General features: G+C 56.5%; 48 protein-coding genes and 1 riboswitch (2 of these 49 running past the window's edge). Of the genes, 27 read left to right on the forward strand and 21 right to left on the reverse strand.

The features are described 5' to 3' along the window. On the reverse strand, positions 1-34 hold the 5' end (the start) of the coding sequence (locus AC3Y2E_RS05845; protein WP_379208114.1) for a response regulator transcription factor. The gene continues 647 nt to the left of window position 1, outside the view; only the first 34 of its 681 coding nucleotides appear in the window; its start codon is at positions 32-34; its stop codon lies off the left edge, out of view. Between the two features lie 156 nt (positions 35-190). On the opposite strand from AC3Y2E_RS05845, the gene AC3Y2E_RS05850 reads away from it, so the two are divergent. The 8 genes from AC3Y2E_RS05850 to AC3Y2E_RS05885 all read left to right on the forward strand — a co-directional run bounded on the left by AC3Y2E_RS05850 (position 191) and on the right by AC3Y2E_RS05885 (position 10,385). After that, positions 191-2,515 (forward strand): helix-turn-helix domain-containing protein, encoded by a 2,325-nt coding sequence (locus AC3Y2E_RS05850; RefSeq protein ID WP_379208116.1) that lies wholly within the window; start codon positions 191-193, stop codon positions 2,513-2,515. A gap of 162 nt (positions 2,516-2,677) precedes the next feature. Beyond that, positions 2,678-3,631: an ABC transporter permease gene (locus AC3Y2E_RS05855; protein WP_190930004.1), complete on the forward strand. Its 954-nt coding sequence runs from the start codon at positions 2,678-2,680 to the stop codon at positions 3,629-3,631. Positions 3,632-3,652: 21 nt separating this feature from the next. After that, positions 3,653-4,519, forward strand: coding sequence for a carbohydrate ABC transporter permease (locus AC3Y2E_RS05860; RefSeq protein WP_379208119.1), 867 nt, complete (start codon positions 3,653-3,655; stop codon positions 4,517-4,519). A 30-nt stretch (positions 4,520-4,549) separates the two neighbouring features. Then, complete coding sequence (locus AC3Y2E_RS05865; RefSeq protein WP_379208121.1) at positions 4,550-6,076, forward strand: extracellular solute-binding protein; 1,527 nt, start codon at positions 4,550-4,552, stop codon at positions 6,074-6,076. 24 nt (positions 6,077-6,100) lie between these two features. Then, positions 6,101-7,510: a sulfatase family protein gene (locus AC3Y2E_RS05870; RefSeq protein WP_379208123.1), complete on the forward strand. Its 1,410-nt coding sequence runs from the start codon at positions 6,101-6,103 to the stop codon at positions 7,508-7,510. Between the two features lie 200 nt (positions 7,511-7,710). Then, entirely contained in the window at positions 7,711-8,589 is an 879-nt protein-coding gene (locus AC3Y2E_RS05875) for an aldo/keto reductase (RefSeq protein WP_379208125.1), read from the forward strand. A gap of 117 nt (positions 8,590-8,706) precedes the next feature. Next, the gene (locus AC3Y2E_RS05880; RefSeq protein WP_379208127.1) at positions 8,707-9,291 is read left to right on the forward strand and encodes a hypothetical protein; all 585 of its coding nucleotides are present in this window, start codon (positions 8,707-8,709) and stop codon (positions 9,289-9,291) included. A 257-nt stretch (positions 9,292-9,548) separates the two neighbouring features. After that, positions 9,549-10,385, forward strand: coding sequence for an aminoglycoside adenylyltransferase domain-containing protein (locus tag AC3Y2E_RS05885; protein WP_379208129.1), 837 nt, complete (start codon positions 9,549-9,551; stop codon positions 10,383-10,385). Between the two features lie 8 nt (positions 10,386-10,393). Here the strand turns inward: AC3Y2E_RS05885 and AC3Y2E_RS05890 are convergent, their stop codons facing one another. After that, on the reverse strand, positions 10,394-11,455 hold the full coding sequence (locus tag AC3Y2E_RS05890) for a hypothetical protein (protein ID WP_379208131.1): 1,062 nt from the start codon (positions 11,453-11,455) through the stop codon (positions 10,394-10,396). Between the two features lie 293 nt (positions 11,456-11,748). Here AC3Y2E_RS05890 and AC3Y2E_RS05895 point away from each other — a divergent pair, with 293 nt between their 5' ends. Beyond that, positions 11,749-16,137, forward strand: a complete 4,389-nt coding sequence (locus tag AC3Y2E_RS05895) for a DEAD/DEAH box helicase (RefSeq protein ID WP_379208133.1) — start codon at positions 11,749-11,751, stop codon at positions 16,135-16,137. Positions 16,138-16,162: 25 nt separating this feature from the next. Here the strand turns inward: AC3Y2E_RS05895 and AC3Y2E_RS05900 are convergent, their stop codons facing one another. Together AC3Y2E_RS05900 and AC3Y2E_RS05905 are read right to left on the reverse strand one after the other, a co-directional pair. Next, positions 16,163-16,375, reverse strand: a complete 213-nt coding sequence (locus tag AC3Y2E_RS05900) for a hypothetical protein (protein WP_379208135.1) — start codon at positions 16,373-16,375, stop codon at positions 16,163-16,165. Between the two features lie 38 nt (positions 16,376-16,413). Further along, positions 16,414-17,433 (reverse strand): LacI family DNA-binding transcriptional regulator, encoded by a 1,020-nt coding sequence (locus tag AC3Y2E_RS05905; protein ID WP_379208137.1) that lies wholly within the window; start codon positions 17,431-17,433, stop codon positions 16,414-16,416. A gap of 92 nt (positions 17,434-17,525) precedes the next feature. On the opposite strand from AC3Y2E_RS05905, the gene AC3Y2E_RS05910 reads away from it, so the two are divergent. The 5 genes from AC3Y2E_RS05910 to AC3Y2E_RS05930 all read left to right on the forward strand — a co-directional run bounded on the left by AC3Y2E_RS05910 (position 17,526) and on the right by AC3Y2E_RS05930 (position 22,648). Further along, entirely contained in the window at positions 17,526-18,899 is a 1,374-nt protein-coding gene (locus tag AC3Y2E_RS05910; protein ID WP_379208139.1) for an aldehyde dehydrogenase, read from the forward strand. An 84-nt stretch (positions 18,900-18,983) separates the two neighbouring features. Next, positions 18,984-19,724 carry an RNA polymerase sigma factor gene (locus AC3Y2E_RS05915; RefSeq protein WP_379208141.1) on the forward strand — a complete coding sequence of 247 codons (741 nt, stop codon included), beginning with the start codon at positions 18,984-18,986 and terminating at the stop codon, positions 19,722-19,724. A gap of 28 nt (positions 19,725-19,752) precedes the next feature. Further along, a complete protein-coding gene (locus tag AC3Y2E_RS05920; protein ID WP_379208144.1) occupies positions 19,753-20,214 on the forward strand; it encodes an NUDIX hydrolase in 462 nt (153 codons plus the stop codon). An 85-nt stretch (positions 20,215-20,299) separates the two neighbouring features. Continuing rightward, positions 20,300-21,229, forward strand: a complete 930-nt coding sequence (locus tag AC3Y2E_RS05925) for an AraC family transcriptional regulator (protein ID WP_379208146.1) — start codon at positions 20,300-20,302, stop codon at positions 21,227-21,229. A 342-nt stretch (positions 21,230-21,571) separates the two neighbouring features. After that, the gene (locus tag AC3Y2E_RS05930) at positions 21,572-22,648 is read left to right on the forward strand and encodes a Gfo/Idh/MocA family protein (protein ID WP_190930019.1); all 1,077 of its coding nucleotides are present in this window, start codon (positions 21,572-21,574) and stop codon (positions 22,646-22,648) included. A gap of 926 nt (positions 22,649-23,574) precedes the next feature. Here the strand turns inward: AC3Y2E_RS05930 and AC3Y2E_RS05935 are convergent. The 5 genes from AC3Y2E_RS05935 to AC3Y2E_RS05955 form a co-directional block, all read right to left on the reverse strand. Next, positions 23,575-23,748 carry a hypothetical protein gene (locus tag AC3Y2E_RS05935; protein ID WP_379208149.1) on the reverse strand — a complete coding sequence of 58 codons (174 nt, stop codon included), beginning with the start codon at positions 23,746-23,748 and terminating at the stop codon, positions 23,575-23,577. A 90-nt stretch (positions 23,749-23,838) separates the two neighbouring features. After that, positions 23,839-24,423: a phosphotransferase enzyme family protein gene (locus tag AC3Y2E_RS05940; protein ID WP_379208151.1), complete on the reverse strand. Its 585-nt coding sequence runs from the start codon at positions 24,421-24,423 to the stop codon at positions 23,839-23,841. A 276-nt stretch (positions 24,424-24,699) separates the two neighbouring features. Beyond that, the gene (locus AC3Y2E_RS05945) at positions 24,700-25,215 is read right to left on the reverse strand and encodes a DNA topology modulation protein (protein WP_379208153.1); all 516 of its coding nucleotides are present in this window, start codon (positions 25,213-25,215) and stop codon (positions 24,700-24,702) included. Positions 25,216-25,264: 49 nt separating this feature from the next. Next, positions 25,265-25,723, reverse strand: coding sequence for an NUDIX domain-containing protein (locus tag AC3Y2E_RS05950; RefSeq protein ID WP_379208155.1), 459 nt, complete (start codon positions 25,721-25,723; stop codon positions 25,265-25,267). Positions 25,724-25,813: 90 nt separating this feature from the next. After that, on the reverse strand, positions 25,814-26,911 hold the full coding sequence (locus tag AC3Y2E_RS05955) for an alpha/beta hydrolase family protein (RefSeq protein WP_379208158.1): 1,098 nt from the start codon (positions 26,909-26,911) through the stop codon (positions 25,814-25,816). Positions 26,912-27,152: 241 nt separating this feature from the next. Between AC3Y2E_RS05955 and msrB the strand changes: the two genes are divergently transcribed. Further along, positions 27,153-28,124 (forward strand): peptide-methionine (R)-S-oxide reductase MsrB, encoded by a 972-nt coding sequence (gene msrB / locus AC3Y2E_RS05960; protein ID WP_379208160.1) that lies wholly within the window; start codon positions 27,153-27,155, stop codon positions 28,122-28,124. A gap of 346 nt (positions 28,125-28,470) precedes the next feature. On the opposite strand, the gene AC3Y2E_RS05965 is transcribed toward msrB, so the two are convergent. Next, the gene (locus AC3Y2E_RS05965) at positions 28,471-29,148 is read right to left on the reverse strand and encodes a uracil-DNA glycosylase (protein ID WP_379208162.1); all 678 of its coding nucleotides are present in this window, start codon (positions 29,146-29,148) and stop codon (positions 28,471-28,473) included. Positions 29,149-29,296: 148 nt separating this feature from the next. Between AC3Y2E_RS05965 and AC3Y2E_RS05970 the strand changes: the two genes are divergently transcribed. Next, positions 29,297-31,585 (forward strand): heavy metal translocating P-type ATPase, encoded by a 2,289-nt coding sequence (locus AC3Y2E_RS05970; RefSeq protein ID WP_379208165.1) that lies wholly within the window; start codon positions 29,297-29,299, stop codon positions 31,583-31,585. A 175-nt stretch (positions 31,586-31,760) separates the two neighbouring features. On the opposite strand, the gene AC3Y2E_RS05975 is transcribed toward AC3Y2E_RS05970, so the two are convergent. The 4 genes from AC3Y2E_RS05975 to AC3Y2E_RS05990 all read right to left on the reverse strand — a co-directional run bounded on the left by AC3Y2E_RS05975 (position 31,761) and on the right by AC3Y2E_RS05990 (position 36,038). Further along, on the reverse strand, positions 31,761-32,765 hold the full coding sequence (locus tag AC3Y2E_RS05975; protein ID WP_379208167.1) for a LacI family DNA-binding transcriptional regulator: 1,005 nt from the start codon (positions 32,763-32,765) through the stop codon (positions 31,761-31,763). A gap of 366 nt (positions 32,766-33,131) precedes the next feature. Further along, positions 33,132-34,469, reverse strand: coding sequence for an ABC transporter substrate-binding protein (locus tag AC3Y2E_RS05980; RefSeq protein ID WP_379208169.1), 1,338 nt, complete (start codon positions 34,467-34,469; stop codon positions 33,132-33,134). A 144-nt stretch (positions 34,470-34,613) separates the two neighbouring features. After that, a complete protein-coding gene (locus AC3Y2E_RS05985; RefSeq protein WP_379208172.1) occupies positions 34,614-34,964 on the reverse strand; it encodes a Rieske (2Fe-2S) protein in 351 nt (116 codons plus the stop codon). Between the two features lie 15 nt (positions 34,965-34,979). Further along, positions 34,980-36,038: an amidohydrolase family protein gene (locus AC3Y2E_RS05990; protein WP_379208174.1), complete on the reverse strand. Its 1,059-nt coding sequence runs from the start codon at positions 36,036-36,038 to the stop codon at positions 34,980-34,982. Positions 36,039-36,338: 300 nt separating this feature from the next. On the opposite strand from AC3Y2E_RS05990, the gene AC3Y2E_RS05995 reads away from it, so the two are divergent. Continuing rightward, a complete protein-coding gene (locus AC3Y2E_RS05995; RefSeq protein WP_379208177.1) occupies positions 36,339-37,160 on the forward strand; it encodes a helix-turn-helix domain-containing protein in 822 nt (273 codons plus the stop codon). A gap of 123 nt (positions 37,161-37,283) precedes the next feature. Further along, entirely contained in the window at positions 37,284-38,885 is a 1,602-nt protein-coding gene (locus AC3Y2E_RS06000) for a copper amine oxidase N-terminal domain-containing protein (RefSeq protein WP_379208180.1), read from the forward strand. 102 nt (positions 38,886-38,987) lie between these two features. Here AC3Y2E_RS06000 and thiD read toward each other — a convergent pair whose 3' ends face one another. Genes thiD through AC3Y2E_RS06030 form a run of 6 tightly spaced genes read right to left on the reverse strand, consistent with a single transcriptional unit; the run spans position 38,988 to position 43,673 of the window. After that, entirely contained in the window at positions 38,988-39,794 is an 807-nt protein-coding gene (thiD, locus tag AC3Y2E_RS06005; protein WP_379208182.1) for a bifunctional hydroxymethylpyrimidine kinase/phosphomethylpyrimidine kinase, read from the reverse strand. Positions 39,795-39,832: 38 nt separating this feature from the next. Then, the gene (gene thiO / locus AC3Y2E_RS06010) at positions 39,833-40,945 is read right to left on the reverse strand and encodes a glycine oxidase ThiO (protein WP_379208185.1); all 1,113 of its coding nucleotides are present in this window, start codon (positions 40,943-40,945) and stop codon (positions 39,833-39,835) included. A gap of 29 nt (positions 40,946-40,974) precedes the next feature. Next, positions 40,975-41,760: a thiazole synthase gene (locus AC3Y2E_RS06015; protein ID WP_379208187.1), complete on the reverse strand. Its 786-nt coding sequence runs from the start codon at positions 41,758-41,760 to the stop codon at positions 40,975-40,977. A gap of 7 nt (positions 41,761-41,767) precedes the next feature. Further along, the gene (gene thiS, locus AC3Y2E_RS06020) at positions 41,768-41,968 is read right to left on the reverse strand and encodes a sulfur carrier protein ThiS (protein WP_379208189.1); all 201 of its coding nucleotides are present in this window, start codon (positions 41,966-41,968) and stop codon (positions 41,768-41,770) included. 18 nt (positions 41,969-41,986) lie between these two features. Beyond that, complete coding sequence (gene thiE / locus AC3Y2E_RS06025) at positions 41,987-42,622, reverse strand: thiamine phosphate synthase (RefSeq protein ID WP_379208191.1); 636 nt, start codon at positions 42,620-42,622, stop codon at positions 41,987-41,989. Positions 42,623-42,647: 25 nt separating this feature from the next. Beyond that, positions 42,648-43,673, reverse strand: coding sequence for a ThiF family adenylyltransferase (locus AC3Y2E_RS06030; protein WP_379208194.1), 1,026 nt, complete (start codon positions 43,671-43,673; stop codon positions 42,648-42,650). Between the two features lie 198 nt (positions 43,674-43,871). Then, positions 43,872-43,980: riboswitch (TPP riboswitch) on the reverse strand. Between the two features lie 167 nt (positions 43,981-44,147). On the opposite strand from AC3Y2E_RS06030, the gene AC3Y2E_RS06035 reads away from it, so the two are divergent. The 7 genes from AC3Y2E_RS06035 to AC3Y2E_RS06065 all read left to right on the forward strand — a co-directional run bounded on the left by AC3Y2E_RS06035 (position 44,148) and on the right by AC3Y2E_RS06065 (position 55,147). Further along, positions 44,148-44,471 carry a metal-sensitive transcriptional regulator gene (locus tag AC3Y2E_RS06035; RefSeq protein WP_190930102.1) on the forward strand — a complete coding sequence of 108 codons (324 nt, stop codon included), beginning with the start codon at positions 44,148-44,150 and terminating at the stop codon, positions 44,469-44,471. A 167-nt stretch (positions 44,472-44,638) separates the two neighbouring features. After that, positions 44,639-46,438: an NHL repeat-containing protein gene (locus AC3Y2E_RS06040; RefSeq protein ID WP_379208196.1), complete on the forward strand. Its 1,800-nt coding sequence runs from the start codon at positions 44,639-44,641 to the stop codon at positions 46,436-46,438. A 392-nt stretch (positions 46,439-46,830) separates the two neighbouring features. After that, positions 46,831-47,880: a type I glyceraldehyde-3-phosphate dehydrogenase gene (gap, locus tag AC3Y2E_RS06045; RefSeq protein WP_379208198.1), complete on the forward strand. Its 1,050-nt coding sequence runs from the start codon at positions 46,831-46,833 to the stop codon at positions 47,878-47,880. A gap of 617 nt (positions 47,881-48,497) precedes the next feature. Further along, positions 48,498-50,120 carry a type 2 periplasmic-binding domain-containing protein gene (locus AC3Y2E_RS06050; protein WP_379208200.1) on the forward strand — a complete coding sequence of 541 codons (1,623 nt, stop codon included), beginning with the start codon at positions 48,498-48,500 and terminating at the stop codon, positions 50,118-50,120. Between the two features lie 230 nt (positions 50,121-50,350). Further along, complete coding sequence (gene secA2 / locus AC3Y2E_RS06055) at positions 50,351-52,648, forward strand: accessory Sec system translocase SecA2 (RefSeq protein WP_379208202.1); 2,298 nt, start codon at positions 50,351-50,353, stop codon at positions 52,646-52,648. A 169-nt stretch (positions 52,649-52,817) separates the two neighbouring features. After that, entirely contained in the window at positions 52,818-54,107 is a 1,290-nt protein-coding gene (locus tag AC3Y2E_RS06060) for a neutral/alkaline non-lysosomal ceramidase N-terminal domain-containing protein (protein ID WP_379208205.1), read from the forward strand. Positions 54,108-54,316: 209 nt separating this feature from the next. Next, a complete protein-coding gene (locus AC3Y2E_RS06065; RefSeq protein ID WP_379208207.1) occupies positions 54,317-55,147 on the forward strand; it encodes an alpha/beta hydrolase family protein in 831 nt (276 codons plus the stop codon). 53 nt (positions 55,148-55,200) lie between these two features. Here AC3Y2E_RS06065 and AC3Y2E_RS06070 read toward each other — a convergent pair whose 3' ends face one another. Then, positions 55,201-55,704, reverse strand: a complete 504-nt coding sequence (locus tag AC3Y2E_RS06070) for an Hsp20/alpha crystallin family protein (RefSeq protein WP_332075610.1) — start codon at positions 55,702-55,704, stop codon at positions 55,201-55,203. A gap of 374 nt (positions 55,705-56,078) precedes the next feature. Here AC3Y2E_RS06070 and AC3Y2E_RS06075 point away from each other — a divergent pair, with 374 nt between their 5' ends. Further along, the gene (locus tag AC3Y2E_RS06075; RefSeq protein ID WP_190930050.1) at positions 56,079-56,243 is read left to right on the forward strand and encodes a GapA-binding peptide SR1P; all 165 of its coding nucleotides are present in this window, start codon (positions 56,079-56,081) and stop codon (positions 56,241-56,243) included. After that, positions 56,236-57,671, forward strand: partial view of a pyruvate, phosphate dikinase gene (gene ppdK / locus AC3Y2E_RS06080; protein WP_379208210.1) — the 5' portion only. The gene runs 1,288 nt beyond the window's last position; the window shows 1,436 of its 2,724 coding nt (coding positions 1-1,436); its start codon is at positions 56,236-56,238; its stop codon lies beyond the right edge, outside the window. The genes AC3Y2E_RS06075 and ppdK overlap by 8 nt, the downstream gene beginning before the upstream one ends.

Below are 57,671 nucleotides of genomic sequence, written 5' to 3' on the forward strand. Positions count from 1 at the left end.
GATCGTCGTCCGCGATCAATATCGTCGTCTTCACTAGAAGTCCATTCCTTCCGGTTATTTTACGCTACTCCCATTATAACCCTAACCCGGAAGCTGCCGCAAAAATCGCGGTCTCCCAAGTCCTTACATTCAGTAGTAGGGACATGCTGTGTTATAATGTAACCGCAATCATTCACAAGGGGGGCTTCCGGTGAAACGGTCCGTCTACATTCGTTTACTGCTGCACTTAACGGTTGCGGTCGTTCTGATCACCTGTCTGATCGGGGCGCTCGTCTACCGGTATACGACGGCCATGCTGAAGGAGGAAATTATCGGAGCCAACGGCGAGCTGCTGCTGCAAACGAGTAAAATCGTTGACCAGTCGCTTAGCGAGGTACAGCAGATCGCCACATCGCTGGCGCTTAATCCGGACGTCGTGAAATCGGTCTGGCTACCGTGGAACCTGGAGGAAGAGTACCGGTTTCTGAAAAGCGCCAGCGACTTGTTTGCAACCCGTATCAATTCATCCAACTATATGCATTCGATTTATTTATACAGCTCGGTTAACGGGAAGCTGATCTCCAGCTCGGGGATTACCGACAGGGTCGATTTCTCCTACCGACCGGTTCTGGAAAGGTTTATCGACCGGCCGGGCACTTGGGCGTGGGAAGCGGCCAGCGTAACCGGAGCTTCGGGAGAGCACGAGAACGTGATCAGCTTCCTGCTCAGCGTGCCGCTGAATCAATCGGAGAAAAAAGGCGTGCTGCTCATCAACCTGAAGGAGGATGTGCTGTACAACGCGGTCGTGAATACGAATAACCGCAAGCTCGGCAACGTGGCGATTCTGAACGAGGAAGGAAAGGTGCTGTCGTACAAAGACAAAAGCATGATTCTCGAGCCGTTCGGCCAGGCGGACCTCGATCAGATCCGTGATGCGAAAGAAGGATATTTCATCGAACAGATCGGCGGGGAGAAGATGTTCGTCTCGTTTATGCGAAATCCTTCGAACGGCTGGATCTATATCACGCTTAACCCGTACGGCGAGTTGTTCAAGCGCTCCCACGAAGTCATTCGCATCGCGTTGCTGATCAGTCTGATCGGACTGGCCGCCGGCGTTTTGCTGATGGTGTACGTGTCGAGACGCCATTACAAACCGGTGCGCAACATGGTGCAGTCGCTGCTTGCTTATATGGAGAAGCCGCTTCCGAAAGCGAAATACGGCGACGAATTCGGATTTATCCGCGACTCGATCGACCGGCTGCAGCACGAGAACGATGAATTCAAGACGAAATTTCGCGGACAGGAGCTTGTGGTGCGCGATCATCTGCTGCTTAATCTGCTGTCGGGCAACGTAACGGACAGCGACGGGATGAACGGGCAGATGGATTATTACCGTCTCGATCTGGAGCCTAACGGATTTATTGTGATGGTGATGCGGGTTCATATGCCCGATCCGATATTGACCGCTTCCGACGAGCAGGTGCACAACATGATTCATTTCCATATCCGCGCCGTATGCGAGGAAGCGCTCGGCCATTACGGCAAAGGCGCTTATGTCAGCCGGTTTCACAAACACGACGTGTTGATTCTCAACACGTCCTGCACGGATTCGCAGGAGACGGCGATCGAGAACGTGAAAGAGCTCGCGCTCCGGATCAAAAACGAAGTCGCGGAACAGCTCGAAGGCATATTCGTTACGTTCGGGATCGGAGGCCGGTACGAGCAACTCTCGGAAATCGCGCTCTCTTATAACGAGGCGAACGAAGCGCTGCTGCAGGAGAGAATCGCGGGGATCGGGAGCATCTTGTCGATTCACGATATGCAGGTGAACCGGGCGAGCCGGAACCGTTTTATCGCTTACCGGCAAACGGTGGACAAGCTGATCGGCGATCTCAAGTCGGGCCGGACCGATCAGGCGGCCGAAGCGAAGGACGAGATGATCCGCCAGTTGGAGCAGGACGGCCAGTCCGGCTTCTCCTCCAAAAGCATGATCCTGTCCTATCTCGTCAACGCTCTGGTCGCCGTCCGCATAGAGCTGGCGGGAAGCGAGGAGCCGTTCGAGCAGGAGGACCGGTGGCACCGGGAATTCGCCAAGCTGCAGACGCTGGAGCAGATCCGGCTCTGGCTCGACGGCGTCCTGGATGCGATCGACGGCGAGCTGGAGCATAAGCGCGGCAACAAAAACGCGGAAGTGATCAACAAGCTGGCCGCTTATATCCAGGAGCATTACCGGGAGCCGCTGGGACTGCAGATGCTGGCCGATATGGTGTATATGAACAGCCAATATTTATCGAAGCTGTTCAAGGAAGTGACCGGCTCGACGTTTATCGATTATTTGGCCGAGATCCGCTACCGCGAAGCTTGCCGCATGCTCAAGGAATCGAACCGGAACATTATTGAGATCGCCGAAGCGACCGGTTTCGGGCAAAAGCAAAATCTCATCCGCGCGTTTAAGAAATGGAGCGGCTTAACCCCTACGGAATACCGGAATCGCGAGGTTTTAGGCCGTTTGGACAGCCCCGGACACACCGATTGATACCAATCCGAAAAAAAGATACCTGCCCCAAAAAGCCGGATTCCGACCGGATGTAACCGTTCACAACAATTGAATCTTGAGCGCGTTTCCCCCGCTCCCTTATGCTGAAAGTGCTTACACGAACCACACCAACCAAGCAAAAGGAAAGGGGGATTTTTGTTTATGGCGTATGTTCCGGCAACTACAAACGGGACGAAGCGACAGATCGGAAGCCGGGCGCTGTGGAAGCGAATCGTATCCAACCGTTATATGTACCTGATGCTTTTGCCCGCGGTTGTGTATTACGGAATCTTTCATTATTACCCGATGTATGGAGCGCTGATAGCATTTAAGCAATTCAGCATTACGAAAGGAATACTCGGAAGCCCTTGGGTAGGCTTTCAGCATTTCGAGGCGTTGTTCGCGCTGGACAAGTTTTGGCAGGTGTTCTGGAATACGATCGTCATCAGCTTGTACCGGCTTACGTTCGGATTCCCGCTGCCGCTGTTCGTTGCCGTCTTGATGAATGAAGTGAGAAAAATAGCGTTCAAGCGGACGGTACAGACGGTTATTTATTTGCCTCACTTTATTTCGTGGGTCATTCTCGGCGGATTGATGATCAATCTGCTGTCCGTTGACTCGGGTGTCGTCAACAATGCGATCCGCTCGTTCGGGGGAGAGCCTGTCGGATTTCTGACCGACGATACCTACTTCCGGAGCACGCTCGTCTGGTCGATGATCTGGAAAGAATTCGGATGGAACACGATCATTTATATGGCAGCGCTTGCAGGAGTCAATCCGCAGCTGTACGAAGCCGCTCTGATGGACGGAGCGAACCGGTGGCAGCGCATCTGGCACATTACCTTGCCTTGCATCCGCAGCACGATCGTCATCCTGCTCATTTTGCGGATCGGACATTTGATGGAAGCCGGCTTCGAGCAGATTTTCGTCCTGTATCACCCCGGGGTATACCAATCTTCGGATATTATCGACACGTACGTATACCGGATCGGTTTAACGGAAGGACGATTCAGTCTGGCGGCCGCAGTCGGCCTGTTCAAGTCGGCGATCAACTTTGTATTGCTAGTGGTAGCGAACCGGCTGGCCCGGATGATGGGCGAACAGGGGATATACTAACGGAGGGAGGAGGAATGGAACATGGTTCGCGGCAACTTGGGCAGCAAACTATTCGATGCGGCCAACACGATCTTTTTGACTCTGTTAGCGCTGATCACGTTATACCCGTTCTGGGATTCGCTGATCGTCTCGATTACGCCGATTCAGGAAAGCTTGTCGTCCAGCCTGCATTTGTACCCGAAATCCGTTACGTTCGAGTCGTATACGTATTTGCTCGGGCTGAAGCAGCTGTGGCTGTCTTATCGGGTAAGCATCATCATCACGGTAGCCGGAACGGCGATCAGCATGGCGGCTACCACGCTCGCGGCTTATGCGCTTTCGAAGAAGTCGCTGCCGGGCGGCAGGTACATTATGTTCGCCATCGTGTTTACAATGATGTTCAGCGGCGGAATTATCCCGACCTATCTGGCGGTGAAGCAGGTAGGCATGCTGAATTCGATCTGGGCGATGATGATTCCGGTCGCCATCCAGACTTATAATCTCATTATTATGCGCAGCTTCTTCGCATCCGTTCCGGAAAGCCTGGAGGAGTCCGCGAGAATCGACGGCTGCAGCGACTTCGGGATTTTGCTGCGAATCGTTATCCCGCTGTCGATGCCGGCCATCGCCACGGTGTCGCTATTTTACGCCGTATCGAAATGGAACGAGTTTTTTACGGCGATTATGTACGTAACCGACAAAGACATTTGGCCCTTGCAGCTGTTCCTGCGGTCGATGCTGATCGACAACGAAGCGTCCTTCCAGTCCGGAGGGGACAGCCCGTTTCTGCTCGGCCCGTCGATCAAGATGGCGACCATCATGATCTCGGCCATTCCGGTCATGCTGATCTATCCGTTTTTCCAGCGTTATTTCGTGCAGGGCGTTACGTTAGGTGCAGTCAAGGAATAAATGGACAATTCATACAAGGGGGATTATTCTATGGGTAACAAGAAAAAATGGCTTGCTTTGCCGCTTAGCGCAGCGCTGGCGGTTACAGCTGCCGGCTGCGGCAGCGCTGACAAAGAATCGGCGTCCGGGACGGACAACGGGTCGGCGCCGGTCAAGATCGTATTCCTGACGCCCGGCGATACGGCCGCCAAAGCGATTCAGCCGGGAGACCGGATTATCGCGGAGATCAACAAGCGGCTCGGCATCGATCTTGAAGTGAAGGTCGTTCCGGAAAGCGGCTTCGAGAAAATTAATGTCGCGATGGCTACGGGAGACTTGCCCGATATCGTCACGATCAATTACCCGTCGGCGTCGCTGAGCCAGTGGATTGCCGAAGGGATGCTCGTTCCCCTGAACCAATACTTGCCGCAACTGCCGACCATCAAGGCCAAGCTGGAGAAAGATCTTGCCTGGACGGCGGTGAACGGTAACTACTACGGCTATCCGTTTATCGAGACCGAGCGGACGAATACGACACTGACGTACCGGGCCGACTGGCTGGAGACGCTCGGGCTGAAGCCGCCGCAGACGCTCGATGAGCTGTATCAGGCGATGAAAGCGATCACACAAAACGATCCGGACAAAAACGGCAAAGCCGACACGTACGGGCTTACGGCCAACAAAAGCACCGGGTTTAACACCTCGTTTAATTTCATCCTGTATGCGTACGGTCTTCCGCACGGCGACTGGGTGACGGACAGCTCGGGCAAAGTCGTTCCGATCTTCGAGCATCCGGCGTTTAAGCAAGGTGTGGAGTATATCCGGAAATTGTGGAATGAAAAGCTGATCGATCCCGAGTTTTTGCTGAACGACAACCAGCAACGGGAACAAAAGTTTTACCAGGGCAAGGTCGGATTTATGCCGGCGCCGCTGTTCCGGCACGTCAACCGGCTGGAGTCCAGTCTGCAAAAGGTCAATCCGCAGGGCAAGCTGGGCTACATGCAGGCACCGGCCGGTCCTGACGGCAAGCGGGGCATGATCAGCACTCCGAAAAGCGGATTGTTCACGGCCGTCACGAAGCAGGCGAAAAATCCGGAAAAAGCCGCGAAGTTTATCGAGTTCATGCTGTCCAAGGAAGGGCGCGACCTGCTGCAGCTCGGCCTCGAGGGCGTGCACTATACGAAGCAGGGAGACACGATCACCTACAATGAGGAAGAACGGGCGAAGGACGGGTTTTCTTCGAACGGCTGGTCTCATCCGCTCGCATGGGGCAGCGTCGTATGGCCGCTGACGGTCAACTACCTGCCGCAAACCGAGCCGCAGGCCGACCGTGCGAAGCAGTCGGTCGAAGTCGCCTCCAAGGGAATCGTTCCGAACCTCGTCAACGTTACGACGCCGGAGGAAGTGGAGATGGGCGGCGTGCTGGGCGAGCTGTTCAACCAGTATTATCTGGAGATGATTACCGGCAAACGGGAAATCGACCCTGGCATCGCCGAGCTGTCCAAAAAGTGGCGCGACCAAGGCGGCGCCAAGGTGCTTGACGCGGTCAACAAGGCGTATCAGGCGCAAAAAAAATGACGGTTTTTCGAGAGGAGCGTCGGCATGATGGGTTCCAGCCTGCAACAACGACCCAACATCGTATTTATTTTAAGCGACGACCAAGGCCCTTGGGCTCTCGGGTGCGCGGGTAACAGCGAGATCCGCACGCCCCATCTGGATCGTCTGGCTGCGGAAGGAACCCGGTTCTCGAGTTTCTTTTGCACCTCGCCGGTATGCTCTCCGGCCCGCGCATCCCTGCTGACGGGGCGCATCCCTTCGCAGCACGGCGTGCACGACTGGATACGCGGCGGCAATGTGGGGGAGCGGCCGATCGAATACTTGGCGGGACAGACCGCCTATACGGAATTGCTGGCCGCTGACGGATACACGTGCGGATTAAGCGGGAAATGGCATCTCGGCGACAGCCGCACGCCGCAAAAAGGGTTTACCCACTGGTACGTGCATCAGACCGGAGGCAGCGCTTATTACAACGCGCCGATGATCCGCGACGGCGAGCTGATTCAGGAGCCGGGCTATTTAACCGATGTGATTACCGACGATGCGCTGACCTTTTTGGACGCGCAGCGGGACGGCGGACCGTTTTACTTAAGCGTGCATTATACGGCCCCGCACAGCCCGTGGATCGATAATCATCCCCGGGAATATGTGGAGATGTACGACGATTGCGCGTTCGACAGCTGCCCGCAGGAGCCCAAGCATCCGTGGTCGATCCGGACGGCTCCGTGGTCGGACAACCAGCGGGAAAATCTGAAAGGATATTTCGCTGCCGTGACGGCCATGGACGCGAATATCGGCCGGATTCTCGACAAGCTGGAGGAGATGGGCGTTCGCGGCGATACGCTCGTCTGCTTTATGAGCGACAACGGCTTTAATTGCGGGCATCATGGCATATGGGGCAAAGGAAACGGCACGTTCCCGTTTAATATGTTCGACAACTCGGTCAAAGTACCCGCCATCTTCAGCCAGCCGGGACGCATTCCGCAAGGCCGCGTCTGCGACGAGCTGGTCAGCGGCTACGACTTCATGCCGACGCTGCTCGAATATGTAGGCGGGTTAACGCATCCGGAAGCGGAGAAGCTGCCGGGCCGCAGCTTCTTGCCGGAGCTGCTGGGCGAGGAGAGCGGCGGCGGCCGGGACGACATCGTCATCTACGACGAGTACGGTCCAGTCCGGATGGTGCGCACGCGCGAATGGAAGTACGTTCACCGTTATCCGTACGGTCCGCACGAGCTGTATCATATTGCGGCCGACCCGGAGGAGCGTACCAATTTGATTGACGTGCCGGAAGCAGAGGAACATCGCAGGGCGATGCTGGATCGTCTCAACCGCTGGTTCGTCACCTATGCGGACCCGCGCCGCGACGGCTCACGCGAGGCGGTTACCGGCTTCGGGCAGCTGGAACTGGCCGGACCGGACGGACAAGGCCGGAAAACGTACCAAGAGGAGAGCTGACCGATTCGTTTTCCGGAATCGGAATCCTTTATCCGGAGCTGTTCCGGCAGATCGTATGGATCTGCGGACAGCTCTTTTTGCGTTTGGAGACAGCTCTTTTTTCGACAATTTCTGCGATTGCTTGGTCCGAATAGAAGGCAAGCAGGCTCTTCCCAAGAAAGCGGACAGGGAGTATAGTGGGGGCATAGGAGGCGTTGTTGATGATCAAACGAAAAATGGGCCGGATCGGCTTCGACAGCTCCGTGCTGCTGTTCGGCGGCGCGAAGCTGGGTCAGGTTACACAGCTGGAGGCGGACCGCTCTATCGCTTATGCGCTCGAACACGGCGTCAATCATATCGATACGGCGGCAAGCTACGGCGATTCCGAGCTTCGGCTCGGACCTTGGATGGCGCAAATCCGCGACCGTATTTTTCTGGCCACGAAAACGACGCAGCGCAGTAAAAAGGAAGCGAGAGAAGAGATCCGCCGATCACTCGAACGTCTGAGGACGGATCGGCTCGATCTGCTGCAACTGCATGCGGTAGGCACGACGGACGAGCTGGAGCTGTGCCTGCGCGAGGGCGGTGCGCTGGAAGCCGCGCTGGAGGCCAAAGCGGACGGGCTGGTGCGCCATATCGGAATTACGGGCCACGGGCACCAGGCGCCGGCCGTCCATCTCGAGGCGGTGCGCCGGTATCCGTTTGAAGCCGTGCTTACACCGTTTAATTATTATTTGTACTCGCTGCCGAAGTACCGGGAGTCGTTCGATGCTCTGGCCGCTGAAGCGGCAAAACAGGACGTCTCGCTGCGCGTCATCAAGGCGGTCGCCAAAGGTCCTTGGGCACACGGGCAGGAGCGCAGCTTCGCAACGTGGTACGAGCCGTTCACGAGCCGGGATGCGATCGATGCTTGCGTTCATTACGTGCTGGCGCAGCCGGGAATCGGCGGGTTTGCTAGCGCGGGCGATATCGAGCTGTTTCCCTTAATCGTAGAAGCGGTCGAAAGGTACGGAACGCTCAGCGATGCGGAAGTCATGGAAAGGCTGGGGGCCGTTGCCGGCTACAGCAGCCCGTTTGGAGACGCAGCCTCCGGAGTATAGAGGAAATTGCCTATGGAACCCGGGATTGTTAATAGGATCATGTAACGAAATGCCAGTTTATTACGTCAATGATACGAGAGACGACGACAACAACGATGCGACAAAGGAGAGAAGCGGATGAAAAGAACGAGACTGTTTGCGCTGGCTGTTTGTACGATGATCGTACTGGGCGGCTGCGGAAGCAAGCCCCAGGAGACGTCGGGTAATGCGGCTGTGCAGGAGCAGAAGCCGAATACGAATACGAATACGAATACGAATACGAATACGAATCAAACGCCGGAGCCGCCGAAGCCGGATGCGTCGAAGCCTGACGCCGCCAAGCCGGAAACGTCCGAGTCCAAGAGCTCAGTTGTCGACCTTGAGCTAGTGAAGACGAAGCTGAAAGATTCGATGACCAAGGATCAGGTAACGAAGCTGCTGGGCGATAAATATACGAAAGTAACGAGCGCCTTGGACGATGCGGAGGTTTGGCGTTACGATATTGAGCCGAAAGCCGGATATAAGTTCGATGCCAAGGAAGATATGCCGGATCTCGCCGGGATCAAAAACAAAAACGTAAAGGCCCAGCTGTTCGTGTCCTGGGACCCGGGGACGAAAAAAACGGCGTACTCCGCCTATGTGTACTACGACGAGCAAAAGAAAAAGATTTTAAGCTACTACGCCGGAGGCGAGTTGAACGGCAAAGTGGATGAAATCCAGTGACTGCGACTGGTGGAGGTTCGGCCTTCATTCCCGCAGGCGAGCTGATTCTATAGGACAGGAACATGTACCCGCAGCCGTTTGGCTGCGGGTTTCCGCATGCCCGCAGCTTCGCCGCGCTTCTCCGGTCGACAACGATCCTGCTTCCGCTTCATGACGCGATCCTGTTATCATTCATCTATCAGTAGGTGAATTGCAGGGAGGGTTGCTACAATGGGGAGGAAACGGGGATCTTTCGAACTTGGGAGGAGAGTATAACCATGCTGCCATCAACTGTCGAACTTACGATAAACAAACTGACCCGCGCACTTCAGCTCCGTGTGCCGGGATTGGTTCAATCGGTTTACTTATACGGCTCTGTCGCGCTGGACGCTTATGTGGAGGGAACGAGCGACATCGATTTCGTCGCCATCGTTACGAGGCCGCTGACGGCCGAATTGCAGCGGGGCATCGCAGACGCCCACCGGGACGTGGAAGCCGAGCTTCCGAAAACCGATCTCATGGGAGCGTACCTGCAGCAGGAACAGCTGGGACTTCCGGTATCGGCCATCCGTCCGCTTACCGTGTATTACGAGAAGACGCTGCATAGGGACGGACACGGGGCCGATCTGAATCCGGTCACCTGGTACACGCTGAAGCATTACGGTCTCTGCGTATACGGTCCTGCCGTCGCCTTGGAATACGACGCTTCGATCGGGCCGTTACTCCGCTATGTCTTCCGGAATATGAACGGTTACTGGCTGGGGAGGATGCGCCGGCTGGAGGAGCGCCTCGGCGACCCGAACTTGTCGTGCTGCGACAGTCTCGTCCAGGACATGATGGACGAGGCGGTCGAGTGGTGTGTGCTCGGCATGCTGCGCCAGTTGTACACGATCCGGGAGCATGGCATTACGAGCAAGCTGGGGGCGGGCGAATACGGGCTGCGAATCGTTCCGGCTCAGTGGCGGGGGCTGATCGTCGAGGCTGTGGCGATCAAGCGCCGCGAGCCTCTGCGCTTGTATGAATCTCAGCAGCAAAGGCTTCGCGAGCTGGTGGAGCTGCTCCGGTACGTACATGCCGAAAGCAACCGCCTGTACGAGGAGCTCCCTGCGGAATAGGCCGGAAGCTAATCTCGCCTTATCAGAAGAGGGTGTGATTCCGGCAATTCGCCGACAAAATAAACGCCTGCCGCTTCATAAAAATCTCCGGCTTGTGCCGTATATTGATCGAACACTTGCGGATACAGCTTCTGGATCTGCTCGTTCCGGTGCTCCAGCCAGACAACCGGATTGTTTCTCCGGCGTCCTTCCTGGCCGTAACGCAGCGTGGAGCCGATATCGTGAATGGTCATCGCCGCGACCGTATTCGATCTGCCGTCTTCGGCGCCCGGCCGGTGAAGGAACGCGTAGCTGACCGCTTGGTCGTCGTCCAGCAGATTCGTGCGGCTGCGGTCCGTCGCGGTGGCGTCATAGACGCGGCCGAGGCTGGTCACGAGCTTATAAGCAAACGAGCCTTCGATTGGAACCATCATGCCGTACCCGGAGCCGATCGATACCGGGTACAGCCAGATAATCTTCGACCGCACGGTCACGCCGCGGCGGTCGACCGTATGCGAACAGTCGATCTCCGCAATCGGGCGGGAACGGTCGTCCGGATGAATGCCGATCATGCGCTGGACGAGACGTACCGATTGTACGGGGCGAAAGCCGGTCTGTCCGCTCCAATCCGTCAATTCCTCGTCGTCGATAAATAATTGCTGCGATACGGCGAATACGGTTCCCGTCCGGTTATGCTCGGGCAGCCACTGGTGCGGATGTCCGGAGCCGGCCGGTGAGACGCAGAGGGCGTACTCCTTGTTGCTCCACGGCTTCAGCACGTCATAACGTTTGGCAGCGTCGATATGCGGCGCTCCCTCAGGCTGGCCCGAAGGCTCGATTACGAGCTCGGAGACGGCTCCGCCGCGAAACAGCATGAAGTCGTCGTGAAGATTTTTGCCGAAGTCGTAGTGGGCGCATCTGGTTCCCTTGTACGGAACAAGCACCTCCAGCCGGCGGTCTCCGGTTATTTTGGCGTACAACGTTTCAGGGCTGTCGCTGTTGTCCCGGAGCAGCTGGACGAAATCCGTCTGCCGGCCGGATTCCGGCGATGCCTCGCTTGGCCCGGTCAAGGGCCCGCTCGATTCGTTCACGATATCGATCCATCCTTTCTGCAAGCGCACCTTTAAATGAGAGTTCAAAAAGTCCGGTTTTCAGCACCAATAAGATGGGATGAAGCTAGGAAATGAGGAGTTCGTGATCAAAAGCGGGCTTTTTGAACAACCTCTTTAACTATTCATTAAGTCCTATCATACTATGCGTTCGCCCGTTATATCTACTAAAAATTAGGCGACAGCCGGAAAATACGTTCTTTTTCGATTTTCAGTTTTTTCATGGTATACTCGGAACATATATTCGACCTATTCGACGAAAGGCGAGTGCCGGTATGGGAGACAAGCAAGAGCACGATTGGGACGGTGTGCCCGGGCGGGATTGTCATCCCGTGCTTGCGGAATGGTTCCGGGACAAATTCGGTCATGCCACCGATATTCAGCGAAGTGTATGGGACCCGATCACGTCGGGCCGGCACGTTCTGCTGGCTGCGCCTACCGGCTCGGGCAAAACGCTGGCAGGTCTGCTTCCGTGCCTGAACCGGATCGTCCGAAGGCGGCATGGACCGGAACAACGGGAAGCCGGCGTTCGGCTGCTGTATGTAACCCCGCTGAAGGCGCTGAATAACGATATCTACGATCATCTGCTCGGCTTTATCCGCGAGCTGGAGCTGTATGGCAGACGGCATGAAGAGAAGACGGGAGAGCCCTGGACCCCGATCCGGACCGGTGTCCGGACCGGTGATACGACCCAGAGCACAAGGGCGTCGATGCTCCGCAACCCGCCCGATGTACTGGTCACGACGCCGGAGTCGCTGTATATTCTGCTTGCCTCGGAACGGGCCAGACAAACGCTGCGAACGGTCGAGCAGATCATCGTCGACGAAATTCACGATCTGGCCGAAGACAAGCGCGGGATGCATCTGTCCGTTACGCTGGAGAGGCTGGAGCATTTGTGCGGCCGGCCGGTTCAGCGGATCGGGGTATCCGCTACGCTTAACCCGATGGAGCGGGTAGCTCAGTATTTGGGCGGTTGGAGCGGGAACGGTCCGGACACTACCCCGGACGGAGCTTTACCCGGGAATCGTCCGGTGACGATCGTCCAGAGCGCGATGGCCAAGACGTTCGACGTTTCGGTGACGATGACCGAAGTGCAGTCGATGCCGGGCCGCCGGTCGGACATTTGGACCGTGATCGCCGGCCGGCTGCTGGAACTGATGCAAGACAGCCGGTCTGTGCTTATTTTCGTGAACAACCGCAGGCTGTGCGAAAGGGTGACGCTTCATCTGAACGATATGGCGGGCTTGGAGATGGCCAGATCCCATCACGGCAGCGTATCGCGGGAGAAGCGGCTGGAGACGGAGCGGGCGCTGAAGTCCGGCGAGCTGCGCTGCCTGGTCGCGACATCCTCGCTGGAGCTGGGCATCGATGTCGGGCATGTCGATCTCGTCATTCAGATCGACTCGCCGCTGTCGGCCGCTTCCGGCATTCAGCGGATCGGCCGAGCGGGCCATTCCGTAGGCGACGTCAGCCGGGGCGTTATCCTCGCCCGCAATCGCGGCCAGCTTGCGGAGTGCGCTGTATTGGCGAGAGAAATCACAGCCAGGCGGATCGAGGCGATCCGTATCCCCGAAGGGACGATCGACGTGTTCTGCCAGCAGGCTGCGGCGATGGTCGCCGCTCAGGAGTGGCAGCTGGATGAGCTGCTGGCCGTCGTGGCCCGGAGCGACAGCTTTCGGAACGTCTCCCGCGAGCGGATGACGGAGGCGCTGCGGATGCTGGCCGGCTATTATCCGCACTGCCGGCCGTTAATCGAATGGGACCGGGAGAGCGGAACGCTTCGTCCGCTGCGGCAGACGAGCTCGGCGGTGCTGACCGGTGCGGGGACGATCCCGCAAAGCTCGGCTTATCCGGTATATCATGCCGATTCGCGCGTCCATATCGGCGAGCTGGACGAGGAATACATACACGAGAGCCGGGTCGGAGACGTATTTCAGCTCGGGACGGCTTCGTACCGGATCGCATCGATCAAGGGAGACCGGATCTATGCGTCGGAAGTGACGGGCAATGCGTTCAGCGAGATTCCGTTTTGGCGTGGAGACGGGCTGGGCCGCTCCTTCGAGCTGTCCCGCAAGGTAGGCGCGCTGCTTGGCGAGCTGGATGAGCGGGCGGGCAGGGAAGCGGGCTCCGCGACGGCTTCATGGCTGACGGCGGAATACCGGCTGGACCGGCATGCCGCGGAAACGCTTGTCCACTATGTGGACGCACAGCGGTCGGCCTGCGCGGTACCGAGCGACCGGAAGATCGTCGTGGAGCATTACGAGGACGAGCTGAAGCGGCATCATCTGGTCATCCACACCGTATTCGGCCGTCAGACGAACCGCACCTGGATGCTGGCGCTCCAAAGATGGATGGAAACCCGCGTTACGACGAAAATCAGCTCGACCGTGCGGGATAACGGGATTGAGTTTATGTTCCAGGATTGGGACCCCGCTTTCGAGAGAGTATGGATGAGCGTGGGTGAGGATAATCTGGAGGAACTGCTCGGCGAATCGATTCCCTCTTCGCCGCTATTCGGCGTCACGTTCCGGCATATGGCGCAGACGTCGCTGCTGCTCGCCCGCGGCTTCAGCCGGATTCCGCTCTGGCAGCAGCGGCTGCGCAGCGAGCGGCTGCTGGAGGAGTCACTGCCGTATGCGGCGCGGTTTCCGCTCGTACAGGAGACGATGCGCGTCTGCCTGCAGGAAACGCTGGAGCCGGAGAGAGTGAGGGAGCTGTTCCGCAGCATCCGCGGCGGCGCGCTGGAGGTGGAAGTGAAGCGGTCCGGCTACCCGTCGCCGTTCGCGGCCCAGTTTACGTGGGATTTCGTGAATGTGCTGATGTACGAATCCGATGCGGTCTCCAAAGATATCCAATACCGGCTGCTGTCGGTGAGCAAGGAGCTGGCCGGTCAATTTTTCGAGCCGTCCGCGTTCCAGTCGCTGATGGATGCGGAGGAGGCCCAGGCGTGGATCGACGACGGCGGTTCCGGAAACATCCCTTCGGCAGACCGGCTGCAGCGTCTGCTGAAAAGGCAGGGGGATTTGTCGCTGAGCGAGATTCGCAGCAGACTGGGCGACGACAATCCCGCCGAGGAGGCGCTGGCCGAGCTGAAGCGCCGGGGAGCGATCCGCGATGTGAAGATCGGCGGAGAGCGGCGGTGGATTAGCTCAGACGAAGCGGATACGTACCGGTCGTTTCCGGAAGATCCCGAGTCGGCGTCCTTCGTGCTCCGCCGTTATGCGGAGCGGCAGATCGCCTTTACGGCGGAGCAGCTTCGGGACCGGTACGCGATCGGGCTTGCGGAAGCCGCAAGCTGGATCGGCCGCTGGGAAGAGGACGGCACGATCGAACGGTCGCCCTTTGCCGGCTCCGAGGACGAGAAGCTGTACACGAGCCGCAGCGCCGCGTCCCGGCTGCTGCGGTTTACGATCGGGCAGATGCGGCAAAGGACCGAGCCGGTCGGGCAGGATCGCTACTGCCGGCTGCTGCTCGACTTGCAGTTCGTCACGCCGGGCAGCCGGCAATCCGGAGGCGCGGGACTTCGCGAAGTGATCGGCAAGCTGCAGGGCGTGTTTTTGCCGGTGTCCCACTGGGAGTCATTCGTCTTCCCTTCGCGCGTGCCCGACTACAAAAAAGAGATGCTTGATTTGTTGTGCGCTTCCGGGGAAGCCGTCTGGTTTGGCCGGAAAGAGGAAGGGGACAAGGAAGGCAAGGTGGCTTTTTTCCTGACCGAGTCCAAGGAGCTGTATGCGGCTCTGGCCAGCCGCCCGGGACCGTCCGCCGAACCGGAGCTGCTGGAGCTGCTCCGCGGCAAGGGGGCGAGCTTCCTCACCGCACTGAGCCGGGATACGGGTCTTGCCCCCTCCCAGCTTATGGAGAAGCTGCTGAGCCTCGCCTGGGAAGGCCGCATCTCGAACGACCAGTTCGCTCCGATCCGGATGCACGGATCAAGCTCGGGTTCACGCGCTTCGGCCCGCAAAGGGTTCCAGTCCGGACTGGGGCGCTGGTATGCGATCGCGGAGGAGGAGCGGGTCCCGGAGGCGGGGGAGGCGGAGAAAACGGTCGTCGCCTGGATTCATCATCTGCTGCAAAGCTACGGAGTAATCACGCGCGACATCCTGGCCCGGCATCTGCCGGGAGAGACCGACCGTTTGCAGGATACGATCCGCAAGCTGGAAGACTGGGGGATGCTGGCCAAAGGGTTTTGGATCGAAGGGATTCCGTATATGCAAGTGTCGACCACGGATACGATCGACCGGTTAAGGCAAGCCTCCGGCCGCCGTGCCGGGGAGACGCTCGTCCTGTCGTCTATCGATCCGGCGAACCCGTACGGGGCGCTGCTCAAGTGGCCGGAGGAACCGGCCGCCGGCTATGCGCGCAAACCCGGCAATTATTTGGTGTTTCAGGGCGGCAGATGGGTGCTGTGGATCGAGAATAACGGGAAACGGTTCATAACCATGGTTCGGGGAGAAACGGGCGAAGCGGGCGGAGTCGACAGCGGACTTCTGCTGGAGACGGTGCGGGTGATGCTGAAACAATCGGGTCTACGGAAAATCGTCGTGGACAGCTGGGACGGAACGGCCGCCCCGCAAGCGGAGGCGGCCGAAACGTTCAGGAAGATCGGGGCGGAGACGGACCGGAGCGCCTTCGTCCTCTGGCCGAGCAGCCTTAGAAACGGTTAGGCGCTTGCGCGGATCAAAAGCGGGCTCACTTTGTGGCCGGCACCATGCCGGACGCCAATATGTAGCTGAATGCGGCGATCCCGATGACTCCCAGTACGAAAAATACGATTCCCGAACGTTTCCTCAGTTGGAACATGCGGAGTATGCCTAGCGAGAGCATGGATAGGATAAACATCAGAAAGACGGCAACCGTGATAAAAAAGGCCGGCGACAAGCCGGAAATGTTGACAACGCTCATGAAGAAACATCCTTTCAGGGTTAAGTGCAAAAATGGGGTCAAGACGACGGCGGACGCGGCTTGCCGGTCGACTTGCGGACGATCATCTCCGAAGGGAACCGGACGACCTGCCGCTCTTCACCGTCTTTACGGTTAATCCGGTCCACGAGCAGCTGAATGCCGCGGTAACCGAACTCGTAGGCAGGCTGAACCGCAACGGTAAGAAACGGGTCGAGTCTGGAGGCGAGGCCGACGTCTTCGAAGCAGGCGACGGACATCTGTTCCGGAACGCCGATTCCTTTGTCCCGCAGACAGGCGATGACGCTGACCGCCAGCACGTTGTTGGCGGCGAATATGGCGGTTGGCGGCTCAGACAGCGCCAGGATACGGTCCAGCAGGTCGGAATCGTCAAAATGGTTGAACCTGCATTCCATCACCAGTTCCGGATCGTAGCGGATGCCATGCTTCAGCAGCGCTTCCCGGTAGCCGGAGCTGCGTTCCCGGGCCGTAGACACCGTAGAACTGCCGTTGACGAATGCGATCCGCTCGTGACCGAGCGAGATCAGATGCTCGGTCAGCCGGAGCGCTCCGTCACGGTTGTCGCCTAGCACCATATCGGCTTCCACGCCGGGCACTTCGCGGTCGATCAGCACGAAAGGGATCTGGTGCAGCCTCAGCATCGCGAGATGTTCCGCCGACGCATCCGACGACGGAGCGAACAGCAGACCGTCCACCCGCGTAGAGAGCACCATGTCCACATACTCTCTTTCCTTGGACAGGTTTTCGTCGCTGTTGCCGAACAAGAGCTTGTACCCGAGCTTCAGAGCGGCGTCCTCCGCGCCGCGCGCAAGCGTCGTGAAGAACGGGTTCGTGATATCGGTAATCAGGAGCGACAGCATCTTCGTCTCCTGCTTCACCAGACTGCGCGCCGTTGAATTCGGGACGTAGTTCATCTCCTGCATGATTCGTTTGACCTTTTCCCGTGTCTTGGCGCTGATTCTTCCGGAGTTGTTGATGACCCGGGAAACCGTCATTGCGGAAACGTTCGCTTGCTTGGCGATATCGTAAATCGTTACCATACGACCGTCCTTCGATTTATAGTCTCTATTATTGTAGTGAATTATAGAAGCTGCGGCAAGGCTTCAATCATCTCTTGAAAGGAAGAAGCGCGATGGAAATCACCATAGAGGAGCTTGTGAGCCGCCAGAAGTCGTATTTTGACAGCGGCATTACGAAAGATATCCGTTTCCGTCTCGATATGCTGCAGAAGCTGAGAGAGGCGATTCGAGGGTCCGAGGACCGCATATTCGAAGCGCTCAAACACGATTTGAACAAACCGAAGGCGGAGGCGTACGGTTCGGAAATCGGCTTCCTGCTTGCGGAGATCACGTTCGTAATGAAGCGCGCGGCGGCCTGGGCCAAGCCGAAGAAAGCCAAGACGCCGTGGCTGCTGCTCGGCAGCAAAAGCAGCATCGTCCCGGAGCCTTACGGAACGGCGCTTATCATATCGCCGTGGAACTACCCGGTTCAACTGACGTTCGCCCCGCTGATCGCGGCGATAGCCGCAGGCAATACGGCGGTGCTGAAGCCGTCGGAGCTTACGCCCGCGGTATCGTCGCTGATCGCCGATATCGTGCGGAATACGTTCGATCCGAGGTATGTCGCGGTCGTTGAAGGGGACGCCGAGGTTACCGGCCGGCTGCTCCGGCAGCCGTTCGACTGTATGTTTTTTACCGGCAGCACGCGCGTCGGGTCGATCGTCGCCCAGGAGGCGGCCAAAAGGCTGATCCCCGTAACGCTGGAGCTTGGCGGCAAAAGCCCCTGTATCGTGCATCGCGATGCCGATCTGTTGCTGGCTGCCCGCCGGATCGCTTTCGGCAAATTTACGAACGCCGGCCAGACGTGCGTCGCTCCCGATTATGTATGGGTCCACCGGGAGGTGAAGGCGGAGCTGATTGACCGGCTGCGCCAGACGGTCGAGCAGTTTTACGGCAAAGATCCGGTCCGGAACGTCAACTATCCGAAAATTGTAAACGAGCATCATTTCCAGCGGCTAAGCCGTTATTTGCAGCAAGGAACCGTCGCCTTTGGCGGGGAAACCGATACGCTGCTGTATAAGATTGCGCCGACTGTGATGGAAGACGTTCCTCTGGATGCCGAGTCGATGCAGGATGAAATATTCGGCCCGATTCTTCCGGTTTTCGAATACGGGGAACTGGATGAAGCGATCCGTTTCGTGCTCGGCAAGCCGAAGCCGCTTGCGCTTTATTTGTTTACCGGGGAAGAAGCGGTCCAGAACAACGTGCTCTCGCGAATCTCGTTCGGCGGCGGCTGCATCAACGATACGCTGATGCATTTATCCAGCCCGTATTTGCCGTTCGGCGGCGTCGGGGAGAGCGGGACGGGGAGCTACCACGGGGAATACGGCTTCCGCGCCTTCTCGCATTATAAGAGCGTGCTGAAGCAGACGACCGCGTTCGACCTGCCGTTCCGTTATCCGTCATCGAAGACCGGTTACCGGATGATGCGCAAATGGATGAAATAATTAAAAATCAGTCTGGAAATGAGAACGTATGTACGCTATAATGGGATATATTGGTTATCGACCCGTTATGGAGGCGGATACATCTTGGATACGAAACGACTTGAGCGTTCCGGCTTCGGACCGTCTGCTTCGATGGAGCGGTTCGATCAGCTTAGGCCGGAACTGATGAGGTATTGTCTGAAAATAACGCGCTGCCGCTGGGACGCCGAAGATTTGCTGCAGGAAGCGACGATCCGGGTGATCCGTTCGCTCGAGGCGAATCCGGGCCGTGCGCTGTCCAAATCGTTTCTGTACCGGATCGCCGCGAATTTGTGGATCGATCAGCTGCGGAAAAAGCGGCTTGTTTCCGAGCCGCTGGACGAGGAGCACGACCGGTTCGCCATCCCGGAGACCGAGTTCGACACCAGGGAGCTGCTGGAGGTGCTGGCGGATCGGCTGTCGCCCAAATATCTGGTCATTTTGCTGCTGATGGACGTATTTGATTTTACCGCCAAAGAGACGGCATACCTCCTGACCGCAACGGAAGGCTCAGTCCAGATTACGATCAGCCGCGCCCGCTCCAAGCTGAAATCGCTTTCTTGCGACCGCTGCGGAGAGCGAGGACCCGCGGCGAAGAGACGCTGCGGAGAAGTTCCGATTGCGGGAGGGCGCGGCTTCGAATCGCTTGTCGAGGCGTTCCGCAACCGGGACCCGCTAGCGATTTATTCGGCATACGTCGAGCTGTCGGGCAAGGGGAACCGCGTACCCCACGTCAAGACGACGGCAGGGAAGCTGTTTTTGACGTTCGGCCCCTCTGACGGCAGTAGGCGGATTGTAAGTTCCTGATGGAAGCGCGGGGGAGAGGAGGAGTCATATGGCGGAAGTGAGGCTGTACGAGGCGGATTCGCCGGTTATCGGGACAAAGTGCGACTATGTCGTCATAATCCCCAGGCACAACGGCAAGTGGCTGTTGTCGCGCCACGCCCGGCGGGATACGTGGGAGTTCGCCGGAGGCCGGATCGAACCGGGAGAGACGCCGGAACAAGCGGCCCGCAGGGAATTGTACGAAGAGACGGGCGTTGTGAGCTGCCGGCTGTTTACGGTAGCCGCGTATTCCGTTACGTTCGCGGGCAAGCCGGAGAGCTTCGGGATGCTCTACTACGCGGAAGCTTCGGCGCCGGGACCGCTGCCACCCTACGAGATGGCGGAAGTTGCGCTGCTGGAGCGAATTCCCGAGCGGCTCACATATCCGGCTATTTATCCCGTCCTTCTTCGCAAAGTGCGGGAAATGCTGGAGAGCGCCGGACCCCCCGAGCTTGGCGGCACCGTTTATTAGAGACTATTTATGGACTTGTCCCTTGTTCCCGTTTGGTTGTTAGAATGTCCGTTTTGTAATAGACTAAGAAGTAGGAGCTGCGGGATTGCAGCGATTATGGCCGTTTTACGGGAGGATCGTCATGAACGCCCATCTGTTGCATTTTAAAGATCAATTGACGGACGATTTCCAATTCAAGTTTATCAGACACAAAGGACTCAAATTCCAGCAGTCGCTTCATATGCACGATTACATTCAGATTGCGTACGTCGTCAGAGGCGTGGGCAACCATCACTTTCTCGATAAAACGCTTACCGTCGGAAAAGGCGATCTGTTTATTATTCCGCCTTTGAAAGCGCATAGCATTAATACGATAGACGGTAAAGAATTGGAATTTGTCCTGCTGGACTTTATGCCGGCGTTTCTCGGTGACCATCTGAGACCTTTTTCACGTTCCGTCTTCCATCATGTCACCCAGTTCGAGAAGTCGGGATCTTCTTCGGAATGGCTGCAGCCGTGGCTGCACATCTCCCAGGACAAGCAACTGCTGGTCGAACAGCTGCTTCAGGATATTCAGGAGGAGATTGAGGAGCGGGAGGAAGGCTACGAGTTTTCCGTTCAGATCAACGTAGTCAAGCTGCTGATCCTGATCGACCGCGAATTCCGCAAAACCGAGCGCCAGCGTCATCAAGCCGCCTGCCAGAAGCCGCAATATCAGCAGTTCCAGGATGTGGTCCGCCATATTCATGAAAATTACGGACAGGATATTCCGCTCGAACAGGGCGCTTATATCGCCAATATGACGCCGGCCTACTTCAGCCATCTGTTTAAGAAGGCGACCGGGCAGACATTCGTCGAATATCTTCACGAGGTACGGATCGAGCGGGCCAAGGAGCTAATCCGGCTCGGTGTGCATACGATGACGCAGATCTGCTTCCAAGTCGGCTTCCGGCATCTGAGCCATTTCATCCGTACGTTCAAGAAACGGACCGGCCTCACTCCGACCGAATACAAAAAATCGGTGATGAATAACTAAAAAATGCGAGTTTAAAAGTCCGGTTTTCAGCACCGAGAAGATGGGATGAAGCTAGGAGATGAGGAGCGGAGCGCAGTGGAAGCTTTTGTGAGCACCGGAAGTTCCGGCTGAATTCCATATTTGATGTCGAGTAGGCTTCGTGATCAAAAGCGGACTTTTTGAATATCCTCTAAAAATAAATCAATCGTAATAATAAAATAGTGCAAGAGATGCCAGCCGTTACGCGTTATAGTACGTGTAGCGGTGTTGTTTTTCGATAAGGAATTGTGCTTTGCCGGTTTGAAGGGGCGAATGAGCTTTCCTTACCAATTTTGTCAACTTAAAAGGAGTCGAACTCAAGCCATGAGTATTTTAAAGGTGGGTATTATCGGACAAGGTCGTAGCGGTCGCAACATTCACGGCAACCAGCTGATCCGGATGTCTGACAAGTTTAAGATTACTGCAGTAGCTGACGGAATGGAAGACCGCCGCATCCGCGCGGAGAAGGAATATGGCTGCAAAGCGTATGCTAGCTACGAGGAAATGGTTGCGAACGAAGACTTGGATCTCGTCGTAAACGCTTCCCCAAGCGATTTGCACTATCCGATCTCGCTCGACCTGCTCCAAAAAGGATTCAACGTGCTTTGCGAGAAGCCGCTTGCCAAAACGCCTGAAGAAGTGGACAACCTGATTGCCGCTTCGAAAGCATCCGGCAAAGTATTGGCTGTATTTCAGCAGTCCCGCTACATGCCGGCATTTCTGAAAATGCGCGAAATTATCGATTCCGGCGTGCTCGGCCGCATCGTACAAGTTGACTTTACGAATAACGGATTTGCCCGCCGCTGGGACTGGCAGACGCTGCAAGAAAATAACGGCGGCAACCTGCTCAACACGGGCCCGCATCCGGTAGACCAGGCGTTGCAGCTGTTCGGAACGGACATCATGCCTCAGATTACTTGCATCATGGACCGGGCGAACACGTTCGGCGACGCCGAAGATTATGTGAAAATCATTATGCGCGGACAAGGTCGTCCGACGATCGATCTGGAGATCTCGTCCTGCTCGACATATCCGAGACCGCAATTTACGATCCAAGGAACGAACGGCGGCTTGACGGGCAATACCCAGAAGCTGCAATGGAAATATTTCAAGTCGGAAGAAGCGCCTCATCAAGAACTGACCCGCGGTCCGCTGTTTAATGCCAATGGCGATCCTGCTTATTGCAGCGAGACGCTGACTTGGTACGAGGATTCGTGGCAGTATGCGGCGGTTGAAGGTCTGTCGATGTTCGACAACAACACGGCGTCGCTGTATTCGATGCTTCACAATTCGCTGACGACCGGTGCAGAGCTCGAAATTACGCCGGAGCAAGTTCGCCAGCAGATGGCTGTTATGGCAGAATGCCGCCGTCAAAATCCGCATGTTTATGCGAACGGCTAAATCGAGATAGAAGGGCCCCAGACCGCTTGATGAAGCGGATCTGGGGCTTTTTGAAATCTGCCGGAACGTTTATGTTCTTTACGTGCTAAAGGGAAGGGATTTCCTTACTTGGCTAAAGAAAGTATATTCAGGTTAGACGACTAACGACTAACGAATCGTATCGTGCTTATGGCTGAAAAACGACGCTATTCCGGACGTAACGAACCCGGGGATCGTTATCGAACCCGAAAGCGGAAAATAACGATCCGAAATGCGGGAATAACAATACTAGAGTTCGTTACAAATTGAAACGTCCGGATTCGGCTCTGATAACGAATGCTGGGTTCGTTAGCCATACCACCACATGAAGACAATGAAGCTAGTCAAAATCACACCCAGTGTCCACGCCTAAATCACACTCGAGCCGCATTTGAAGTTGTGTTGTTACCGTCAAGTCTAAACAAGACAACACGACTAAGGGCGAAGCAGATGGAGCGAAGGTACCGTTTCCCTTCCAACGTACAACGTATGGGTTTGCACGTCAAACAACCGTCCGGGTGCTTTACGGACGGTTTTTCTTCCGAAGTGGACTTGGAGCCGACGGGAAAGGTTCGAGCAGCCGATGAGTTCAAGCGAGTTTCAAGCGAGACTAACTGTAGGGAAAGATGCGAGCGAGCAGCCTTTTGATCGTTCGGGACCTGTTTCCGGACTAAAAGTTGCCACGAAGCAGGTTGTTGGCGCCACGGACGAGCCATGGCCGATTAGACTGAGAAATAGTGGCTATCGCGTTGGATTTGATGATTCCGCCGATATTACGAAACAAAGCCTGCTATCTCGCAGGCTTTGTTGTTTCGTGCACAGAGCAACCGGCACACGATGGTTTATCGCACGCCGGTTGCCTGTTACCCTATGAGGCTGCTTGCTTCTGGGCCTTGCCGCCGCTCCGTTCAGCCGCCGCCTGTCCGTCTCTTCAAAGTACTCGTCTTTTTATGCGTTTGACTTTTCATATGCGGCTGCTGGCCGGCATTAGGTTTATGCGAATTGTTGACGTTTGCTGACGCCGCTTTTTTCTCCGCCAGCTTTTGTTTGACTGCATCGGCGAGCGACACTTTTTTGGTCATAGTCCACATCTCCTTTATTAGTAGATATTCCTATTGTATAACGAAATCGTCCGTTTAGCAGAATCGGATGTCCAGATACGGCAAATCATACTAACTATCGGGACATCGCGGCAGTCCGCTCAGCAAGGACACAAACCGTTCCACCGGCGGCAAAATAGACGCATAGGATTCCGGCACATATTCGTGCAGCTGGGTTACATACTGGTTGTTCTGCCAAGAGCCGCGTACCGAAGTAGGTACCGTATAGGATCGGGACAAGGCATGGATTTTGCCGGTCAGCTGGCCCAGTTTCCGGATCAGCTCGCCGTCTTCCGTATACGAACGGTGATCCGGCTTGCTGCCCGGCGCACGAGCAAACGCCGACGCGATGAAGCAGCAATCTCCCGAGCCGACAGTGACGATTAGCTCGCCGTCCGGAGTACGGACCGGTACAGCCGCATTAACGCCGTGTTCGGTTAAATAGCGAAGCCAGTCCAGCTCGGCCTGAACTTGTCCGGCGCTCCGGTGGGAGCTGTGTATGACTCGCATGATATAAGGCTTGCCGCCGCGGCTGGAGGCGTACACAAAGTTTTGGAACCCGTGCAGGTTGGTCAAGTCGTTCGGATCAAATCCGAACCGGACGGCACACTGATGGAGCAAGGTATCGTTAAATAACATGCGAATTTGTTGATGCAAGCGAACGTTTCCTCCTTCTATTCGGATTACGAACAGATCGGGGAACCGCTTTTCTCTTCCGGCATCAGCAGCAAAAGCAAGCAACGCTTGAATCGTTGCACGGCAGCACCTCCTTTACATAATTCGAAGACGTATAAATGGAGACGAGGGAAGACGAGCCCCTGTCCGAGATATCGCGCGGATACAGGGACATGGTGGCTGTCACCCTACAGTCAGTCGCCCCGTCACCGGCTGCTCTTCCGACCAGCCGGATTGTCATCGTACGGACAGACTACACTACTCCGCCTCCCGTAACGCCGCCAAATACTTGCGAACTTCTTTCGGGGTTCTGAAGCTGACCACCTGGTGACTGGCGCGAACTTCGTCCAGCTTGGCAAGCAGCTTCGGTCTGTTCCGCTTGCGGAAATTCCAGACCCAGCGCAGGAAAGCGAGGTCGAGTTTCTCTTGGCATCCTTCTCCCATATCGGCTCGGGATCGCCCGTGGTACTGCACTCTTCGCTTGATGACGCGGTACAAGCATAAATAACGAGGGAAGTCGAACAGGAAAACCGTATCCGCCCGGTCCAGCCGCGTATCCAATGTCCGCGAGTAGTTGCCGTCCATGATCCAGCTGTCCGTCTGCATCATCCGCTGCAGTTCCCGGTCAAACGATTCCGCTTCTGTGGCGATCCAGCCCGGCTTCCAGTAATATGCATCCAGATGGACGACCGGCAAGCCTGTACGTTCACCGACCTGTCTGGAGAAGGTAGACTTGCCCGACCCGGCGCATCCGATTACGATGACTCGTTTCAATGTCCGGCTCCTTTCCTGGTCTGCCTGCGTGAAAAGTGTTCGTTGTGCGTCAGTTGGTATCTCCCAAGTAACATGGACCATTCTTCCCGGCTTGCAGCAGCTTCGATATCGTATCCGGATACAGCCTGATTTCATCCAGCTTTGCAATCTCGACCCATTCGGCGCCCACTTGAGCGGAATCGGGGTTGGAACCGGAGAAGCCGCCGGTTTCTTCGCCAATCAGCTCGCAGCTGAAGTAAAACTCGACCTGATGCACATCGGCGTCCCATTCGGCGAATTGATGGTTTTGTCCGATATATTCCCTCACATGAAGCAGCTCGCCTACTTGCACCCGCCGGCCGATCTCCTCCAGACATTCGCGGACGACGGCGTCTTTCAGCTCCTCCTTCGGCTCCTGACCGCCGCCCGGAAACAAATAAAAGTACCCTTCGTCGTCTTTGTTTTTGGTTAGCAAAATATGTCCGTCACGGATCAGGACCGCCTTTGCGGAATTGCGAATCGGTTTCATCGGAGATCCTCCGTTTTCTGGTTCGTTGGCTGAAATGAGAAGACGAATCGGTCCGGCCTATTCGTGCCGTGTGGCGGATAAGTCTGCTTATTAAGGAGACGACTCGCCTTGACGGTTGGTTGACTTGAATGGTTCTGCGGGCTCCAGACTGAGCAGATCGGAGTAGCTGCTGCCCCGGTGTTTTAGAAACTGGTCCAGAAAGGAGCCGGCGAGCCGGTTTATCGTCACGTGCTTCGCCTCAACATCTTCATTTTGATAATGGAGGGGTACATCGCTAAAGGTCATATGGTCGGCTCCGATGATTTTGACCATCGAAAGAAACCCGGAATACGAGTCGGTAAGCTGTCTGACGCCCTCGACGAGAGGGAGAGCCACCTCATCCGACATCTGGCCTTTGAGCGAATCGGCAGTCGTGTTTTGCTCCCTCATGATGAGCAGGGGAACGTTGGCCCGTCCGTGATACTCCTCTCGGATCAGGTGAAAGCTGGGATCAAGCAGGATGCCTGTGCGCAAGCGGGAATCCCGGCTCAACGCTTCGTATGCTCCGGCTCCGCCTAGCGAATGGCCGGCCACGGCGACGGACGTTAAGTCGAAGCGCATGTTTATAGGAGCCGTCCCATTCGAGTCATTCCAATCCTCAAGCCGATCCAGCACGAAAAGCAGATCGCGTACCCGTTGCTCCAGAAGCGCTTCCCACAACTCCTTATCGTTATTGCGTATCTGGGAAACGAGCTCCGATTGCCGCACCAAGCTGCCGCCGGGCATAACCGAGAAAATCGATTCGTAAGGGGAGCCAAGCGTCACGACAACATAACCGCGGTTCACAAGCTCCTTTGCGAAATATGTATACATATCTTTGACGACGCCGAATGCCGGGCTGAATAAAACGACCGGAAAAGGGCTGCCGGCTTCCGACACTTCGGCGTTTTCGCATATTCCGGTCTCCATCCGTTTCATATAGTCCGGGTCGACCCCCATTAAAGCGAGCAGCTCCAAAGCTTTTTCGGAAGAGGGGGCGAACAGATCGGCGTAGCTGGAAGGACGAACGGAATCGCCAGGCAAACCGTCGGAGTGCGCCGGGTAAAAAAGGGTGACCGGGATCGTTCTAACCTTCGTGGACTTATCGGGCGCTCCGGCGTCCCACCTCGATTCGTCGCGGAATAGGTGGATACATCGTCCGATGATCATGCGGGCTCCTCCAATGCCAGTACTAATGTTATGATCAAGAATAGCATACATAAGGCAAAGGGGAAACGGAAAAGTCGGCTATACCCGGACTATCGGATCATGGTACGATGGCCGGGAACGCGCAGGAGCAATCGTCGCCGCCTCGCGGCAAGGGGACGAACAATGGTATAATGCTGTTAGAAATGTGCACACAACCCATCACACGACGGAAATCGTCGTTTGTACAAAGGAGTGATCAGCAATGAGCGCCGATGTAAACTCTTATCAGCTGGCAACTTTCGCCGGAGGCTGTTTCTGGTGTATGGTGAAGCCGTTCGACAAACAGCCGGGCATCATCCAGGTCGTATCCGGTTATACGGGCGGCCATGTAGAGAATCCGACCTATGAGCAAGTATGCTCGGACCGAACCGGCCATGTCGAAGCGGTGCAGATCACGTTTGATCCCGAGGTGTTTTCGTATGAGCAGCTGCTTGACCTGTTCTGGCGGCAAATCGATCCGACGGACGCCGGCGGGCAGTTTGCCGACCGCGGCCATTCGTATACGACGGCCATTTTCGTCCATAACGACGAGCAGAAGAGGTTGGCCGAGCAGTCGAAGCGCAGTCTGGAAGAGAGCGGACGGTTCGACAAACCGATCGTTACGCCGATTTTGCCGGCCGCGCCTTTTTACTCGGCTGAAGCTTACCATCAGGGCTACTACAAGACGAATCCGCTCCGCTATCAGGCTTATTATACCGGTTCGGGCCGCGCGAAGTTTCTGAAGGAGCGCTGGAAGGATGGCAATCGCGACAGCGAGCTGCAGACACGTCTGACCCCGATGCAATACGAGGTTACCCAAAACAGCGGAACCGAGCCGCCGTTCCGCAACGAATTTTGGGATCACAAGGAAGAAGGCATCTATGTCGACATCGTATCGGGAGAACCGCTATTCAGCTCGCTCGACAAGTTCGATTCGGGCTGCGGCTGGCCATCGTTCACGAAGCCGATTCTCGATGAGCAGGTGACCGACCATGTCGATGTCAGTCATAATATGATCCGGACCGAGGTCCGCAGCAAAGAGGCCGATTCGCATCTCGGCCATGTGTTCCATGATGGGCCGAAGCCGACCGGCCTGCGGTACTGCATCAACTCCGCAGCGCTGCGCTTCATTCCGAAGCACAAAATGGAGGAAGAAGGCTACGGCCGGTTTCTTTCCTTGTTCGGACAGGCGTAAAACTCACAGATACAGATATGGATGAAGTCGGGCCTCAGAGGTCCGGCTTTTTTCTTTCGGCTGGAGCCATAAGAGCGATTTGCACTCCTTATTTGTTCGGAAACGAGGCTTGTTGCGAAAATAAGAGCGGTTAGCAGCTGCTAAATCGCCCATATCAGAGGATTTCCTCCGAATCTGCAGAAATAAGGGGCGCAAACCGCTCTTATCCTTGGACTGCCAGAAGGCAAAGCGCGAAATAGAAGCCGCAAACCGCTCTTATCGCATGACAGCAGGTACAGAGCGCCGAATCAGAGACGCTGGCACCTAGCGTCTTAACACCATCAAGAAACCGGAAGATTAGCCTCGCTCACAAATCAGGAATTTGCCAATCGATCTCGTCCATCCCGCGTTCGCGCAAAAACTGGTTTGCTTTCGAAAACGGCTTGCTGCCGAAAAAGCCACGGTAGGCCGACAACGGACTCGGATGCGGAGAACGGATAATAAAATGGCGCGACGTATCGATATGCTGCATTTTCTGCTGGGCGGGACTGCCCCACAAGATGAAGACGACAGGCTTCTCGCGTTCATTAAGCAAAGCGATGATCCGGTCGGTAAAAGCTTCCCAGCCTTTGCCCCGGTGCGAATTCGCGTTGTGGGCCCGGACGGTGAGCACCGTGTTGAGCAGCAGCACCCCTTGCTCCGCCCATTTGACCAGATGGCCGTTGTTCGGGATCTTGCAGCCGAGATCGTCCTGCAATTCCTTATAAATGTTTTGAAGCGACGGAGGGGCGGGTACGCCGGGTTTGACCGAAAAGCTCAAGCCATGGGCTTGCCCGGGACCGTGATACGGGTCCTGACCGAGGATGACGATCTTCGTATCCTCATAACCGGTCAGATGCAGCGCAGAGAAAATATCGTACATATCCGGGTAAACGGTGCCACTGCGGTACTCCTCGGCGAGAAAGTGCCGAAGCTCGGAATAATAGGGCAGGGCGAATTCCGCTTCGAGCAGCGGAGCCCAGTCGTTCTGTAGTTGGACAGCCATAATCTCTCTCCTGATCGTAGGTTGGTTTCTATTAGTTTATCATAGATTGGCCGTCGGTTTCATGTGATCTAAGAAGAACTTTCCATCTTCCAGTATACAAAATCAAAGCGCATACGCCGCGAAAACGGCCCGAACGAGCCAGCATGAAATGCGGACCGGATCATATATATGGGATGTAACGCTTGTCAAGATCGGAGTGGATACGATGAGCCTCAACAGTCCGTATGTGGAGCGGTCCACGTTCCGGGTGACCGGGATGACCTGTGCCGCCTGTGCCGCGCGGATCGAGAAAGCTTTGGGCAGGATGGAAGGCGTCGACGGGGTGACTGTCAATCTGGCGATGGAACGGATGGCCGTGGCGTTCGACAAGGAAAAGATCGGCGTCCCGCAAATCGGGGAGAAGGTGCGGCAGCTCGGGTACGGGATGCAGGAGCTGGCCGGCGAAGGAAGCGAGGGAGGGGAGCTAAGCGGGGACGAGGAACGGAGGCGGCTGCGCAACCGTTTTTTGTGGTCGGCGCTGCTCACGCTGCCACTGTTGTGGACGATGTTTACGCATTGGTCGTTCACTTCTTCCGTTTGGGTGCCGGAGCTTTTTATGGACCCGTGGTTCCAGTTTGCGATGGCGGCTCCGGTGCAGTTCTGGTTCGGCAGACAGTTTTATTTCGGCGCATACCGCGCGCTTCGCGGACGGTCGGCGAACATGGACGTGCTGGTCGTGCTCGGCACCTCCGCCGCTTTTTTTTACAGCCATTATTTGACGACGACCGGAGCCGCCGCTCACGGGCATCATGACGGACATACGATGCTGTATTACGAAACGAGCGCCATGATCATAACGATCGTTCATCTCGGCAAATGGCTGGAGGCGCTCGCCAAGAAACGGACGTTATCGGCGATCCGCAGGCTGCATGAGCTGCAGGCGAAAACCGTCACGCTGTGGACCGGGGGCGGAACCCGCGAGGTGCCGCTGGAGCAGGTGAGCGCGGGCGACATCGTTCTGATCCGTCCCGGGGAACGGGTGCCAGTGGACGGGAGAGTCGTCGCAGGGAGCTCGGCCGTGGACGAATCCACGGTGACGGGCGAAACCGATCCGGCCGACAAGCGCGAAGGCGACCGCGTGCTGGCGGGTTCGATCAATAAGACAGGGGCGCTGCGGGTCCATACGAAGGCGGCTGGAAGCCAATCGACCGTCGCTAAAATGATCAAGCTGCTCGAAGAAGCGCAAAGCTCCAAGCCGTCGATTCAACGGGTAGCGGACCGGATTGCCTCGGTTTTCGTGCCGGTTATCGTCGGGCTGGCCGCGGTCACTTTTGCCTACTGGTACTTCGCCGCCCCCGGAGATCCCGCCGCTCCGCTTATTCGCGCCATCTCCGTGCTGGTCATCGCTTGCCCGTGCGCCATCGGTCTAGCGACGCCGACATCGATTCTGGCCGGTACGGGAAGGGCGGCTGCCCGCGGCGTTTGGTTTAAGGAAGGCCGGCATCTGGAACAGATGCATTTGATCGATACGGTCGTTCTCGACAAAACCGGCACGATCACCGAAGGTAAGCCGAAGCTGATGGAGACGGCGGCAGCCCCCGGGATTCGTCCGGAGGAGCTGCTGCGTATAACAGCGGCGGCCGAATGGAATTCCGAACACCCGCTCGCGCAGGCGATCGTCTCCGAGGCGGTCCGGCAAGGCTTGACGGTGCCTCAGCCGTCCCGGTTCGAGGCGATTCCCGGATACGGCATACTCGCGCTCGTAGGCGAAAGCGAGGTCGTCGTCGGAACCCGGCAGCTTTTGCAGCAGCACGGAGTGCCGATGAAGGAAGACCCGAAGCGGATCGGCAAGCTGGAAGCGAAAAGAATGACCGTGCTGTTTGTCGCCGCAGCCGGCCGGTACATCGGTTTTCTTGCCCTGCAGGACGCGATTCCGGTTTCGTCGAAGGAAGCGGTGAAGCGTCTTGGCCGGCTCGGCCTGGACGTGATGATGATGACGGGAGACAACGAGCGGACGGCGAAAGCGATAGCGGGGGAGATCGGCATACGCGAAGTGTACGCGAATGTGCTGCCCGAAGAGAAGGTGGCGATCGTGCGCAGACTGCAGCAGAAAGGGCGCCGGGTGGCGATGGTCGGAGACGGGATGAACGATGCCGCCGCGCTTGCCGCCGCCGACATCGGCATCGCCGTCAGCTCGGGAACCGACATCGCGATCGAAGCGGCGGACGTGACGCTGCTGCGTCGCGATCTGACGGGGGTCGCGACGGCGGTCCGGATCGGAAGCAAAACGATCGCCAACATCCGTCAAAATTTGCTTTTCGCGCTCGTCTATAACATGCTCTCCATTCCCTTTGCGGCGGCGGGCATCCTCGAGCCTTGGATGGCGGGAACGGCGATGACGCTCAGTTCGATATCCGTCGTATGCAACTCGCTCCGGCTTCACCGGGCGTCAGTGTAAAGGAACAAGCTGGCCGCGCCGCCCTCAGCCCAATATATACGGCCCTTTGCAAATGTAGGCAGAGAGATGTCCCGCCCTCACCATTCTAAGACGTCATGAGATGGAGCGGGGGGCGGCGTTGTATGGATAGATGATGCATGAACATGCAGAGGACCGTGCCGGAGACGCTGCTCGCTTATCCGGGAGCGTGTCCGGTCGAGGCCCGTTCGAATAATTCGTGCTTCAAGATGCGGCCGGACAGCGGAGCCCCTGCATTCAGATGGTTCATCACTTCCTCGATCGTCGCGACGCCGATCTCCGGCCGCGGATAATGAATCGTGGTGAGCGGCGGCGATGTATGGCCGGACATAAGAATATTTTCGCTGGAGGCGATGGACAGCTGTCCGGGGACGGACACACCGTAATCGCGGCAGGCGGACAGGATGCCGATCGCCATCAGATCGTTCGCGCATACGATGGCGGTGAACGGCAAGTCCGTACCGCCCGACAAACGCTCGGACATCATCTTGTAAGCCATCTCCAGCGACCCGGAGGAGCTGTGCATCAGCCACTCGTCGCGGAAATCGATTCCTTGCGCGTGCAAGGCCCGGCGAAAATGCCGGAAACGGACGTCCAGGTACGACGCTTTGTTCAGCGCTCCTATAAATCCGATCCGGGTATGACCGAAACGAACCAGGTGCCCGATCATAGCCCGGTAGGCTTCGTACCAGTCGATGTCCGCGCAAGGGACGGGACCGTTCGGCTGATCGGGGGTCATCACCGAGAAGAGGGGGACGCCGACTTTGGCGAAATGGCTGATCGTATCCGCTTTTAAGGGCTGACCTAGCAAAATGATCGCATCGGCGCGCCCGGAGAATAGCGTTTTCAGATGGTCTTCCTCGAGCGGATCGTACGTTTGGAAGATGAGGGACTGGCCGTCTTGTCTGGCCCGATGCTCCAGTCCAAGCGCAATCCCCGTTTCGAAAGGGTTGCCGATATGATTAAACAGCACGCCGATCTGGTTCGTTCGTCTCGTCTTTAAACTGCGCGCCGTCAAATTCGGACTGTATCCGAGCTCGCGGATCGCCTGAAGCACCTTTTGACGCGTTGCTTCTTTCACGACCGGTTTGTTGTTGATGACATAGGACACGACGGCGACGGATACGCCTGCGCGCTGAGCCACTTCGTCTCTCGTAACCATGCGTTATTCTCCTTGTGAGCCGTCTGTTGTAGATCGTTTTCAAATTAACGATATATAGGGCGGCGGGTAAAGTCAAGCTGCGTACAGTCGGGTCAAGAAGACAACCCCCGCCGCCACGGCCTGTATGGCCGGAGGGAAGCGGGGGTTGTTGATGTGAAAAGGAAATCTTACGTTTTCAGTGAAGCTGGGCCTCCCAGCTTGGATCGTAACAAATTCAGGCCCTGTGGGCCAAACAAAAGCTGCATATGCGCAGGAAAGTGCTCCATCAGGCGGCCTGCGGGCCGAAAGCCGGCGCGTTGCGCAGGGATGTGACCGGCAGAAGCCGCTGCGCTGCCCAGCACCTCTGCACCACATCCGCAGCAAAGATTACTTGCCGCGGTTCCGTTTGAACTCCTCGATCTGTTTGTTCGCCAGCTCCTCGGCTTCGCGGAACGCCGTGTTCATATCCTTCACTCCGGTCGCGATCGGCAAGGCGGTCCCGGCGTACACATTGTTGACGGAGAACGTATAGTCAGCCGAAGGCGGAATCGGCGCGTTTTTGTATTGGAACAGAGCGGCGTAGTTTTTATCGGGAAATACAGTTTCCTTCCCGTACTCTTTTTTCGTTTCGTCCGTCATCAGAGTCGGGATGAAGCCCCGCCGGGATACCCAGCTCTGGTATTCGTCCGAAATCATAAACTTCAGTACTTCCATCGCCGCGTCTTTTTCTTTGGCCATGTTCGTCAGTCCGAAGTAGAAGGGGGTCGTTTGCGAACCGGCGCCCGGGGCTTCAGGGAAAACGGGCATCGTCACCATGTCCCAATTGAACTTCTGCATGGCCGGGATCAGGCTCGGGCTGATATATATCGCGATATTGTAGGCATACATCGCCAAATCCTGCTTATTGACAAATGCGTCGTTGTTCGGGATCGTCTTCGTCGATTCGAGCTTGCTGCGGACGCCGGCATCCTGCATCGGCTGCACGAACAAGGCGTCGAACAGCTTGCGCCAGCCGGCATTCGAATAAATCGTCGGCTGGTCCGTCTGATGGTTGACTAGCGGAATCGACAGCTGGTTTTGGGAGATGAATTGGCTCGGAGACGTACTGAGACCGACATATTGGACGCCGTCTTCCGTTCTCGACAGCTTTTTGCCAAGCGCGATCGCCTCATCCCAGGTCATCCCGTCCTTCGGGTAGGCGACCCCGAACTTATCGAAAATATCTTTGTTATAAAAGAGGACGAATTTCATATCGGTTACGGGAACGCCGTACGTTTTGCCCGCAGAGAACTGCTTCATCGCTTGAATCGATTCCTGCTCCAGACGGCTCAGATCGACGTTATGCTTTTTCATCAGCTCGGTCATGTCGTATTGAAGCCCGGTCGCGAACAAGGTGTTTTCGAAAATGCCGATGTTGTTGTAGAAAATGTCGAACCGCTGGCCTTCGGTAAGCAGCTTGGTCGTAGCCTCCTGAATGGTCCCGGCCGGCATTTGAATATATTTGATCGTATGCTGCGGAAATTTTTTGTACAGCAGCTCTCCGTACTGTCTGTCGAAGAAATCTTGAGGCTGGGTGGAGCCGCCGTAAAAGATGATTTCCGCAGGCGCGGTTTGTGTTTCTGTCGGCTGCTGGACGGAATCGCCTCCGCCGGATTTACCGCAAGCGGTCAGCAGCAATACGAACGCTAACGGCACCGCTGTTATTTTTCGGGATGTCATGGACATGCTTGTTCTCCCCCTTGAGATAGAATCGGTGTACTCAACCCAATAATGGAAGCGTTTACAAAACATTCCCCTCCTATCCGCCGCTTGCAAGCCCACCCCGTTCCGGAGCGGTATACCGATTGTTGCATCTTAACTGCATCATAACTATATCTTGACGACGATCATGCCGCCCTCAATGACAACCTCGTAACATTGCAGCTTTTTCTTGATCGGGGCGAGCGCTTTTCCGGTTTTGATATCGAACTCCCAGCCGTGCCATGGGCAGCGGACGATTTCGCCCTTTCTGCCGAAATTGTACTCGTACACTTCGGAGGGGATATTCGTTCCGCACACCGGCCCTTTGCACATCTGCGCTCCTTGATGAGGGCAGTAGTTCAGGATGGCGTAAAACTCGTTCCCGATATTGTAAACCACTACGGAACGGCCGACGATCTCGAACACTTGATGCTGATCTTCGGGAATCGAGTCGGCTCTTCCTACCACATGTAAGGTCATCGCTGTTATTCCTTTCTACAGCTTATACAACTGCTTGGCGTTTTCGTAAAAGATGCGTCTGCGATGCTCCGGCGTCAGCCACTTCAGGATATGATCCGGGGAATCGAAATCCCAGTGCGGATAATCGCTGGAGTAAAGCAGAATATGCTCGGCGTCGATCATCTCGAATATTTGCTTCAAATGGGCGATATTGTTCGGTTCCTCGATCGGCTGCGTCGTAAAGTAGCAATGGTCGCGAATGTATGCGCTCGGCATTTTTTTCAGCCACGGGACTTGAGAACGCAGCGCCGTGTAATTTTTGTCGAGCCTCCACATCAGATGCGGCAGCCAGGAGACGCCGCCCTCGATGAACACGAATTTCAGACGCGGGTATTTCTCGAATACGCCTTCGCAAATCAGGCTGGTGAGCTGGGCCATAAACGTGGTCGACAGGCACGTATGCCACTCGATGTACCATGTCGGATATCCGGCGGCCGTCGGCGGATTCGCCTGGCCTGCGCCTTCGGCTCCGGGATGGATCGCGACCGGCAGTCCGTTCCGCTCCGCCGCCTCGTAGATCGGGTGGAAAAACCGCTGTCCAAGCGGCATCCGCGAGGCGCTGCTGGTTATGACCTGGACGAAGCCCGGATGAGAGCCGAGACGGTCGATTTCCTTCGCGGCCAGCTGGGGGTCCTGCAAAGCTACGAAGATGGAGCCTTTGAACCTGGGATCTTTGTTCAGCCAATGATCGATCAAGTAGTCGTTGTAAGCGCTGGCCGTAGCGGCGGCAAAATCGGGATCGTGGCCGACGGACACGCTGAACAGGTTGCCAGTCAAGACCGCAGCTTCCATATGGTACGGGTTCACCAGCTGTTCGATCAGGAAATCCGGGTCCGATCCGACGGCGCCGCCTCCGGGAGGAGTGGCGTCCTTTCTGCCGACCCCGACAGGGGAGTAGTATCCGGAGTACATGAGGCCGAGTCCCCCGCGTTTGACCCGGTCCTTCCAAGTATCCGGCAAGTAGGGCAGCAGGTCCCGGTCGCTTCGTAAGGAATTGTGGACGTCACAGTCGATAATTTTCAACGTTTCATTCAAAATGGGTGTCTCTCCCTTGCTGGATGATGGGGCTGAATCGAGCGATAATTTTCCGGAAAGGTCGCTCCGCGCGTACATTCAATTTATCATGATTGCGTTTTCATATCCATGAACGATAGCGATTCTTTTTGAACGATTCAACCATTTCCGCGCGCCGTCTGGCCGGACGGGAAGCCGGAAAAGCGTTAGCCGTCCGTTCCGCAGCCTTCGAAAAAGGACATCGGCGCCGGACGTAGAATGGAATAAGAACGATCCAAGGGGATGGACAGACCCGCTGTGAATGGAAGGAGGAAGGGAACCGTGTATACGCTGAAGTCGGTCTTGTACGACGATCGAATCGAGAAGTGGCAAATCCGGGAGGAGAGGGTGCATCATCATATCCTGATCTTCGTCACGGGCGGTCAAGCGATCTATCATTCGGGCGGAGAAGTGTTCGAGCTTCATCAGGGGGACGTGCTGTTTATTCCGGACGGTACGATCCGCTCGTGTCATAACGACGCCAAGGGACCGCATCAGAAATATTCTGCGCACTTTACGACGGCCGGGGAAGCGGACAAGACGGTGGAGACACTGCGCAAGCGCGGCATGTTCAAATGGAACATCCATAACGCCGACTATTTCCGGCAGCGGTTCTCGATGCTGCTGCTCCAATGGTTTGATCAGACGCCGGGCGGGCTGCTCATCTGCCAAGGGATTTTGCTGGAGCTGATCGGGAGACTGATTCACGATACGCAGCAGCAGATCCGCTCCGCCGTCAAGAAAGATCTGATTCACAAGCTGCAGGCTTATATCGTCCACAACAAGTCCAAGCCGATCCAGCTGTCCGATCTCGCGCGCCATATCGACCGTTCCCCGAATCATGTCACAAGAATTTTCAAGGAAGTGCTCGGACAAACCCCGATCGACTACATTCACCAGGTCAAAGTATCGGTAGCTTGCGAGCTGCTGAAGAGCAGCGGCATGACGATCGCGGAAATCTCCGATTATCTCGGCTATTGCGAACAATCTTACTTTCACCGCATCTTCAAAAAGTTTACCGGTGTCGCTCCCACGGCCGTGCAGAAAGGGCATCCGATCGCTTTCGTCCCGCTTCCGGGAGTGAGCGGCGCGGCTCGCAAGTGAGAACTCTTTACAGAACTAGAAAATGTATAACGTTTTTTCGGATTTAACCGAGCCGGCAGGCAGGAAAATGTTGTCTCTCAGAGAATGAAAGTAAGGAGAATATCAATATATAGAAGTCGGGAGATGAGGAACATCCGGAATTTTCGTGTTGGGGGCTGGGCCAAATGGCTCATTCTTGCTCTGCTGGTCGTAGTAGTAGGTTGTCAATCGTTGGGCGGGTTGGATCTGAACCGCGCACTGATCACCGGGATGGATACGGAGTCCATGCAGCAAAGCGTTACCGTGTCGCTGCATATGAAGACGGACCCGTCCAAGCTGTCGGAAGAAACAAAAGCGATGGTCGACTTGTGGAACGACGCCAAGCTCGAAATTCGCAATATGAAGATGGAGAACTGGGACCGGATGTCGCTGCAAGGCCAGCTGACGTTGGCCAAAGGCGCGATTCCGTTCCAGGCGTTTATGAACAGCGAGCATCTCGTGCTGAAAGTGGACGGACTTTCCAAAGCGATCGTCATTCCGCTCACGGAGCCGGACGGTTCGACAGCCGCATTTGCAGCGGTGACCGAGAAGCTGCAGAAGGAGTATCAGGCCAAAGGAATCGACAAATCGATGGCTTCGCTGATCGTCTCGAACTTGCCGAATCCGAAATCGATCCAGGTGACGTCCGGGACGGAGAAGATTCAAAACGAAACCGTCAACGTGTACAAGCTGGAGACGAGCCTTGACGGAACCGAACTGGTGCCGCTCACCAAAACGTTTATCCGCAACTTGACGAAGGACGACGCCAACTTCAAAAAGTTTATCGGCGAAATGTACGATGTGCTGTGGCCGGTGCTGAAGCCGTATCTGGAGAAGGAAGACGAGTCTTCGCCCTTGCTCCCGGGTTCGCCATTCGGATCGCCGTTCGGCAGTTCGATGGACGGCTTGAAGGAAAGCTTGATGGAAGCGGCGTCCGACAAGGAGCTCGCGGTCGATATGATCCATACGACGGCCAAGCAGCTGCTGTATATCGCGCTGATCGGCATCGATAGCGCCGGCAGGTCGGATGAGCCCGGGATTCAAGCGATGCTCAGCAAGCAGACTCAGGTGAAGGCGCGGCTCGCGTTCGATCAAAGCTTCAACCTTCGCAAATCGGAGCTTGATCTCGCATTTCCTGCGCCGGACGGCGGGGACCAGGGAATTACCGCCCTGCAGTTCAAGATTCAATCGGAAACGTGGGATATTAACAAACCGGTGAAGGCGGACGTTCTGGATGCCGGCAAGACGCCGTTCGTCATGGGAACAAGCCGCTCTCCGGCAGAACTAATGGAAGAGGTCGATCCGGAATCGCTGCTCGGCGAGCTGATCGCTCTCGAGATGAACAAGTATGAGCCGGCCACGGTATATATTCCGCTGCAAGTATCGGATGAATTCGGCCCATACGAGGCTTATTTGCACGAAGGCATCTCCTATATCGATTTGGAACTGCTGGCTGCCTACATGGGAGCGGACGTTTCCTATGAGGACGAGGCGATTACAGTGACCGGTATGTGGTTTACGACGATCGAGCTTGCCGCCGACAGCTCGGAAGCGGTCGTGGATGACGAAGCGTACGAGATGGACGGTCCTGTCATCAAGCAAGGCGAATCGTATTACGTTCCGCTTCGATTCATAGCCGAGCATCTGTACGGCGAAGTTGATTACGACGCTGAAAGTGGACTGATCGAGCTGGTGCTTCCGGAATAATTACACGTTAACAATAGGATAACGCACAAACAGACCGTCAGGACATCGATTCCCGACGGTCTGTTTTGTTTTCAGCGGTACACTCGGAAACGCACAAGCCGCTTACTTCGCCGAACTCAGCCGGAGCGCCGCATGATGGGTCGGGCCGATGCCTTTGCCGATCTCCAGACCGGAGGCGATGGCGGCCGTGATGAACCGTTTCGCTTCGGAGACGGCATCGGTTACCGCCAGCCCCTTGGCCAGTCCGGCCGCTATCGCCGAAGCGGTCGTGCAGCCGGTGCCGTGCGTATGCTTCGTGCGAATACGCGGCGAGCGGTACAGGATCGCCTCCGAGCCGTCGTACAACACGTCGACGGCTTCTTCTCCGTCAAGATGGCCGCCCTTCAGAAACACGTAACGCGGGCCCAGCTCATGAAGCCGCTTGGCCGCCTCGATCATCTGCTCGACGCTGCCGATCTCCTGCGAACCGAGGATCGCGCACGCTTCCGGCACGTTCGGCGTAAGAACCGTCGCGATCGGCAGAAGCTCGCGCCGCAGCGCGTCCACGGCTTCCTGCTGAAGCAGGGCCGCGCCGCCTTTGGCGATCATCACCGGGTCGAGTACGAGCGGATAAGGCCCGTACCGTTTCAGCTTTTCCGCCACGAGCGTAATAATGTCGGCCGAGAACAGCATGCCCGTCTTGACCGCATCCGTCCCGATATCGGACAGGACGGAGTCGATCTGCTGGCCGATCGCTTCCAGCGGCAGCGGGTATACGCCTTGGACGCCGAGCGTATTTTGGGCGGTGATGGCGGTAATCGCGCTCGTGCCGAATACGCCAAGCTCCTGGAACGTCTTCAGATCGGCCTGGATGCCTGCGCCGCCTCCGGAGTCGGAGCCCGCGATCGTCATCGCCTTAGGGATAGTCATTCGGTTGCCTCCTCTAACGGACAAAGTTGGGGTCTAGCTTAAAAACGTTCGGGTGCGAATGCACCTAGCGGCAGACCGGTCGTCTCACGGCCTTCCATCAGGTCGGCGATCACATGAGCGGTAACCGGGCTGAGCAGGATGCCGTTGCGGTAATGGCCGGCGGCGAACAGTAGCGAATCGGAGCGGCTCGACGCTCCGAGCAGCGGAAAGCCGTCGTGGGTGGCGGGGCGAAGGCCGGCCCACTCATGGAAGGGCCGCATGCCGCCAAGAAACGGGAACAGCTTTCCGTTCCAGCTTTTCAGCCGGTCGATCCCCTTGCTCGTGACCGACGTCTCGAAGCCGGCTATATCTTCCGAAGCTCCGCAGACGAGCGAGCCGTTCCGTTTGCCGACCACATACCCTTGACTGCAAAAGACCATGTGCCGGACCGGCATATCCGGCGTCTCGTAAGCGCATATTTGCCCGCGGATCGGGTACACCGGGATGCGCATGTCAAGCGCCGCTTCCATCAGTCCCGCCCATGCGCCGCTGGCCACGACCAGCTTGTCGCTGCGGAACGTGCCGCCGGACGACGGGCAGCACACCTCGGCGCCGCCGCTCCAGCGCGTGACCCGGACTTCGCCGAGTCCGTCCCGGATCTCGACGCCGAGCTTCCGGCAAGCTTCTTCCAGCGCTTTCACGTACCCTGGAGCGTATACGTGCGATTCTCCGGGGTAATACAAGGCGCCCGCCGCCTCCGGGGCGATATGCGGCTCCAGCTCCCGCAGCCGCCGTCCGTCCAGCAGCTCGCTTGCCGCGCCGTAATCGTCCTGCCAGCTTTGGCGGGACCGCATGGCGAGTACGTCGGCTTCGTGGTAATGCACGTATAAGCTGCCGGTAGCGGAATATTCGAAGTCGAGGCCGGACACGTCCTTGACGGCCTGCTGCCAGTCCGGGTACAGCTTCAGGCTTTGCAGGCAAAGCTGGAAGAAAGGGTCCGGCTGCTCCGTATTTTCAGAGTAAGGGGCGAGCATCCCGGCTGCCGCTCCCGACGCTTGGCCGCCGCAGCGTCCCTGCTCCAGCACGGTGACGGGGAAGCCCCGGCGGCGCAATTCGAAGGCGCATGACAGACCGATCACGCCGCCGCCCAGCACCATTACATGTTGTGTCATTGCAAGACCAGCTTTCCGATATAGGGTTGTTAGTTGGGGGTAGAGATAAACTGCTCCAAGCCGCTGCTTGCCGAAGCGTAACGTTTCTTCGGAATCCGTCCGGCCAAGTACGAGAGGCGTCCGGCCTCGATCGCCAGCTTCATCGCCAGCGCCATCCGGACCGGGTCTTTCGCCTTGGCGACCGGCGTATTCATTAAGATTCCGTCCACGCCGAGCTCCATCGCCTGCACGACGTCCTGGGCCGAGCCGAGTCCGGCGTCCACGATGACCGGGACGCCGGCTTCCTCGACGATCAGACCGATATTATACGGGTTCAGGATGCCGAGTCCGGTGCCGATCGGCGCTCCGCCGGGCATGACGGCTGCCGCGCCCGCCTCTTCGAGACGTTTGCACAGGATCGGGTCGTCCGATGTATAAGGAAGCACGACGAAACCTTCCGCGGCCAGAATCTCGGTTGCTTTTAACGTCTCGATCGGGTCGGGGAGCAGCGTTTTTTCGTTGGCGCTGATCTCGACCTTGATCCAGTTGCCGATGCCGGAAGCCCGGGCGAGCCTGGCGATCCGTACGGCTTCGTCAGCCGTGCGGGCTCCGGACGTATTCGGCAAATACGTGAACGATTTGCCTTCGAAATGTTGAAGGATCGCGTCATCGCCCGGCGCGTCCAGGTTGATGCGGCGGATGGCGAAGGTGAGTACCTGAGCTCCCGACGCTTCAATTGCGGCATTTTGCACGAACGGATTCGGATAACGGCCGGTGCCGAGAAAAAAACGCGAAGCCAGCTCCGTTCCGCCGATGAGAAGTGGATCTTGATGCATACCGGGTTCAGCCTCCTCCGACAAAATGTACGAGTTCGATCTTCATGCCCGGAGCCAGCACGGCGGCGGTCCAGGTTTCCTTCGGTACGATCGCGCCGTCGATTTCGACGACGACCATCTTATGCTCCAGCCCGTAAGCGCGCAGCAGGCCGATCACCGTTTCCCCGGCTTCTACTGTACGTGTTTGTCCGTTTACGATAACATCCATAGTCTCCTCCGCTGACCGTCACTGCGGCGATGCCGCAGCCGAATTGATTTTATCCAGGAACGACCGGCAAGTGCCCTGAATGTCAGGGCTTCCCACGATCTCGCTGATCGCACATATGCGGCGGGCTCCCGCCTCCAGCACCTGATCGACGTTATGCAGCTTGATGCCCCCGATCGCCACGAACGGGATGGCGATTTCCGCTGCAACCTGCCGGACGTAAGAGGTAGTGACCGGAGCGACAACATCTTCCTTGCTCTTGGTCGGGAATACCGGTCCGACACCGATGTAATCCGCGCCGTCGCGCTCGGCCTGCCTCGCTTCCTCGATGGCGTGAGTGGAGATGCCGATGATTTTGCCGCCGACGATCTTGCGGGCGTCCGCCAGCGGCAAATCGTCCTGTCCGAGATGAATGCCGTCGGCATCTACCGCGAGCGCGATATCGATATAATCGTTGACGATGAAGGTTATGCCGTAACGAAGCGTCAGCTCGCGCAGCGCTTTGGCTTTCGCAAGCACCTCGCGGCGGGGGCTCTTTTTGTCCCGCAGCTGGATGATGTCGCAACCGCCCTTGATCGCTTCCTCCATCACTTCGATCATCGGCTTGCCCGGGTGGAATTCCTCTCCGGTGATGGCGTACAGCTTGAATGGTTTCATATCGCCTGCCTCCTTCTATAATCGATCAGAGCCCGATGTAGCGGGCGTATAGCGTTTTGGCTCGTACGGGGTCCTCGGTGCCTTGCACGAGCACGCGCCCGTCGGGAAACAGGACGAGGCGTTCGCCTTCCGGCAGCTCGGCCTTCAGCAGGAACGGGTTGGACTGGATTCGCGCGACGCGTTCCAGCTTTTCTTTCCAATAATCGAGATCGAAGCCGCTGCGGGCCCGGATCTGGATCGTCTCGCGGCCGCACAGCGAAGTCGCGTCATCGAGCCCAATCTCGTCAAGAGCAGGGTAGCGATGACCGCAACATACCGGGCAGTCCGACTTCGAAGAAGGGAGCTTCATCTCGTACGACTGATTGTGCCACGCGTCAAATGTGATCAGCGTGTTCCGGCGGGCGGCGGTATCGCCGACCAGATGCTTCAGCGCTTCGGTTGCCTGATACGAAGCGACGATATCGACGACGGGAGAGATGACCCCGATCATGTCGCATGTCTCCCCGGAGCTGTCTCCGGGCTGGATCAGGCACCGCAGGCAGCCGGTCTGTCCGGGGACGAAGATCGCGCTCATCCCCCGGGAGGCGACCGCGCCGCCGTATACGAACGGAATTTGGTTCTTGAAGCAGGCATCGTTTAATAAGTATCGGGTATGAAAGTTATCCGTCCCGTCCAGCACAAGGTCCATGCCTTCGATCAACTGATCGATATTGGCCGCGGTCGTATCGGCGACGATGGCTTCCAGCTTGACGCCGGAGTTGATCTTGGACAGTCTTTGCTTGGCCGCTATGGCTTTGGGAATGGAAGCCGCCGCATCTTCTTCGTCGTACAGCATCTGCCGCTGCAAATTACTCGCTTCGACGTAATCCCGGTCGACGAACCGGACGGTTCCGAGCCCCGCGCGGACCATATGGTTAGCCAGCACTGTACCGAGAGCGCCCATGCCTACGATCAGTACGGCGCATTCGGAGAGCCGGCGTTGTCCGCCGGGGCCGATCGGTTTGAATAACATTTGCCGGGAATATCGGCTGGACGAATCGTTAGTGGTCATGATGGCGGGTGCGCCTCCTTGCTCCAGGAAATACAGGAAAACGGATCAACCTCGGAAAGAACGCAGCTGAGCCTATTCCTGCCGCTCGCGGAGGCCGCGTCGGCCGCGGAAAAACGGTTCGCTAGGCCTTCCGCAACAGCAAAAAGGCCGCCTGTCAGGGCGGCCGCATATCGACGCTCGATTTGTTGAAAGAGTCAAGAATCGGTTGCGCCACTTCCCTACGCTGGTCTCGCTCCAGTTCAGGTTCAAAGGGTCCGAAGGTCGTATCTTCATCTCAGCCCAAGACTGGGCACCCCTAGTGATCTTGAAATATGAGGTTCATCTTTCACCTTACAACGATCGTGCCGGTTTGTCAACGGCGGCGGCATGCCGCGTTAGGGCACGTCCCGGCCGGCGCTTCCCGACTTGACTGCGCAACGGGGGGAGGCTACCATACGGATAAGGAGGTCGAACTCAGTGAAGGACGAATCGACATTGCAAGCCGAAGGCTCCGCATGCTGCAATACCGGCGGCGAGGAGGAACGCAAGAGCCACCATTCCGACAAATTAAAAAGCAATCTGATCACCCGGCTGAACCGGATCGAGGGACAAATCCGCGGTGTGAAGGGACTCATCGAGAAAGATACGTATTGCGACGACATCCTCAATCAGATCGCGGCGATTCAGGCAGCTCTGAACGGCGTCGGCAAACAGCTGCTGGAAGGTCATCTGAAGTCGTGTGTCGTGGAGCGAATCCGCGAGGGCGATCAGGATATCATTAACGAGCTGCTCGTCACGGTCAACAAGTTAATGAAATAACACAGCGGGACCGAATCCGGAAGCGGAAAGAACGGGGGTATGCGAACTGCCTGCTTTCCGCTTGCGGATTAATTTCATTTTATTAACAAAATTCTCATTGACTGCCCTACTACCCGAGCTATACTTATATACAAGTCTTATACTTGTGGATAAGAGGAGTGATGGCGATGAGCCGGGAACAAGATCAGTTCGAGTTAATCGGACGTCCTTGCCGCAATTTCAACATTCTTGCAACCGCAGTTATGACAGACCCGCTCGACGGACGGGAGAAGCTGGTGCTGTCCAACTTCGCGGCCGGACAGACCGGCAATCTGATCCTGATCGATACGCGCTCAATGGAAGCCGAGTCGATCGAACTTCCGGGGGATGAAGGAGCCTGGGGACTTGTTAATTGGCGCAATGAAAAGCTCGTGGTCGGGACGTGTCCGAACTATGCGTATATGCATGCCCTGGACTTGAAGACCCGGACTTGGGCGGAGCCGCTGAAGGCGGCAGACGAGAAATATTTCTGGGATATGGCGATCGGCTCCGACGGCAACGTATACGCGGGAACTTGGCCCGGCTGCTCCTTATACCGCTACAATCCGGCGCTGCATACGCTCGAGAAGCTCGGCAGGGCGTCGGACAATGGTAAAAATTTATACAGCCGCTACATTAACGGCAGCGCGCCAGGTTATATTTTGTTTACCGGAGGTTACGACGAGCCGTTTTTGAAAGCGTTTCATATGGAGAGCGGGACGTTTCGCGATTTCGGAACGCCGGGATTTACCGTGCGCGAAGTAACCGACGAGTACATATGCACCGTACAAGGAGACCGCTTCGAATTTTATCATCCGCAAACGCTGGAGTCGCTCCCGGATACCGCAGGCTGGAAGGAAAAGCTGACCTTATTGGAAGCGGCGCTGCCGAACGGCAAAAGCTGTAGGGCGATCCCGCTGGCGGACGGGCGGTATGCGGGGGTGCGCGGTCAAGATCTGTTTATCGCGGACAGCCTGGACGAGGTGCCGGAACTGGTCCGCATTCCGGCGGAGGCGCCGGCCACGCGCATCCATACGCTCGTATCGGACGAGGCGGGCGGGATATGGGGAGCGTGCGGCTTTGGCCAGACGATCTTCCATTACGATCCGTTGACCGGCTCCGCCTGGAACTCGTCCTCGGTATGCGATTCCGGCGGAGAAGTGTACGGGATGGTGTTTGTGGACGGTAAATTGTATTTGACGGCTTACGTCGGCGGAGATCACATCGTGTACGACCCGGCGCAGCCGTGGGATCAGCTGAATAACCGAAATCCGCAATCGCTTCGGGCGCTGAGACCGGATTATATCCGTCCGGAAGGACGAAGCGTGATCGGGCCGGACGGCGGGATCTGGACCGGGTGGTCGGCCAAATACGGCACGTACGCAGGGGCGCTGTCCAGAATCGACCCGGTTACGCTGGAGGTGGATTCCTGGAGCCATCCGATCGCAAACGATCAGCAGGTGGCCGGAGTAGCCGCAGACGACCGGTATGTTTATTTTACGACGAACGGCGGCGCCAGCGGACTGCCCTATCGCGATGTGATCTGCCATTTCGGCGTATGGGAGCCCGGCAAAGGACTCGTGCACGAGTCCCGGTTCGCCGAAGGCGAACGTCCCGGCTCCGCGATTGCGGCTATGTGCGCCAAAGTATTTGTCAAAGCGGGCAGCGCGATTCGCGTATTCGATCCGGCCCGGTTCCGATTCGAGCAATCGATCCCCGTCGAGGGGGGATGCAGCTGGATGACGGCCGCCGGTCCGGATTTGCTGGCCGCGTTTTGCGGCAGCAGGCTGCTCTTCATCGACCCGCACAGCGCTGCCGTTATCCGGACCGTCGAGCTGCCCGGCTCCGTCAGGGCGGCAACGTATACAGCGACAGGCGATCTGGCGTTCGCCGTAGAAGAGGCTTTGTATCGCGTGCCGTCCGGATTTTTGCAGTCGGTTCGTTCTTGAGCAAAGCGGCGATGGCTGGCAATGATTCGTTTACATTTCTTTATAGCGGTACCCAATCTACCCCGTTTCCTTGGAGACGGGGTTTTTGCCGTTCAGGGAGATAAGCAGAGACATGCCTCGAATCGGCAGGATAACTGCGGATGCGTATGGGCGTCGGAGGAAAAAACAGCCGTATTCTTTTGGGCATTCACCGGAATGTCGGCATACCCGATCATCGTCGGATGTGCTCTCCGTCTGTACATTTTATACGCTGTTCATCAGAAAGAGAGGGATCTGTGTGCAATATTCTCAATAATTAGTATGTACTAATCAATAAAATACCTATTTAAAACGATATATTTTATGGTATAGTACGTATTATATAAACAACAGTTAGTAGGGGAGGAATCGGTATGACAGTGGGGATCGGAATTAACGGAATGGGAAGAATCGGGAGGCTGCTCGTCCGGCGGGCTTTTACGGAAGGGGAATTGAATATCCGGGCCATCAATGTGCTGCATCCGGCCGACTCGGTTGCGCATTTGCTCAAGTATGATTCAGTTCACGGCCGCTGGGATGCGGACATTCGTACGGAAGACGGCAATCTGGTGATCAATGGCCATACGGTGCGTCTTTTATCCGAGCGCGATCCGCAGCTTATTCCTTGGAACGACTGCGGGGTCGATCTGGTGCTGGATGCCACCGGCAAATTTAACGATGCCGCGGGAGCGTCGAAACATCTGGAGGGTGGAGCGCAAAACGTAATCGTTACCGCACCGGGTTCCGGACTCGATCTGACTGTCGTCATGGGAGTAAACGACCGCAGCTATGACCCGGACCGGCATAAGCTGATATCCGCCGCCTCCTGCACGACAAATTGCGTGGCGCCCGTGCTCCGCATCGTTGACGAAATGTTCGGCGTTAAACGTGCCTGGGTGACGACTGTTCATGCGTATACGAACGACCAGAATCATCTGGACAATCCGCACAAAGATTTGCGGCGCGCCCGTTCCTGTACGCAGTCGATCGTTCCGACGACGACGGGGATCGGCAAAGCGCTGGCCGGCGTATTGCCTCATCTGGCGCCGGTCGTTGAGGGCGTGTCGCTGCGCGTCCCGGTGCCGAACGTATCGTTGTGCGATATGACGCTGGATTTGGGAGAAGAGATAAGCACGGAGTACGCGACCTCCAGATTGCGTTCCGCTTGCATGAGTCCGCTATATTCCCGGTATGTAGGCTGGAGCGAGGAGCCGCTGGTTTCCACAGATTACGTAGGGTGCGACAAATCGGCTACCATCGACGGATTATCGTTATCTGCGGCCGGACGGCTGCTCAAGCTGCTCGCCTGGTACGATAACGAATGGGGGTATGCATGCCGTGTAATCGACACAGCCAAGATGGTGGCGGATGCCGGGCTCAAACGGTCGGAGGAGAGGGAAGCTGCGGTTTTGGAGAGCGTGTAGGTTAGCGCGTGAGCGTCCGTTCATTGGCATGCGGTTCCGGAGCCGCAGCTGAGCCGTTGGTTGAATTAATTTATCATGTAACTGCATTACGTTACGTAGGTTATCCGCAGAGCGCCGGTTTCATACGATAAATAACGATTTACTGTCTGGCTATGGACGGAAGAAGATATTCCCTTATCCGCGCGATGAAGTTAGGATCGATCGATAACGGGTTGTTGCTTCTTCCGTCTTTATTTCGATAACAGAAATTTGTCCGCCGCTGCTCCGCTATAGGTAGGGGGTGTTAGCTTTTTCCCATTAAAATGTGGATTTGGATGATGTGAAAGCTGACAACAACCTGACACGAAGCCGGGTGGAGGCACGGTATTGCATGTCGTTGGCGAAATATTCAAACAGAAGTTGAAGCATATTTTTTTAGGACTCCCTCTTCACAAACCGGTATTTTAGTTGTATTATGTACATGTATTATACAGATTCAAATGATGACGAAAGTACGATTTGAAAGTCTGGGCCATTCTTTTTTAATCGGCTTGGAAGCGATTGCAGAAAGGGGTTTCAAATTCGGCTTTACAACGCACTGCACATTCACACTCGACATTACGGGAGGTCAACAGACATTGAAAAAACAACTTAGACAACTAGCGGCTATATCGATCGCGTCCGCACTTGTGCTGAGCGCTTGCGGCAAAACGGATAACAAACCGGCAGCCGATCCGGGTGCGACACCAGGGGGCGAGCAGAAGAAAGAAAAGCTTTCCTTGTACTGGATGACGGCAGCGCTGACGAACAACTCCAACTTGCCGTCCGGGGACAAAGACTTTATTAAGAAAACGATCGAAGAGAAGTTTAACGTTGAGCTGAAGCTCGATTATATGGCCATGGGCGAAGAATTCTCCAACAAGCTGAACCTGCTCCTGGCCGGCGGCAACGCTCCCGATATGTTCCATGCGGACGGCGCCAAGTCGAATGGCTACATTATCGACGGTGCGGTTGCTGATCTGACCAAGTATGTGACGCCGGAGAAGATGCCGAACTATTTCAAGTGGGTGACACAGGAAGAATTAAAGCGCTATCAAGTTCAAAACGTATTCAAACGTGCGCCGGTACCGTTCCCTAAAGATTATTTCGGCGTCTACTATGTGCGGAAAGACTGGATCGATGCGCTCAACAAAAAAGATCCGAACCTGAAGCTGAAAGTGCCGACCAACTACGACGAGATGATCGCGGTAATGAAGGCGTTCACATTCAACGATCCGGACGGCAACGGCAAAAACGATACGTACGGGTTCTCCACGGCGGGCAGCGGAACGACAATTCCGAACGACCTCCCGGAATGGTTCAAAAACGGGATGACTCCGGGCTTCTTTATCGACAAGGATAGCAACTTCATCGACAGCGGAACGAACCTGAGAACCGCTAAAGTGATGGACGATATCCGCAAAACGCTTGATTTGAAAGTTATCGATCCGGACTGGTTCCTGAACAAACCGGGCGATGTGACGAACAAGGTGCAGCAAGGCAAAGTCGGTATTTTCTTCAGCGGCGTGCGCGATATTGCGTTCGACAATTCGAACAACAGCGTACAGAAGAAAACCCAGGAAATTACCGGGGTCAAAGACGCGAAGTTCGAAGCGTTCCATATCGCCGGCGACGTTCCGGTCTCGTATTCTCCGCTGCCAGGCGTTCCGTTTATGTTCAACGTGAAAACGTCCGAAGCGAAGATCCAACGTTCGATCGAAATTCTCGACTGGCTGGCAAGTCCGGAAGGCTGGCTGCTGGCTAACGTAGGGAAAGAAAACGTCCATTACAAAAAGAACGGCGGCAAAATCGAGCTGATTCCGGATGCGATCCAAAAAGACATTGTCGCCAACGGCAACTTCACGGAAATTTGGGGCGGGGTATTCTCTTACAACGTGAAAAACCCGGCCGCGATCGGCCTTGAGATCATCGATCCGCGTGAAACGGATCATGACCGGGCGATTCTGGAAGTGTTCAAGAAACTCAAATTCTACACGCTCGGAACGAACGTCGCACCTCCGACAGGTCTCGATATCGGCGCGTACCGCAAAGAAATGCGCGCACTGCAAGTGAAGCTGCTGTTCGAAGAGAAAGATTCGTCCAACTGGCCGAAATATCTCGACGAGCTGTTGAACAAATATAAAGCGAAGGCGATTTTCGATTCGTATGCCGAGCAAGTAACGGCGGCACTCGGCAAAAAGGTTACATTTAAATCCGACTGATGAGAATCGGTGGGCAAGCGAACGGCTGCGGGAAAAGTTTTCCCCGGCCGTTTTTGTTCGTTCTTCCGCCGTTTCCGTGGTACACAGCCCCATGCCCTACATACGACGGGCAGCTCTCGGCAGCTTATCCAGGTTCCCGAAACCGGTCCGGTTACTAACGCGTATTAGAAAAATTATGGAAAGAAACGTTGTGTACGGAAGAGGAAACGGATAAAGGAGCGTGATTGCCGATGACTAGTATCCGGGGCGGTATGGTTCATAAGTTTGAGGAAGGGATTCGAAAGTTCCGACTGAAGCCGTACTATGAGATTGTGGCGAAAATCAAAAAAATGAACGCAGCTTCGTGGTCGGACGACGAGCTGCTCGCACGTTCCCGCCGGATGGCTCGGGAGGCGGGAAGCGGGACGCCGCTGGATTATTTGCTCGCCGAAGCGTTCGCGGCCGTATGCGAAGCGTCCCGCAAGGCGCTTGGATTGACGCTGTATGATGTCCAGATCGTCGCCGGAATCGCTTTGTTCGAAGGTAAACTGATCGAGATGCAGACCGGCGAAGGCAAGACGCTGGCCGCCGTGCTCCCGGCTTACTTGAATGCATTAACGGGGAAGGGCGTGCACGTGTTGACCTTCAACGATTATTTGGCGAAGCGGGACGCCGAATGGATGGCTCCCGTGTACGGCTTACTTGGGATTACTGTGGATTATGTGACGGAGCACAAAGCCGCATCTGACCGAAAAGCCGCTTACTGCGCTGATGTAACCTACGTTACGGCCAAAGAAGCCGGATTTGATTATTTGCGCGATTCGATCCGTATGGATACGGCGGCTTTATGTCACCGGGAGTTTCATATAGCCATCGTCGACGAGGCGGATTCGATTTTGATCGACGAGGCGAGAATTCCGTTAGTGATCGCCGGGGAGTCGTCCAACTATCGTTCGGGAGCCGAACAGGTTGCGGCGATTGCCAAACAATTGGAATATGGAATCGACTACGAAGCCGATGAGCACAAGCGGAACGTGTTTTTGACCGAATCCGGGGCCGACCGTGCGGAAGCTCTTCTAAACTGCGGCAACTTATATGATCCGGACAACGCGGCGCTCCTGTCGCTGCTGCATAACGCGCTACATGCCGAGACGCTGCTGAAGAGGAATATTGATTACATCGTACGTGGCGGCAAGGTGGAACTGGTCGACGGGTTTACCGGACGGATAGCGGGCAACCGGCATTGGCCGGACGGCCTGCAAGCGGCTGTCGAAGCGAAGGAGGGGGTGGCGATAGGGCCCGGCGGGCGGCTGCTGGGAACGATTACGCTTCAGCATTATTTGAAGTTGTATTCGAAGCTCTGCGGAATGACCGCTACCGCCAAAACTTCGGCGGGTCTTTTTCGGGATACGTACGGCCTGGATGTTGTTGTGATACCACCAAACAAACCCGGCAGACGAATCGATCACCCCGATGTCATCTTCACTCATGCCGAGGCAAAATACAAAGCGCTGATCGCCGACTTGCACACCGTTCATCAAACCGGGCGCCCCATCCTTATCGGAACGGCTTCCATAGAACAGTCGGACAAGCTCGCTGGCGATCTGGCAAAGGCCGGGATAACCTGTTCCGTCTTAAACGCCAGAAACGACGAGATGGAAGCCGAACGGATCGCAAATGCCGGTAAGCTCGGAGCGGTAACCGTTTCCACGAACATGGCTGGCAGGGGCGTAGATATTCGGCTGGGCGGAGGAGACGAAGCGGAGGGTGCGGCTGTAGCCGCTCTCGGCGGATTGTATGTCGTCGGGACAGAGCTGCATGAGAGCGTCCGGATCGACAACCAACTGAGAGGACGGGCGGGAAGACAAGGCGACCCCGGATCGACCCGTTTTTACGTCAGCCTGGAGGACGATCTGTTGCAGCGGTTCAACCTTTATGACGCGCTTCCGGAATCATACAGGTCGTATCGGACTTCGGAGCCGATCGGAGATGCTGCCGTTCCCAAAACGATCGCCCATATCCGCCGGGTCATCGACGGGCAACATAATGAAATCCGCAAAACCCTCCATAAATATTCGGATATGCTGGAGCAGCAGCGCCGGATCGTCCACGATTGGCGGTATCGAGTATTGACCAGTCAAGAGGAGCTGCAATTGCTGTCGTCCATCGAGCCAATCTTGTACGGGACGGTCGTTCGCGAGGTCGGTCATGCTGCGGCGCGACAGGCGGAGAAACAGCTGACTTTGCATCATATCGATTTGTGCTGGTCCGATTTTCTCGAGTACGTTGCTTCTGTCAAAGAAGGCATCCATCTGGCCAGCATCGGGAAGATGAATCCGCTTGACGAGTACCATAAGATGATCATCCCGGTTTTTGACTCGCTAAAGGATAAGATCACCGACGACATAACGGCAAGCTTCCGAAAGCTGTGGAAGTCGGTTATCGCGGGTGGCCTTCCCATCGGCGAAGAAGGGATCAACCGCCCTTCGGCGACTTGGACGTATACGGTGAACGACCAGTTTTTCCAAAACCGTTCGTCGCTGCTGTAATTGGCAGAATCGAATGTCCGGTTCCAATTGCTTCTTTGGATCCTTACTTTGCCGGTTCGATTATGTCCGGCAAAAAATGTCCAGCCGGTCTCCTCTATTGGCATGCAGCAATACACCCGGCCTTGTAACATAGAATTCGAGATTCGGGTAATGAGAAAGGATGATCGGGATGATCGTGGAAGTCGGATGCGCCAAAGTGGATATTACGCCGGAGATGCCGGTTCCCCTCGCCGGTTTTGCCGTCAGAGGCAATGCGCCGTATGAAGGGATTCGAAGCCGGATTTATTTAAGAGCGGTTTATATGCGCCAGCCCGGGGAAGGCGGAGCTGTCCGCACGGCGCTTCTCGTATCGGCGGATTTGCTGTGGTGGGGTTCGGACCGGGTTCCCGGCTTGTTAGCAAAGCTTAAGGAAAGGTGGGGACTCGAGAAGGAAACGGTCGTGCTGCACGGCACGCACAGCCATTCCGGCCCTCAGACCGGCTTCGGATTTCACCGCCTGCTCGGTGCGGCGGACGCCGGATATGTCGGGTATTTGGAGGATAAGCTGATGGAGGCGGTCGAAGCGGCTGCGGCGAACGTTGAACCGGTTACGATCGAGCGCGGAGCGGGCGAGTGCCGGATCGGCGTACAGCGGCGCCGTTATGCGGACGGCCAGGCGTTCGGCGGGGAATACCCGGACGGGCTGATGGACCCGGAGCTTTCCGTTATCCGTTTCCGGACACAGGCTGGCACGGATAAAGCCATAATCGTTCATTACGCCTGCCATCCGGTCACGGCGCATCAGAACTACGTATCTTCCGAGTTCACAGGGACGGCGGCGGAGGAGATGGAGAGACGTCTTGGGGACGGAGCGTTATGTCTCTACCTGCAGGGAACTTGCGGGGATATCAATATATTCAAGTCAAGCGCTCCGGCGGCAATGACGGACGACTACGACCAGATCCGGTATTTCGGGATGAAGTTTGCGGACGCTGCAAGCGCGGTTCTGAACAGTCGGATGAGCAGGGTGAAGCCGGTTCTCCTGCAGGGATGTTCCTACAGCGTACCCTTACCGCTGAAGCCGCTCGAGTCCAAGGAGGAGCTGGAGGCGATTGCCGGGAAGCGGCAGCCGCCATACGACGAATGGGCGGTTGAGATGCTGAGCCGGGGGGATACTAGGGCGACAGAACTCGTATTGGAAATGAACCGGCTCTACATTGCGGACGGATTCGCCATCCTCACGATGAATGCGGAAGTGGTCGTCGAGTACGGGTTGTATATTAAGGAAATATCGTCCGGCAGCGTATGGCCCGTCCCTTATTCGAACGGCATGATCGGGTATGTGCCGACGAGGGAACAGATCCGGTGCGGCGGATACGAGCCGTTGCTGTCGACTTATTATTTTTATATGCCCGGAAGGTTTGAGGAAAGCATTGAGGACACGCTGCGCGGCAAGCTTGACGAGATAGTCGGAGGCTGAAACGCATCGGCGTATTTTATTGGGTAATCGATTCGGTCCGGTTCGGTTCGGGAGCTTATCTTTCGAATGTTTTGCTTGACAGGTTCACAAACGGATGGTAAATTCTATATCATAGTAAACATATAGGAATTAAAAGAATTATAACAAATATACAATAAAGCGGTAGACGAAGCGCAGTAGGGAACACCGCCAGAAGGAGACGATTTGCGATGGAACGGGCGATTACGATTCAATACGGTTCGATTGAGCTGAAGGCGACTTTGCACTACCCGGCTGCGGCCGGCGAGTCCAAGTGCAGCGAGGGCGGACAACGTCCGCTCATCGTCATCTGCCACGGCTTTATCGGCAGCAGAATCGGAGTCGACCGCCTGTTCGTGGGCGCTTCGCGCAAGTTCGCGGAGGCCGGCTATATGGTGCTCCGGTTCGATTATGCGGGATGCGGCGAAAGCACGGGCGAATACGGGGAGAACGGACTCGATTCGATGATCGATCAAACCCGCATCGTCCTCGATTATGCGCTGGGCATCGATTATGTCGACGCGAACCGGGTCATTCTGCTCGGCCACAGTCTGGGAGGAGCGGCCGCCTTGCTTACGGCCGCTCTGGACCGGCGCGTCAAGACGCTGGTGATGTGGTCGGCAGTCGCTCATCCTTTCAACGATATACTGCGGATCGTCGGGCAGCAGTCGTATGACGACGCGGTCCGGTACGGATCGTCCGATCATATGGGCTACACGCTTCGTCCCGCCTTTTTCGAATCGTTGTCCGCCCAGCAGCCGTTCGCCCAAATCCGCAAATTTACCGGAGACGTCTTCCTGGCCCATGGTACATCCGACCAGACCATTCCGGCCGACTATTGCTCGTTATACCAGAAGCTGTTCTGGATGCGTTCGTACGGGCAATGCGATATGGAGCTGATCTTTCAGGCCGATCACACGTATTCGACCGGGGAAAGCAAGCGGGAGCTGTACGACAAGACGCTGCACTGGCTCACGTATAACGAAAAGCGGAAGCGGGAATGGCATAACTGGGAAATATGACGTACGGATACGGGTAATAAGCGTTCGTCCACTCGGTTAGCGGCGCTGGCGGTTCAGGGGTATTGAATGTACATTTCCCGGTAGGACGGAGTCAACCGTTTGCGCAGCCGGATCTGCACGATGCCGTTGTCGTAGGAAGCCTGCCCGGATTTTAACCCTACCATCGCAGGCAGTCGTACGATCTGCTTGTTGCCCATCGGGCCTTCGATTTTTAAATATTGTCCGTTCACGAACAATTGCAGCTTGCGGGCATCTACGTAGTCCGGTATCCGAATCCGGACTTTTACGTATTTCCCCGTTTCGGTTATTTCGGGCCTCAGCAGGCCGGAGGATTGGGTTCGCGCCTCGGGCGGAACGGCCGCCTCCGGTTTTTTCGGATCGGGAACCGCCAGATCCACAACCCCCCGCACGAACCGTCCGATCCGGGAAGCCGTTTCCGTACCCATTCCCGGTATCGCGTTCGGGAACAAATCGTCGAACAGCCTCTCGAACTTCCTCCAGTCAAAGTCTTGGTCCCCGCTGCGGGACGGTCCTCGCCATTCTTTTTCCTTGTTCAAGCGTCCTCGCTCCTTTCTGATCTACACCCTTATATGTATAAATATGTGCATCCGCCCTAAGGAGTTCTTCGGTCCCGCTGTGAAAACGTCATCAAATATAATGTGACGTCATATATATTAGAGGTCATTCGGAATATGCAGATTCCGGACTGCCAGTTCCGGCTTCCCGTTCGACAAAATTAGACGAATGCGTCTTGTTTCCTAGGTTTTTCACCGCTTTTTCGACCCGATGCCAAAGAACGCCTGCGAAACATTTTTGGATTTTGCGCAAATATATATTGTGTCATAAATAATTTTATGGTATGTATTATATGAGGAATTCGCAAGTGGCATTTTAATAATGACAAACTATTCGAATATGGAGGCGATCCGGCATGAAACCGATCGGTCAAAGCGTTAAGTTAGGTCTTATCGTATGTCAGCATTGCGGCCGTTGGATTGACGAAGTGGAAACCGAAAAGGTGACGGTGCTTTACGGCTGCTGCCGCGAGGATTCTTGCCGGAACGGAAAGCGACAGGGGGATATCGAACATGATTAACGGAAACGGACTGGTACAATCGTTCGAGCAAGGACATGCGGGAATGAAGATGGAGCTGGGCGGCAAAGGAGCGAACTTGGCCGAGATGACCCGGGCCGGGCTTCCGGTGCCTCCCGGATTTACGATAACGACTCAAGCTTGCCGCGACTATTATGCTTCCGGCGAACAGCTGCCGGCCGGGCTGATGGACGAAGTGAACGTTGCCCTGCGCGAGCTGGAGAAGAAGCAGAATAAACAGTTCGGCGACGCTGCACGTCCGCTGCTCGTCTCGGTTCGATCCGGTTCCGTGTCGTCCATGCCGGGCATGATGGATACGATCCTTAATGTCGGTCTAAACGACGTTACGGTACGCGGAGTGGCGGAAGCGACACAAAATCCGCGCTTCGCGTACGATTGCTACCGCAGGCTAATCCAGATGTTCGGCAACGTGGTATTCGGCATCGAGCCGATCCGTTTCGAGAAGCTGCTGCATGAGACGAAAACGAGCTGCGGCGTGGAGCATGACCGGGACGTCAGCGCCGAAGGCTGGAAACAGCTGGTGGACCGCTATAAGGAGCTGATCGCTTCCAAAAGCGGCAAGCCGTTCCCGCAATCGGCCGACGAGCAGCTGCAGCTGGCTGTGGAAGCGGTATTCCGCTCGTGGAACAACTCCCGCGCACGCGTCTACCGCAAAGTGAACCGGATTCCCGACGAGCAGGGAACGGCGGTTAACATTCAGGCGATGGTATTCGGCAACAAAGGGGACGATTGCGGAACCGGCGTCGTTTTTACCCGCGATCCTTCTACGGGAGAGAAGCAGCTGTACGGCGAATACTTGACGAACGCGCAGGGCGAAGACGTCGTCGCGGGCGTCCGTACGCCGCTGCCGATCGCCGAATTGGAGCGGGATATGCCGGATGTATTCGCCAGTCTGAAGCATACTGCGGAGCGGCTGGAGCGGCATTACCGCGATATGCAGGACATCGAGTTTACGGTTGAGCACGGCACGTTGTACCTGCTGCAGACGCGCACGGGCAAACGTTCCGCGCAGGCGGCGATGAAGATCGGCGTCGATCTGGTCGACGAGGGGATCTTGACTAAGGAAGAAGCGATAGACCGGATCGAGATCGGACATCTCGACCAGCTGCTTCATCCGGCAATACCGGCCGATGCCGTGCTCGACGTATTGGCCGTAGGGCTTCCGGCTTCGCCAGGCGCGGCGACGGGGGAAGCGGTATTCGATGCGGATACGGCGGAGGAGAAAGCCAAGGCCGGCCGACGGGTTATTCTGATCCGGTCAGAGACAACCCCGGAAGATATTCACGGGGTGCTGGCAGCCGAGGGGGTACTTACGAGCCGCGGCGGGATGACGAGTCATGCCGCCGTTGTCGCCCGCGGTATGGGCAAGCCTTGCGTATGCGGATGCGAGGAAGTCCGGATCGACGCGGA

Source organism: Paenibacillus sp. MAH-35 (assembly GCF_058135425.1).

Excerpts from the sequence above, each read along its gene's own strand:
- AC3Y2E_RS05975 (WP_379208167.1), bottom strand. The coding sequence starts at position 32,765 with ATGGTTACGAGAGACGAAGTGGCTCAGCGCGCAGGCGTATCCGTCGCC.
- AC3Y2E_RS05885 (WP_379208129.1), top strand. The coding sequence starts at position 9,549 with ATGCTGCCATCAACTGTCGAACTTACGATAAACAAACTGACCCGCGCA.
- AC3Y2E_RS06040 (WP_379208196.1), top strand. The coding sequence starts at position 44,639 with ATGAGCCGGGAACAAGATCAGTTCGAGTTAATCGGACGTCCTTGCCGC.
- AC3Y2E_RS06000 (WP_379208180.1), top strand. The coding sequence starts at position 37,284 with ATGAGGAACATCCGGAATTTTCGTGTTGGGGGCTGGGCCAAATGGCTC.
- AC3Y2E_RS05895 (WP_379208133.1), top strand. The coding sequence starts at position 11,749 with ATGGGAGACAAGCAAGAGCACGATTGGGACGGTGTGCCCGGGCGGGAT.
- thiE (WP_379208191.1), bottom strand. The coding sequence starts at position 42,622 with ATGAAACCATTCAAGCTGTACGCCATCACCGGAGAGGAATTCCACCCG.
- thiS (WP_379208189.1), bottom strand. The coding sequence starts at position 41,968 with ATGGATGTTATCGTAAACGGACAAACACGTACAGTAGAAGCCGGGGAA.
- msrB (WP_379208160.1), top strand. The coding sequence starts at position 27,153 with ATGAGCGCCGATGTAAACTCTTATCAGCTGGCAACTTTCGCCGGAGGC.
- AC3Y2E_RS05880 (WP_379208127.1), top strand. The coding sequence starts at position 8,707 with ATGAAAAGAACGAGACTGTTTGCGCTGGCTGTTTGTACGATGATCGTA.
- AC3Y2E_RS05860 (WP_379208119.1), top strand. The coding sequence starts at position 3,653 with ATGGTTCGCGGCAACTTGGGCAGCAAACTATTCGATGCGGCCAACACG.
- AC3Y2E_RS05935 (WP_379208149.1), bottom strand. The coding sequence starts at position 23,748 with ATGACCAAAAAAGTGTCGCTCGCCGATGCAGTCAAACAAAAGCTGGCG.
- AC3Y2E_RS06065 (WP_379208207.1), top strand. The coding sequence starts at position 54,317 with ATGGAACGGGCGATTACGATTCAATACGGTTCGATTGAGCTGAAGGCG.
- thiO (WP_379208185.1), bottom strand. The coding sequence starts at position 40,945 with ATGACACAACATGTAATGGTGCTGGGCGGCGGCGTGATCGGTCTGTCA.
- AC3Y2E_RS05910 (WP_379208139.1), top strand. The coding sequence starts at position 17,526 with ATGGAAATCACCATAGAGGAGCTTGTGAGCCGCCAGAAGTCGTATTTT.
- AC3Y2E_RS06060 (WP_379208205.1), top strand. The coding sequence starts at position 52,818 with ATGATCGTGGAAGTCGGATGCGCCAAAGTGGATATTACGCCGGAGATG.
- AC3Y2E_RS05930 (WP_190930019.1), top strand. The coding sequence starts at position 21,572 with ATGAGTATTTTAAAGGTGGGTATTATCGGACAAGGTCGTAGCGGTCGC.
- AC3Y2E_RS05950 (WP_379208155.1), bottom strand. The coding sequence starts at position 25,723 with ATGAAACCGATTCGCAATTCCGCAAAGGCGGTCCTGATCCGTGACGGA.
- AC3Y2E_RS05900 (WP_379208135.1), bottom strand. The coding sequence starts at position 16,375 with ATGAGCGTTGTCAACATTTCCGGCTTGTCGCCGGCCTTTTTTATCACG.
- AC3Y2E_RS06075 (WP_190930050.1), top strand. The coding sequence starts at position 56,079 with ATGAAACCGATCGGTCAAAGCGTTAAGTTAGGTCTTATCGTATGTCAG.
- AC3Y2E_RS05970 (WP_379208165.1), top strand. The coding sequence starts at position 29,297 with ATGCGGACCGGATCATATATATGGGATGTAACGCTTGTCAAGATCGGA.
- AC3Y2E_RS05920 (WP_379208144.1), top strand. The coding sequence starts at position 19,753 with ATGGCGGAAGTGAGGCTGTACGAGGCGGATTCGCCGGTTATCGGGACA.
- AC3Y2E_RS05905 (WP_379208137.1), bottom strand. The coding sequence starts at position 17,433 with ATGGTAACGATTTACGATATCGCCAAGCAAGCGAACGTTTCCGCAATG.
- AC3Y2E_RS06030 (WP_379208194.1), bottom strand. The coding sequence starts at position 43,673 with ATGACCACTAACGATTCGTCCAGCCGATATTCCCGGCAAATGTTATTC.
- AC3Y2E_RS05870 (WP_379208123.1), top strand. The coding sequence starts at position 6,101 with ATGATGGGTTCCAGCCTGCAACAACGACCCAACATCGTATTTATTTTA.
- AC3Y2E_RS05965 (WP_379208162.1), bottom strand. The coding sequence starts at position 29,148 with ATGGCTGTCCAACTACAGAACGACTGGGCTCCGCTGCTCGAAGCGGAA.
- secA2 (WP_379208202.1), top strand. The coding sequence starts at position 50,351 with ATGACTAGTATCCGGGGCGGTATGGTTCATAAGTTTGAGGAAGGGATT.
- AC3Y2E_RS05985 (WP_379208172.1), bottom strand. The coding sequence starts at position 34,964 with ATGACCTTACATGTGGTAGGAAGAGCCGACTCGATTCCCGAAGATCAG.
- AC3Y2E_RS05875 (WP_379208125.1), top strand. The coding sequence starts at position 7,711 with ATGATCAAACGAAAAATGGGCCGGATCGGCTTCGACAGCTCCGTGCTG.
- AC3Y2E_RS05955 (WP_379208158.1), bottom strand. The coding sequence starts at position 26,911 with ATGATCATCGGACGATGTATCCACCTATTCCGCGACGAATCGAGGTGG.
- gap (WP_379208198.1), top strand. The coding sequence starts at position 46,831 with ATGACAGTGGGGATCGGAATTAACGGAATGGGAAGAATCGGGAGGCTG.
- AC3Y2E_RS05855 (WP_190930004.1), top strand. The coding sequence starts at position 2,678 with ATGGCGTATGTTCCGGCAACTACAAACGGGACGAAGCGACAGATCGGA.
- thiD (WP_379208182.1), bottom strand. The coding sequence starts at position 39,794 with ATGACTATCCCTAAGGCGATGACGATCGCGGGCTCCGACTCCGGAGGC.
- AC3Y2E_RS06015 (WP_379208187.1), bottom strand. The coding sequence starts at position 41,760 with ATGCATCAAGATCCACTTCTCATCGGCGGAACGGAGCTGGCTTCGCGT.
- AC3Y2E_RS05980 (WP_379208169.1), bottom strand. The coding sequence starts at position 34,469 with ATGTCCATGACATCCCGAAAAATAACAGCGGTGCCGTTAGCGTTCGTA.
- AC3Y2E_RS05865 (WP_379208121.1), top strand. The coding sequence starts at position 4,550 with ATGGGTAACAAGAAAAAATGGCTTGCTTTGCCGCTTAGCGCAGCGCTG.